Here is a 54876-nt window from a genome sequence, read left to right on the forward strand (position 1 = left end):
GTCGCCGTCAGGACTCGCAGGTGACCTCGTTGGCGTCGATGCGTTCAGCGGAGAGCAGCGGCGACCGCGCGAGCAGGTCCCGGGACCGGTCCGCGCTGCCGGGGATCGCCGTCCGGTCCATGTACGGGGGCGTCTCCGGCGTGTAGTCCCGCTGTTCGGTGCCGGTCCCTGCGGCGAACGCGAAGTCTTCGTCGGCGACCGCCACGTCCCAGCCGATACAGGCCCAGCGCTCGGCCTTGCGTGTGGGGTCGTGACGCGGGAACCGCTTCAGGACGACGGCGCGAAAGCGCGTGCCGTCGGGGCGCTCGTACTCGCCGACGACGCCCGTCTCGGCGCCGAGCATCCGCGCGGCCATTGTCCGCGTCTCCGTGAGCGTCCAGCCGCTGCCCGGTTCGGGCAGTACGTCCTCGGCATCGCGGTCCGGCGTCGACGAGGGAGATGCTGTCGTTCTCGACGCCGTCCCCGGCGTCCGCGACACCCTCGGGGTGTCGGTCGGCGCTGGCGACGGTGCGGCGTCGGCGTCCGGTTCGGGCGAGTCCGGCGTCTCACAGCCCGCGACCGCGAGCGGAACCGCGGCACCGATCGCCCGGAGGACCGAACGGCGTGTCAGCGTCACGGGAAGGACGGGTAGGCCCGCCGGTAAATACTTTCTCGCCGACAGTCGAGGCGGACGCTCGACCGGAAACGAAACCCCTTAGCGCGCGAGTCGACCAGTCGGAGGTATGAGCACCATCCGGGTGGCGTGGGGGTCGGCCACCGGCCCGACCGAGATGTCGTCGTTCGACGCGGCGCTGGCCGAGGCGGGCGTCCACAACTACAACCTCGTAGCGCTCTCTTCCGTGATTCCCGCCGAGGCCGGGCTCGAACGCGTCGGCACCGCGCCCGATCTCGGACCGACGGGCGAGGCACTGTACGCCGTCGTCGGCCGGGAGACGCTTCCCCCGGGCGCCGACGGCGCGGCCTGCGCCGGCCTCGGGTGGGTCCGCAGCGAGTCCGGTCGGGGGCTGTTCTACGAGGCCAGCGGCACCGACCCCGAGGCGGTCGCGGAGGCGGTCGAGGCGGGCCTGCGCCGCGGGATGGAACTGCGCGAGTGGAGCTTCCGCGCCGAGCCCGAGGTGGTCGTCGAGTCGACCCCCGCGGACCCGGCCGAGCACGCGACGGCGGTCGTCGTCGCGGCCTACGGCGATAGCGAGTCCTTACTCGACTGAGGGCGGGCGCGGCGGCGCCGCCGGCCGGTCGTCGCCACGATCGATCGTGTGGATCGGCAAGCTGTACGCCTCTCCCAGGGGTTAAGACCCTGGGCCGCTTACGGCCGCGGAAGAGCCCAATGTACGGAAATTCGCCGCTCGGCGACGACGGGTTGGACCCGGAGACGCTCTCGCCCGACCAGCGCCGCCAGCTGGAGCGGGACCTCTCGCGAGTCGCCCAACAGACGCGGAGACTCCTCCCCGAGGAGTTCGTCGTCGGGTCGGACCTGACGGCCGGGTCGGACGGTCCCGAAGCCACCGTCGCCGTCCGCCCGCCGGTCGGCCCCGTCGTCTCCGCGGGCTACACGCCCGAGGAGGCCGACGCGACCATCACCGAAGACGAACAGACCGACCTCGCGCAGGGACTGGCCGCCAGCGCCGCCCTCCAGGTCAAACAGGCGCTGTCGGGCAGTACGAGCCCGACGGCTCGATAGCCCCCCAGAGACGCCCGCGACAGCTGTCGTCCCCTCAGTTCTCCCCGACGCCGGTCGGCGGATTGTAGAACAGCGCGTAGCCGACCGTCCCGCTGGCCGGGACGCTCCCGACGGCCAGTGCGGTCCCCCACGACCACGACAGCACCGCGCCGACGAGCGCCGCGAGCGCGAGGATCGCCGGGATCAGCGCCAGTATCGCGTCGTGGACCGACACCACACCGCGCGCGTCGCTCGCTGCTGGTCGAAACACGTGTCAACGGTCGTGCGTGATGTAATTAAATGTTATTACTGCATGTGCGGCGAGGGTGGCTGTCCCTGGAACACGGGTGAGCAGATGAGCGGGCGAGCGGCGGTGGGCGTCACTTCCCCCAGAAGGGGTCGCGGTTGCGCCGCTTGTCGAGGTACGCGTTGAGCGTCTCGAGTTCGCTGACGGGGATGTCCTCCGAGAGCTCCTGTTCGAGGATCTTCGCGTGTTTCTCGGGGATCTCCGTCCAGAGCTCGTCGCCCTCCTCGATCTGACGGCCGACCGTGGGGCCGTCGATGGAGACGGCCGCGCGCTCGCCGCGCCCGAGTTCGTCGACGTCCTCGCCCTCGTCCTGGATGGTCTTGAGCAACCCGACGCGCTCGGGTTCGCTCCCCTCGAACAGCGCGACGTTGGAGTTCCGGTGGAGCGTCCCCCCCAGCACCTCGACGCCGACGACGGCGGGGTCGGACTGGCGGAAGGTGTGGTCGTCCAGTATCCGGAAGCGGGCGGGCCGGGTGATGTTGTCGAGCACCTGGTCCTGCTGGGCGCGCTCGCGCTCCTCGACGAACTCCTCGTACTCCTCGACCAGCCGGTAGATCACGTCGTGCTCGAAGATTCGCACGTCCTCCTGTTCGGCCAGGTCGCTGGCGTCGTCGAGGGTGTCGACGCCGAACCCGAGGATCGTCCGGTGTTTCTCCTCGCCCGCGGTCTCGGCGACGCGCACGTCGCGGGGGGCGATGTCGCCCACCTCGGCGCGAACGATCGGGATCTCCTCCGCTTCGAGCGTGGTGGCCAGCGCCTCCAGGCTCCCGAGGGTGTCGGCCTTGACGACGACGCCCTCCTCGACGGTCTGGACGGCGATGTCCGCGAGTTCGGCCCGCACGTCCTCGATCACGTCGTCCACGTCGCGGTCGCCGACGACGCGGATGGGCGCGCCGGCCATCGCGTCGTCGAGATCCGGCGCGGCGATCTTGATGCCGTCGGCGGCCGCCACCGAGTCGACCTGTTCGAACTGGCCCTCGGTGCGGATCTCCTCCAGCGGGCGCGGCCGCAACAGGGCGCGCACCTCGGTGACGATGGGGCCCTCGACGCCGCCGACGACGATCTCGTCGTCCGCCCTGATTGTCCCGTCGTAGATGATCGCGTCGACGGTGGCCCCGAAGCCCTGGGTGTCGGTGACCTCCAGCACCGTGCCGGCGGCGGGTCCGCCCACGTCGACGGCCATCTCTTCTTTCATGTAGCGCTGGGAGAGACCCATCATGACCGTCAGCAGGTCGGGGATGCCCTCGCCGGTCTCGGCCGAGACGGGGACGACGCCGATGTTGTTCTGGAAGTCCTGAACGCGCCAGTACATGTCCGCCGAGAAGTCGTTGTCCGACAGATCGCCGATGAGCTCGTAGAGGTTCTCGTTGAGGTCGCGCTCGACGCGGTCGGTCTGGGCGTCGATGGTCCGCTGGGTGGGCGTGTCGGGGTTGGGGTTCCAGCCGGGGGTGGTATCGATCTTGTTGGCGGCGACGATGAAGGGGGTCTGGGTGCGCGCGAGGATGTCCACGGCCTCGAGCGTCTGGGGCTGGAAGCCGTCGTTGACGTCGACGACGAGGATCGCGATGTCGGCGAGCGCGCCGCCCCGCGAGCGCAGCGTCGAGAAGGAGTGGTGGCCGGGCGTGTCGATGAACAGCAGGCCCGGCAGGTCGAAGTCGGTCGGGTCGACGAGCTCGCCGGCGATCTCGGAGATCACGTCGAGGGGGACGGCGGTCGCGCCGATGTGCTGGGTGATCGCGCCGGACTCGCCCTCGGTGACCGCGGAGCCGCGGATCTCGTCGAGCAGGCTGGTCTTGCCGTGGTCGACGTGGCCGAGTACGGCGACTATCGGTGTCCGAAGCGTCGCTTCGGACTCGTCGTCGGTGTCTGTCGGTTGTGAATCTGCCATCCTATCACCACAGAAGGTTCGGTTGTCTCGGATCAGCCCCGCAGGCCGGATAAGTGATCTCATCTGCGCGTGGGCGGCCCGACGAGCGGGCGATAGCCGACCCGACTGTCGGCCCGGCGGTCGGACGGCGGAGCCGGCCCGGCTACTCGGTGACGGTGAACGAACCGGTCATGCCGACGCCCTGGTGGGGAGCGCAGTAGTACTCGTACTCGCCGGCCGCCTCGAAGGTAACGGAGAGCTCGTGGCCCTCGTCGTAGACGTCCCCGTCGCCACCGGCCGTCCCGGAGAACTCCGACCCGCTCGGCGTCGTCTCGGGGCGCACGTTGTGCCCGTTGCTCTCCCAGACCCAGACGACCGTCTCGCCGGTCGATATCTCGAAGGACTCCGGCGCGAAGGCGAGTTCCTCGTCGGCGACCGCGACGACCTGAGCGGCCTGCCTGGGTGTCGCCGTCGGCGTGGGCGTGGCCGTCGGTGTGGGGCTGGCGGTCGGCGTCGGCGTCGCGGCCGAGTCCGGTGTGGCCGTCGGGGTCGGTCCCTCGGTCGGCGTGGGCGAGGCGGTCGCCGTGTCCGTCGCGGGCTCGTCGGTCGCTGTCGGCGACGGCGAAGGCGTCGCGTCGCCGTCGGTCCGGGGGTCCTCGGCGTCCGTCTCTGCGCCGTCGCCCCCGCAACCGGCGACGGCGGCGGCGAGCGCGGTCCCACTGAGTCGGAGCAAGCGGCGGCGGTGCATGGACCCGCTCGGGACCGTCGGGGAATAAACCCCACGGGGCCCGAACCGATCGGGCCCCGGCGGCTGGGCCGGTCGGTCCGCGGCGGCCGATCACCCCGTCACGGTGAACGAGCCGCGCATCCCGAGGTTCCGATAGGGATAGCAGCGGTACTCGTACTCGCCGGCGACCTCGAACGTGTGTGCGAAGGTGTGGCCCTCGTCGTAGGTGGTCTCGTCACCGCCGGCCGTCCCGGTGAACGTCGATCCGCGGGGTCGGGCGGTCGCCTGGACGTTGTGCCCGCTGCTGTGCCAGACCCAGACGACCGTGTCGCCGGCGGCGACCTCGAACACTTCGGGGTCGAACTCGCCCGACCCGTCACCGACGGCGACGACCTGCGCGGCCTCGTCAAGCGCCGGTGTGGCGGTCGCCGTCGGCGTGGCGGTCGGGGTGGCCGTGGCCGTCGGCGTCGGGTCCGGAGTCGGACTCGCCGTTGGCGTCTGCGTCGCGGTCGCCGTCTCCGCCGGCCGCTCCGCCGACCCCGGATCGTCCGGCGTCGCCGTGGTGTCGTCCGATCCCAGCCCACACCCCGGGACGAGCCCCGCGAGCGCGACCGCGCCCGCCCGCAGCAGACGTCTGCGATCCATGGGGACTTCGTTGGACGAGGACCGGCATAACGCCGGTGGTTCCGGCGACTGCGGGCGTCGACGAGAGACGGCGGCCCGACGGACCGCGACGGCGGGCGTCACGCGGTCGTCAGACGCCCCCGTGGCGTTTATGGGGCCTGAATCGGTAGTCGGGGGCATGGCCGAGATACTCGCCGAGAACCTCTCCGGCAAGGCCGTCACCGGGACGGACGGCGCCGAGATGGGGATGCTGTACAACATCACGATGGACCTGGAGACCGGGCGGCTCCGGAACCTCATCATCGAGCCCAACGAGCACCTCGACAACTCGCAGTTCGAGGTCGACGAACAGGGACACCTCCTCGTGCCCGTCGACCGCGTCCAGGCAGTCAAAGACCAGATGATCGTCCAGCGCTAAATGTACGTCCTCGACGCCTCGGCCTTTATCCACGAGTATCACACGACCGAACAGCAGGCCACGATCCCGCTCGTCCGCGAGGAGCTCGAAGACGAGAGCGCCTACCGCTACGACGCCATGGAGGGGTCGGGCATGCACATCCACATCCCCGAGGACGAAACCGTCGAGCGCATCGAACGCGCCGCCCGCGAGACGGGCGACCTGGAGACCCTCTCGGAGACGGACATCCGCCTGGTCGGCGCCGCGTTCGAACTCGACGGCCGGCTGGTCACCGACGACTACGCCATGCAGAACGTCGCCGAGAAGCTGGAGGTGGCGGTCGAACTCATCGCCCGCGAGGGGATCAGCGAGCAACGGGACTGGCGCTTCCAGTGTTCGGGCTGTGGCCGCGAGTTCGACGAGAACCACGACCGCTGTCCGATCTGCGGGAGCGACCTCTCACGGAAGAACCCGGCCTGAGCGGCCGTCGACGCGCCGGTTTCCGACGGATCTGCCCTTCTGCGAGTCCCGCCGCTGGTCGGCCGACTGCGCCCCCACCCACCCGCTACGGTGCGTGCTCTTCGAGATGGTCGAGCCCGGTGTCGACGAGCTGCCGGAGTACTTCCTCCTCGGTGAGGTCGTACTGCCGGGCGATCGCCTCGATCTCCCGGGCGCGGTCGTCGTCACAGACGACCGTGTAGCGGGTCGGCATACACCCCGTGTTTCCCGCCGGACCGCTTAATAACCCGTCAGACGGCCGTCCGACGGGTTTCCCGACTGGCCGAGCCGGACGGTCGGTTCGGCGCGGGCGAGGGGCGTCCTCACCCGACGACGCCGGTGGCCTGGAAGTACTGCAGGAGGAAGCTCATCGTGTTCCAGCAGCCGTGGACGACGATGGGGACGACGATGTTCTCGGTGAGTTCGTACACCGCGCCGAGGACGACCCCCAGCGCGGCGGCGAGCGCGAGCGACGAGACGATACTGCCGTCCGAGCCCAGCAGGGCGAAGTAGTGCATCGCGCCGAAGACGGCGCTGGCCAGCACGACCGCCGGGACGGCGCCGTAGGCCCGTCGAAAGAGCCCCTGGACGATCCCGCGGAAGAGCAGTTCCTCCGCGGGCGCGACGAACAGGAAGGTCACGGGGATCAGGTAGAGGAAGCGGACGGGGTCCCGCTGGCCCTGGGTGATGACCTGGTTGGTCGCCGTGTCGACGCCGGCGGCCTGGACGACCGCCGACAGCGCCGTCGCGATGGCGAACAGGCCGACGAAGCCGGCGACCGTCCAGCCCAGGTCCCGCAGCGACGGGACGGCGGTCCGGAAGAACTGCTCCTCGGAGCGCCACCCGAGGTAGAGACCGATGACGGCGAAGAAGCCGACGAACTGCGTGGCCGTCAGCGCGGCGTAGGCCAGCGGCGGCAGCGTCGCCGTCGACTCGACGTCGAAGCCGAGCGCGCCCAGGACCGACCCGGCGCCGGCCAGCAGGAAGGTTCCGGCGATAAAGGCCAGGACCACCAGCGCTATCGAGTGAAACAGGCTCTCGACGCGAGTCTCCATGTCGGCGACGCGGTAGTACTCCGAACCCATCTGCGTGGCCGCCGGTAGGTCCCCCACGGGTTTGACTGCACCGGTCCCGTCGGCGCCCGGACGGGGCCGCGAGCGGTCGGTCCCGACGGCGCGACCGAGCCGTCAGTCCACGATCAGTTCCGTCTTCTCGGCCACCGCGTCGGCCTCCTCGAAGTCGCCGCCGCCGAGCAGGCCGCGGGCCGCCTTTTTCCCCCACTCGACCGCGGGCTGGTCGAACGTCTCGACGCCGTACAGCTCGCCCGCCAGCACGCAGGCGGCTTCCATGTCGACGAGCAGGCGACCGACGCTCTCGGCGTCCATCGCGTCGATCTCGATCCGGACGGAGGGGCGCTCGGCGGCGGCGAGGCTCGCCTCGGTCGCCTCGAACTCCGCGTCGAGCAGGGCTCCCAGATCCTGCCCGCCGAGGTATTCGAGGTCGGCCACGTCGGTCTCGGGGATCGGGCAGTCGGGGCGTTCGGCGGGGCGGACGACGGTGACGAGCTTGTCCCTCGGTCCCGCCCGATAGAGCTGGAGCTGGGAGTGCTGGTCGGTCGCGCCGAGCGCGCGGGCGGGGGTCTGGCCACCTCCGTCTTTCCCGAGGCTCTCGGCCCACAGCTGGGCGAACCACTCCGCGAACGACTCCAGCCCCTCGACGTAGGGCATCATCGCGTCGACGCTCGCGCCGCGCTCGTCCAGCGCGTAGGCGACCGCGCCGTAGGCGTAGGCCGGACACTCGAAGAGCGACCCCGCGAGCGCGTCGGCCCCCGCGCGACCGCCCGCGAGCAGCCCCTCCAGGTCCACGCCCATCATCGCCGCGGGGACGAGCCCGACCGTCGACAGGGCGGAAAAGCGGCCGGGGACACCCTTCGGCACGTCGAGGGCGGGCAGGCCCTCGGCCTCCGCGAGGTCGCGCAGCGGGCCGGGCTCTCCCGTGGTGACGACCGTCTGCTCGCTCCAGTCGACCCCCGCGGCGTCCATCGCCTCGCGGACGACGAGGAAGTTCGCCAGCGTCTCGGCGGTCGTGCCCGACCGCGAGACGACGTGGACCACCGTTTCGGCCAGCGGGAGGTCGTCGAGCAGCCGGTTCACGTGGGCGGGGTCGACGTTGTCCAGCGCGTAGTGGTCGACCGGGGAATCGCCGGCCAGCGCCTCGGTGATCGTGACCGCGCCCAGCGCCGACCCGCCGATGCCGACGGTGAGGACGGCCTCGGGGTCGAAGCCGGCGACGGCTTCCTCGATCTCGGCGGCGTCGACGCGCTCGGGGAGGTTGAGCGAGGCGTAACCGAACTCGTCGTCGGCCATGCCGCGGGCGATCCGGTCGTGGGCGTCGGCGACGCGCTCGTCGAGGTCGTCGAGGTCGCTCCGGCTGATCCCGGGGTCGGCCTCGCTGGCCAGCGCGTTCCCGATGTCGACGTTCATGTTCGACCGGTCGCTCGGGTGGGGGATAGTCCTTTTCGACGCGGTCGCGCCGTTCGACCACGGTCGCGAGCCCGCTCCGCGCGGTGCGGTCCGAGCGACGCGAGCCCGGACGGCTCCCGACCGGCGAACGGGTGGTTTATTCCCGACCGAGCCGAACCCCCGGAGGATGAGCGACGCCACGGACGAGGTGAGCGCGGACGGGGAGGTCCCTCCGGCGTCCGGCGACGGTTCCGACGCCGCCGAGACGTACAAGGGCCTCCTGACCGCCTACCCCTACGCGTTCAGGGCGAGCGACTCGATGGCGTTCCGGATCTACGCGGGCGTCAGCGCGCTGTTCGGTATCGGGGTCGTCCTGCTGTTCACGTTCGCGGTCGTGACGCTCCTGGGGAGCACCGCCGACGCGGCCGGCGGGTCGTTCACCTTCTCTCGAGCCTTCTTCCTGTTCCTGATGTTCCTGGTGCTCGCGCCGCTGGTTGCGCCGGTGCTGTTCGTCGCCCGTCGGCACCGACGAGTGGGGTCGGAGACCCGATACGACCGACAGATGGCGGCAACCGGATACGGCTTCCTCCTGGCGATGTACGTCGCCCTGGTGATCACGACGCCGGCCGACCTGCAGGAAGACCCGGGCGGCCTCTTCGGCGCGGTCGCCGAGTTCCTCTACGGACTGCCGAACGGAACGGCGGTCGTCCCACCGGTCGCCGCTGCGCTGCTGATCTACCTCACCCACCGACAGTTGCGGTGAGGGCGACGACTCCGCTGTCCGGTGCGGATCGAGCGGCGTCGACGGGGCGAGTCGCCGTCGAAACGGGGAAAAGCCCCGGCCGACTACGCCCGTCCATGAAGACCGGGACGTTCCTCGTCACCGAGGCCGACGCGGAGTCGGCGGTACTGCGCGACGTGAGCGACGGCCAGATCCACACGCTCGGGTCCAATCCCGACCTGGCGGTCGGCGTCGCGATCGAGGGGACGCTCGCGCCGGAGCCGCCGATGGACGTGGTCTGGACCGTCGAGGAGATCGACCGCCAGTTCACCGTCTCCGTCGAGGAACACGACGAGCCGCCCACCGAGCGAGCCCGCGAGACCGCCGCCGCCCAGCCCGTCGGCGAGGTCACCACCCACGAACGGGCGGGCACCGGCGAGGTCCACGTCCTGACCGTCCCCGAGGAGTCGACCGACAGCGCCGTCGCCGACGTGCGCGACGACGAGGCGACCGTCGAACGCGCCGCCCGCCTCGGCGTCGAACGCGTCGAGATCCGCTCGGAACCCGGCGTCGTCAGCGTGCGCTATCTGCCCTGAGAGTCGGATTTCTCCGGCGAAGGCGACGTTCACGGGTAGTATCCGCCAGCGACAAACAGGCAAACATTCAAACAGCAGTCCGACAAACATCCAGACGTGCCGATCGATATCGAGCGGTTCGAACACGAGCGAGATCTCGGGAGCGAAGAGACGCATGCGACCCGAATTCTGCGGTTTCTCGCATCGAACGACGATAAAGCGTTTCGGAGAGGGGAGATCGCGGCGGAGACCGGTATCGACGCCGACACGGTGAGTTCGGTGCTGAATCGGCTAAAGACGCGAGATCTGGTACGCCACAAGCGACCGTACTGGGCGATCGGCGACCCGAAGCGACTCCGAGAGGCGAGCGCGACGAGCGACTCGCTGGCCGCGCTCAACGACCGACTGGGGACCGAAGACATGGACGAGTGGCGTGAGGCCGCAGACCGAGACGGCGAGAGATGACCCTCGAACGTGGCGACGTAGTTACGGTGAGCGATCCGTTCGACGACAACGAGACCCGCCCGTTCGTGATCGTCAACACCGACGACCACCCGTTTCACGGCGAGCAGTACGTCGCCCTGACGCTCACCACTCGCACCTGGTTCGACGGGACGCTCCCGCTCACGGACGACGATTTCGTCGAAGGCGGGGTTCCCGACGACAGTTTCGTCGTCCCGTGGGGCGTCGCATCTCCAGGCGGAGGCGTCATCGGCGAGCGATTCGGCGAGATCCGGTCATCGACTGTCGACGACGCTGTGGACGCACTGACCACGTACCTCCGCTGACGACTATTCCGTCGGTTCGCCGGCGCTCTGGACGCGCCAGCCGCCCTCGACCCCGCAGGAATCGCGGACCGCGTACTCGATGGCCGTCGACTCAGTGACGCGGGCGCCCCCTTCGACCGATTCGATCCGGAGCGGCACGTCCAGCGTGTCCCCGCAGCACCCGACGCCGGTGAACTGCTCGGTCACCTGTCCCGTCTCGACGCGCCCGAGCGTCTTCCTGAGGTAGGCGCGAAACGGCGAGCCGTCGAGCTTGTCGCGGCCCCACGTGCTCAGGTCCGACGGGTAGGATATCACCACCCGCGTCGCGGTGTCACCGGTCGCCGCGCCGTCGGTCGGTCGCCGGTTCTGTGGACTCATCGATCCGAGTTAGCGCGTGACGCGGAAAGGGATTCCGTCGGACTGCGAGTCAAGCGGAAACTCGTGAGGCGACGATTCGAGTGGAAACGGGGGTGTCCGGTCGCGAACGGTGGCGGCGACGGCGACAGCGGGCCGTCAGATCAGCTCCTCGAACTCGTCGAGGAACTCGTCGTAGGTGTCGATGGCCGACTGGATCGGGTCAGAACTGGTCATGTCGACGCCGGCGCTCTCCAGCAGTTCGAGCGGGTACTCCCGCGAGCCGCTGGCGAGGAACTCCCGGTAACGCTCGGCGGCGGGCTCGCCCTCCTCCAGGATGCCCTGGGCGAGCGCGACGGCGGCCGAAATTCCGGTCGCGTACTGGTAGACGTAGAACGCGCGGTAGAAGTGCGGGATGCGCATCCACTCGCGGGCGATGCGGTCGTCGACCGCCGCGTTGGCGTAGTACTCCTCCTTGAGCCCGCCGTACACGTCGTCGAGTCGGTCGGCAGTCAGGGCCTCGCCCTGCTCCTCCAGGCGGTGGGTCTCGTGTTCGAACTCCGCGAACATCGTCTGGCGGAACAGCGTTGACCTGAATCGTTCGAGGTACTGGTTGAGGACGTGCCGGCGCAGGGTCTCGTCGTCGACCACGTCGAGCAGGTGGTGGGTCAGGAGCGTCTCGTTGACGGTGCTCGCCACCTCGGCGACGAAGATCTCGTAGGAGCTGTAGACGTACGGCTGGTGTTCGCTGGTGTACTCCGAGTGCAGCGAGTGGCCCAGCTCGTGGGCGAGCGTGTACATCGACGCCACGTCGTCCTGGTAGTTCATCAGGATGAACGGCTGGGAGTCGTAGGTCCCGCCGGAGTAGGCGCCCGACTGCTTGTTGTCGGTCTCGTAGACGTCGACCCACCGCGAGTCGAGGCCGTCGGCGAGCCACTCCTGGTACTCCTCACCCAGGGGCTCGACCGCGCCGGTCACCCACTCGCGAGCCTGGTCGTACTCCACGTCGGGGCTCTCCCCGTCGACCATCGGGACGTAGAGGTCCCACATCCGAAGTTCGTCGGCGTCGATCGAGCGGCGCTTCAGGTCGGCGTGCCGTTGGAGCACGTCGAGGTTGTCGTCGACGGTGTCGACGAGCGTGTCGTACACCTCGACGGGGACGTTGGGACCGTCCAGGGCGGCCTCGCGGGCGGTGTCGTAGTTCCGAGCGCGGGCCAGTTTCACGTCGGTCTTGACGCTGTTCTTGTAGGCGGAAGCGATGGAGTTGCGGTAGTCCTCCCACTCGTCGTAGAAGGTCTCGTACACGTGGCGGCGAAAGTCGCGGTCGGGGCTCTCCTGTAGCGTCGTGAAGTTGTTGAGGGTGATCCGCCGGGGCTCGCCGTCGGGGTCTTCGACGCTCGGGAACTCCACGTCGGCGTTGACGAGCATGTTGTACACCTCGCCGGTCGACCCCAGCACCTCGCCCAGGTCGGCCAGCAGGTTCTCGACCTCCGCCGACCGGGTGTGGGGTTTCATCCGCAGCACGTCGTCGAAGTAGTGGCCGTAGACGTCCAGATCGGGGTTGTCGTCGATGTAGGCGTCGACGGTCTCGCGGTCGAGGCGCTGGATCTCCGGTTCGAGGAAACTCGCGGCGCTGGAGGCCTCGGAGGCGAGCGACTGGGCGCGCGAGGACAGCGCCTGATAGTGGCTGTCGGCGGTGTCCTCGTCGCTGCGCATCCGGGCGTAGGCGGAGACGTTCGCCACCTCGCGCATGATCGACTCGTAGGTCTCCAGACAGTCCTGCAGGGTCTCGGGGTCCTCGGTCGCCCGTCCCTCGAACGCCCGGAGGTCGTCGAGTCGCTCTTGCACGGAGTCGAACGCCGCCTCCCACTCGTCGTCGTCGGCGTAGAGCGACTCCAGCTCCCACTTGTACTCCTCGTCGATATCGCCGCGCTCGGGCACGGAACTCATGCAGTTTTGTTCGGACCGTCCCGCCGTAAGCCTTTACCGTTCACCTGGTCCCCATATCGCTCGTTCGTCACGGATCAGTTTCTTGATCAGATCCCAGACCACTCCGGATACGACGACCTTGGAAATCCAGACCACCAGCGCTTCTACCGAAAAGAAAACCACCAGAATAACCAGACTGACCAGGACGACGTCTATCTCCGCGAAGGCGGCTGCGAGACGTCCCGTCGTCGGTCGGTCAATCATCCGCGGGTACCAGTCACTCGGTGGCGGACAGGTGATACAATTCTGATAACGGGGTGAGAACGGACACGAACCTAGGATTCGGGGCGGACGGCAGTGGAGAACGAGGGGAAACTGGGCAGCAACACGGAACTGACGAAGCCGCCTGCGTTCGGTTTCAGAAACCATATACGATCCGGCGGTACTGTCGTTCGGGACTCGCGTCCACGCAGGCACGATACGTGTGCCGTTCCTGCTTGCTTGTGCACGACGACGTTCGGTGCCCCACGATTCAGAGTGAGACAAAGACGGAACACCGCGTCTCTACGCGTGCAGAGACTCGTATCGAACCGTGAACGCGGTCGTGGTGACAACCCGTCCAGGCGGCAAATGGATGTCTAAAACCCCACTCGGCGAGTCAAAGCTGATTCTCGGCGAGTCAAAGCTGGTTCTCGGCGATGGTCCCACAACGGTTTCGGACGGCAAATGCGACGTGCCCTGCCGTTCTTATCGCGTCCCGCAGTTCGTCGCTCGTAACTGTCCTTCCAGCGGTACGTTCCAACAGTTCCCACAGATCGACATCGAAAGTCGCTTGCTCGCGTGGATTCGGAATTGCGACGGAACCGTCTCGGACCTCTTCGAGCGTGTAGTAGTTCACGTACTCGGTCCCCGCATTCGCGTTGAGATCGGGTTTGCTTGACACCCGCACGACCGTCGAAACGACCGTTGAGGCGGTTGGATCGGGAACGCTGGTATCCCGGACCACTAACGGCACGAAATCGATGGGGCTACTTTCCGAATCGGGGTGACAGCGAGGCGGGATCTCGAACGTCTCGTACTGCACCTTGTCCCGCTCGAATGTCCCCGCGATCGCCTCCTCCACGACGCCGTAGTGCGATGTGTTTGCCCGAGAGTTGAAACAGAACTCTTCTTTGTTTTCACAGAGGATCGAAAAGTCCGAGAAAGACCGCTTGTCTCGGACGATCTGTTCCTTCTCGAGCACCTTTCGCCTGATCGACTGCGGGTCGTCCACGACCACGACCTCATCGCCCCACGTACCGTACGGACCCTTCACGACGACACGACGACCGAGTTCCTCGTAGAAGTTCCTGACATCAGAGACCGTCTCGATTCGAGTAAATCGAGGGATTTCGACCCCTTGTCGCTGATGGACGAGTCGCTTTGCTTCCCGTAAGAGTCCGAGTTTGCCGGTCGTTTCAAATTGTGGGTTCCAGACACCTGTGGGAGCATTGGCGCCTTTGCTCATGGCGTTCACGTCGCTGTCGAGTGCGGTCTGAAGGGGACCCCCCCCGTCGGTGAGATTCACGTAGCCGTCAACCTGAACTGGCCCCTGGGGACGATCGTATGTGATAGTCGAGTCACGTTGTGCGATGCCACGGGCGCCTGCAGTGAGAAACACAGTACGAACGGAGTGGAGTTCGGAGATGGTGTCGACGACGGCCTGCTTGTCGCTCACGATCCACCGGTCCTTGTCGACCCACTCGTTGTCGCTCGTGTCGAAAACCGACTCCGGAAGGTTGACCACGACCGATCGTCCCGTCCCCGGGACGTTCGACAGGAAGGCACGGGCAACAAGATCTAAGACGGGTCGGTCTGACTTCTCCTCGTGGATTCGGAGGCCTTCCGGATTCGCGTTGATGTCTCCGAGTAGGTACGGGACGAACGAATCTCTCTCTGTGTTGTATGTGAGCTTCACGTCCGCACTCGTCACCACGTTTGGGAGCGTCCCTCGCCTGCGTTCGGTCGACTCGGCTCCGACGATCTCCGTCGTCGAAGCCGAAAGGTCATCCCAGTTCATCGAACTTCCGCTCACGATCGAGATAGATCGGCTGGGCCTATTACGGTTCGTTCACGCTTTGGGAAATGAACACGGACGGGAAGTCACGTCGCCCCGAATCGAAGCCAACTGGGACTCCCTTCACGACCCCCGGAGATTTACGGTCCGCAAATTCGTGCGTAGCTCTACCGTTTTTTCGCGGTCTGTTCAGAGGTCCGAAGATTCCCGTGGTCAGCGGATGGTACATAATTATATCTTGAACTGTTAAGGGTAAAATAGGACCTGGGGTGACAATCGAAGCAATGCCCAACTATGACCGAAACTCGAGCGATAAGGACACCGAGTTTGAGATGACCCAGTCGAAGGCCAGAAAGGCCAACGAGATCTTCAGCTGGTTCGGTGGGAGCGAACAACGGATTCAGCTGTTCGCAGACCTCTACGGCGGGATTTCACAGAAGGAAATGAAACGGAAGTACAACGATAGCTTCCTGTCTAACCAGCGTGAGAATCTAAACTCGTTTGGATTCTACAGGAAGGACGGTGACACACACCGCCTGACACCGCTCGGAGAGAAGGTGTACGAACCGTTCATCGAACTGTGCAGACAGGCGCAGATCGTCGAGGAACTCCGTCCGATCCTTCACGCCATTCCATCGGACAGCGATAACACCCCACCGATCGAGGACCTCTATCAGGCAGTCAGACGAGGAGAGGTTCGCGTAGTGGCGGAGAACATGGTTAACGAGTTTGCAGTCCTGACTAGCTACCGGGAGGCTGTCGGCGAATCGCAGACGCTGCGGGAAGTCGTAATCGGAATCCTTCGTCCACACGGGTTCCACGACCAAGTGACCGAAGGAGAACTTCAAGCGGAGTACATCTACCCTTCGAAGGTTCTCGAAGAGATCACGAACAACGCCGATCGACTGGAACTCGCGCAGGAACACGCCGAAATGAGCGTAGATCATCACATCATCGACGAGCAGTTCCCGTTCAATTTGAGCATTCTCGATCAGTCTGTCATCATCTGGGCACGGCGACCGACTGAAAACAAATACAGGGTGATGCTCGAGACCGATGCGAGCGAAATCAGGGAGTGGGCGACAGATCTGTTCGAACGGAAGAAAGCAGCTGCTGAGCCGGTCGATTGGTCGCAGTAACGACCCTCGAACAGTCCTATTCGGGGGTGTCCGGAGTCGTGGAAGTCCGAACTCCCAACTGATACTGCGTGCAGTTCAGTCTGTCGCCCGTTACACACGAAGGTAGTTGACACCCGGAGCGTTTCGAACCCCAGTGGGAACCAACGTGTTTCGAACCCCAGTGGGAACCAACGTGTTTCGTCCCCCGTCTGTAGCTCACGCCGCCCGCCCCTCGAATATCAGCGTCGACGGCAGCTTCGCCAGCAACTCGGGCCTGTGCTCGCCCCAGGGCCCCTCCTCGTAGTCGTCGGGGTCCGCAGACCCGGGTTCGAGCATCCGCTCGACCCGAAACCCCGCCCCGACGAGCGCGTTGTGTACGTCGGCGACCGAGTGACGGTAGGTCACCATGTCGACGTCGAGGTCGTCCTGCGGCGTGACCTGCCGACCCGTGTCGAAGTAGCTCTCCTCGATCTCGTGACTCTCGGGGTCGGCCAGGCCGTAGACCGGGTGAGGCATCGAGAAGACGAACCGGCCGCCCGAGCGGAGCACGCGGTGGGCCTCCCGGAAGCAGGCCGCCAGGTCCTCGACCCACTGGAAGACGTAGGCGTTGAACGCCACGTCGAAGCTGTCGTCGTCGAACATCCCCAGGTCCGTCACGTCGCCCTGGCGGAACGCCACGTCGGTGTCGCGCTCGTCGGACAGATCGCGAGCGAAGGCGAGTTGCTCCGTCGAGAGGTCGATACCCGTCACGTTCGCGCCCCGTTCGGCGAGCGCGACCGAGCACTGGCCGCCGCCACAGCCCAGTTCCAGCACGTCCTTGCCGGCCACGTCCAGCAGGAGCCGCAGGTCGTTGTCCGCGCTCATGCCGGTCCAGTTGACCCCCACGTCCAGATCGATGTCGTCCTGGAACCAGCGGGCCGTCAGCTCCCACCACTCCTTCACTTCCTCAGTCATACCCCGTCTGTTTCCCCCTGCTACGAAAGGTCTTGTGTCACCCCGTGATATCGTCTCAAGGAGCTTCGAGCGCACGATTTTGTAAGTGGCGCGCGCTATCGAGCGTGCCTGCCTCTTGGCAGGCCGCTCGAAATAGTCGTGCGAGGGATGAGAAGCGCAGCCTGCGAGCAGCGAGGGACCGGCGGTCCCTCGGGCCATGCGGGCGACCCGAGCGCCGCCCGCAGACATCGCAATCGGCTGGGGAGGGTCGTGGCTGTTTGCGGTGCTGTGCGGGAGCGGTCTGCTGTCCCTGGTGGATTGAAAGGGCGAGGCGCGCTCGCGTTCATGTAGTCGTCTGAGCGGGCCACTATCCGCGCGGGCGGTGCCGAGAGCGCGGATATCCCGCCTCAGCGACCGCGAGCGGGTCGAGGGCTTTCATCGGTTGCTGATTTCCCCAATCTCGACTCCAGCTAGCGAGTGGGTCGAAAGCGTTCATCGATTGCTGTCAAGTACAACCTCACTCACTCCAGCGAATCCCGAATTTCGCCGGCGACGCGTCCCCGGGTCAAAAACTCCGTTGCACGCGCTCCGAACACCTCGCGGGCGCTCTCGGAGGCGTCCTCGTCCACCTCGAATGCAACGCCCGGATACGCCACGTCCCACAACGCCAGCGGGTACGGCGCCGCGGGCGCGACGCCCTCGGGACCCTCGATCTCCTCCGCTGCGAACACCCGGTCGACCTTCCCTAGGTCGGACTCCCCACGACCGACCTCGGCGGCGAGCCCCACCACACGACGGACCAACTGCCGGGCGAACCCGCCCGCCTCCAGCCGGACGACCAGAAAGTCGCCGTCGCGCTCGACGGTCGTCGACAGATCCCGACGTGTCCCCTCGTCGTCGGGCGTGAGGTTGTGAAAGTCGTGCTCGCCGGCGAGCCGGTCGAGCGCGTCGCGAACCCGAACCTCGTCGAGCGGTCTCCCGCCACCGTCACGTGGCGCGTACAGGTGATACCGATACGTCCGCGAGACGGCGTCGTGGGTGGCGTGAAACTCCGTGCCCACGTCGGCACTGGCCCACGCCCGAACGGACGCGGGCAACTCGCTGTTGAACGCCCGGGCCGAGAGCCACGCGGGCGTCTCGAAGGCGACCGTCTGGGCCCGCGCGGACACCCCGGCGTCGGTGCGACCCGCGGCGGCGTACCCGTCGGGTTTGTCCACCCCTTCCGCCAGCACGTCCAGGTCACGGAGCGCGTCGAAGACGGCGTCCTCGACGGTCGATACGTCGGGCTGGCGCTGGAAGCCGCGGAACGGGCGGCCGTCGTAGGCGAGGCGATAAGCGCGCATCGCCGGCGTCTCCGACATCGGTTCGGCTTCGCGAGACCGGGCCTTGTCGGTTTCGGGCCGGTGCGGCCTCAGGCGGACTCCGAGACGCGGTCGGGCACGTCTTCGCCGAGTCCCTCCAGCCGGCGGCGGTACTCCGCGTCGTCGATCTCCCCGCGAGCGTAGCGCTCCCGGAGGATCGCGACCGGGTCGCGGCCTTCGGTGCCCGAGCCCTCGCCGCCGATGGACGGGTCGACCGCCTCGGGACCCTCCGCGACCACGCGCTCGACTCGGCGCTCGAACTCGGCCAGCGAGAGCGCGCCGGCGGCGTAGCGGGCGCGCAGTTCTTCGATCACTACGTCGTCGTCGGTCACCTCGTACTCGTCGAGGCGGTCGGCGACCGCGGCGACCAGTCCGAGCAGGACGACGACGCCGAGGCCGGCGGCCTGCCAGGGCGCCAACCCGACGTTGCCGGGGAAGACGGCGGCGAGAACCGGACCGAGGAGCGTCCAGACGGCGGCGACGAGAACGAGCGGCGCCAGGTCCGTATCTTCACGGGATCCGCGCCCGCGGACGGCGCTCCGGATGCGGCCCCAGTGAGCGGATCCGTCGGGTTCCGTGGCGACACGACCGACGCGCTGCCAGTCGATCCCGTCCTCGTCGTTCCCCATCGGTCGCGGATCGGAACGTCAGACAGGTGATTGTTTCGCCTCGGCGTGCGGGGCGGGCGACGGTCAGGCGAACTCGTCGTAGGTCGGCCGCTCGCTGTCGCCGGGGAACTCCGCGACGGGGACGTTCGTCTGGTCGCCGCTCTCCATGTCCTTGACGGTCACCTCGTCGTTCTCCAGGTCGCGCTCGCCGACGATCACGACCGTCTCGGCGTCGATGGAGTCGGCGTAGTTCATCTGCGCGCCGAAAGAGCGGTCGCTCACGTCGGTCTCGACGACGTGGCCGCGCTCGCGCAGGTCGCGGGCGATGCGGGAGGCCACCGAGCGCACGTCGCCGACCTGCAGGACGTAGTAGTCCGTCGCGATGCCCTCGCCCGGCCAGGCGTCGTGGGTCTGCAACAGGAGCGGGAGCGTCGAGTTCATGACGCCGATGCCGACGCCCACCGCCGGGGTCGACTGCCCGCCGAACTCCTCGATAAGGTGGTCGTAGCGGCCGCCGCCGAAGATCGAGCGCGATACTTCGCCCGAGGCGTCGAAACACTCGAAGACGACGCCGGTGTAGTAGTCCAGCCCGCGTGCGGTCGTCAGGGACACGTCGCAGTACTCCCGGACGCCGAAGTCCTCGGCGGCCGCGAGGACGTTCCGCAGGTTCTCGACTGCCGCCGCGAGGTCGTCGCTGTCTGAAAAGTCCGTCAGCGCCGACAGATCGTCGTCGCCGGCGACGAGCAGGTCGTCGAACTCCCGGGCCTGGTCGTAGGAGAGGCCGGCGTCGGACAGCAGGCCGAGGTACTCCCCCTCGTCGACCTTCGCGCGCTTGTCGACGGCGCGGATGGCCTCGGTGGTGTCCACGTCGGCGTCGAACGACCGCAGGAGTTCCCCCAGGATGTCGCGGTGAGAGACGCGGAACTCGAACTCCGAGCCGTCGAGGCCGAGGTTGGTCAGCGAGTCGGCGGCGAACGCGAGCACCTCGGCGTCGGCTTCCGGTTCCGAGGAGCCGAAGATGTCGGCGTTGGTCTGGTAGAGTTCGCGGAACCGGCCCTGCTGGACCTGCTCGTAGCGCCAGAACGGCCGCGTCGAGACCCACTTGATCGGCTTCGACAGCGCCTGCTGTTTGGCGACGACCATCCGCGCGACCGTCGGCGTGAGCTCCGGAGTGAGCGTGACGTGGCGGCCGCCCTTGTCCTCGAAGTCGTAGAGTTCGTCGACGATGTCCTCGCCGCTCTTGTCGGTCCACATCTCCGCCGGCTCTAAGGCCGGCGTCGACGTCTCCCGGAAGCCGTAGGCCCGGGCGGTGTCCTCGATGGTGTCGATGACCTCCCGGAGCGGGGCCATCTCGTCGGGGTAGAAGTCGGTGAACCCCTTCAGTCCCTCGTACATACCACCCCGTTCGGCCAGGGGTCGCTTGAACCTGTCCGTGTCGTGCGAGCGGTTGTCTGGCCCGCGATCCTACCAGTCGTCCACGTCGTATACTTCCCCGAGGAGTTCGAACTCGTCGATGTCGTACTCGGTATCGCTTTGCTGGTTGATGAGGTACTGGTCGTGGAAGTAGAACCGATAGTGACTGTCACTGTGACTTCGCACTCCGAACCACGCGTCGGTCACTTCGGTCACCACCTGCGGGTTCGTCCGGCCGTTCCACCGGACGAGGCTCCCCTCCTCGACTTTGTTCATCTCTGTCGAGACCGGCGGTCGAGACATCTAGTGTCGAAGTGACGGATCGAGTCTGAGTATTTGGGACCCAGAGTCGATTCGGGTCTGTTCTCACTCGGTCCGCCCCGTCACCCGCGACTGGACGTGCTCGGGGAACACCTCCGAGACGGTCCCCTCGCCGTGCTCGTCGGCCATCAGCGCGCGAAGCTCGGTCTCGTAGTCCCCGGTCGGGAGCTGCTCGCTCGGGCCGGTCTCCACGTCCAACAGCCGGTCGGCTAACTCGTCGATAGCCCCGCGGCCGTAGCCCGCGAGCGGGCGGAGGTAGTCGATCCCGTTCCTGTCCTCCAGGCTCTGGGCGAACGGTCGATCGATCACGGGCGCGCGGTCGTCGCGGCGGGTACCGTCCGCGACCGCCGAAAACGATCCCCCACCGACCGCCGCGCGGGCCGCGACCGTCTCCAGGGCGTGCTCGTGGACCAGTTGAATCCCGTTCCGGGGGTAGCCGTCCGCGACCATCCGGTCGACGGCCTCGCGAGCCACCGACTCGTCCAGTTCGACCCGTTCCACGGCAAGCCCCACTCGTTCGCCGGCCTCGCGAGCGGTGTCGACGACCGCCGGTCCGTTCTCCAGCGCGAACGTGCAGCTACACAGCACCACGTCGTAGAACGGGTCGAGGAGCGTGGCCGCGAGCGCGGAGTCCTTGCCGGCGGAGAACAGCGTGGCGACCGTCGGCATCTACCGGCGCTGGATGTCGAAGCTCTTCTTGTCCGGCTGGAGCTCCTTGAGGAGCTGTTTCATCTTCTCGTCGTCGATCTTGCCCTGGATGCGGCCGCTCTGGGCGAGCGCGAGCACCTGCTGTTCGACCTTGTCGCCGAAGTCGGGTTTGGACATCTGGACGGTGTTGAGCCGCTTGCGTGCCTCGTCGGTGAGGTGCTTGCGCAGCATGGCCTTCTTCTGGGCCTCGCGCTGTTCGCGCTGGGCCTCCATGGCCTCCTCGTCGACGCCCTGGCCCTGGCCCTGACCGCCCTGTTCCTGCATCTGCTCCATCTTCTCCTGACGGAGCTTCTCTAACTCCTCGTCGTTCGGTTCGCCGCTCATGGGGGTCCCTTGTCGAGTCGCGGGGAAAACGATTTCGGAGCTATCGGCGCGACGGCCGGGCCATCTGGGGCGGCGAAATCGGGAGAACGGCCCGCAGAACGTTCAGGCGTAGCGTTCGAGTTCCGGACGGTCCAGGTCCTCGAGGACCTCGCCGGCGACGTCGTCGAGGAGGCTCTGGCCGTCGGGGGTGATGCGGCGGCCCTCGCCCTCGGCGGTCTGGACGTAGCCGGCTTCCTCGAGCTGCTGGAGCGCCGTTCGGACGATCTTGCCGCTGCCGTCGGTGGTCTGGTTCGGACGGACCACGTAGCGGTTGGAACCCTGCTTGGTGCCGCCGTAGGCCGTCCGGAGCGCGCCGACGCCGGTGGGGCCGTCGACGGCGACTTTCCGGAGGAGGCTGGCGGCGCGGATCTGCCAGAAGTCGTCCTGTTCGGGCGGCAGCTCGCGGCCGACGCCGGTCTTCGTGAACTTGAGCCAGTCGGGTTCCTGTACCTCGTCTTCCTCGTCGAGGCGCTCGGCGACCGCCTCGTTGAGGTCTTCCGCGGGCACGTCGTAGAGTGTCGTCATTGCAGATGTCTTCCGGAGCGGCTCATTTAAGGCCATCGTTCGCCGGACGGGTACGGGACGGAGACACAGGGGAAACGAGGCCGACCGAAGGGAGGCCTCGACGGAGCGAGCGAGGAACGTCAGTGACCCGCGAGCAGCGTGGTCCGAACGCGGTGAGGACCACGAAACAGCGAGCGAGGAACGTCAGTGACCCGCGAGCAACGGGAAGGTGGCCGTCGCGAGGGCGCGGCCATGGCGGGAACCGTCGGTCAGTCGCCGACGCCGAGGGCGAACGCGACGCCGCCGCCGACGACGGTCGGGAAGACGTAGGTGGCGCCGCGGTGGACGAGGACGGCCGCGCCGGCGACGCCGCCGGAGATCCCGGTCGTCGAGACGAGCAGGGCGATCAACACGGCGTCGACGCCGCCGAGTCCGCCGGGCAGCGGCGTCATCCCGGCGACCGCCCCCATCGGGACGACGAGCAGGACGGCCGAGAACGGGACCGCGTGACCCAGCGCGTACACCGACAGCCACAGCGACGCGCACATCGCCAGCCAGCCGAGCGCCGAGAAGCCGACGGCCTCCAGCAGCGTCGCGCGGCTCGTGGCGACCCGTTCGATGGCGCCGAAGAAGCCCTCGATGCGGCGCTCGATCGCCTCGGCGGTGGGCGGAGACCTGCGCGGGACGACCCGGCCGAGAAAGCGAACGACGGGCGTGGCCGCGCGGACGACGGTGGCCTCGAGTTCGTAGCGGTACTGCCAGCCGAAGTAGGCGGCCGCGGGGATACCGACCGCGAGGGCGACCAGGGCGGTCGTGGCGAAGACGAGGTTGCGCCCGAACTCCGCGGCGCCGGCGACGACGAACGTGAGCCCCACCATGGCGTAGCCGATGGAGGGGACGAAGTGGAGCGCGTCGACCGACGCGATGGCGGCCAGGCCGGTCTCGTACTCGCTGTCGGTCGCCCGCGAGATGAGGTAGCCGCTGACCGGTTCGCCGCCCGCCTGACCGAAGGGCGTGACGTTGTTCGAGAAGACCGCGCCGGCGAAGACGAACCCGCTCATCCCGACCGAGAGGGGAGCGTCGAGCGCGCCCAGTACCGTCCGCAGCGCCATCCCCCAGAGGAACAGCCACGCGACCGCGACGCCGAGGATCACGAGCAGGAACCGGGGTTCGATCCCGCGAAGCTCCGAGAGGATGTCGCCGATGCCGACGACCCACACGAGCGCCGCGAGGACCAGCGCAGCGCCGACGAAGCCGACGACCGTCGCCCACCTGTCCCCGTTCATGTCGGGGTCGAAGGGCGTCCGCGGCTTGAACCCTCCGGAGTGGCCGCGAACGGCGGACGCGACCGCCGACCCGCGCGGACCCGAGCGCTCCGTCGGCGACGGACCGTCGCCCCGCTCGAACCGCAGGGGGTTTCCCGGGAGCGAGCGAACGCGTCGTATGGACGAACGGACCGCGCTGGGGCTGCTCGGCGACCGTCTGTCGGCGGCGGGCGACGACGCCGCAGTCCTCGACGGCCAGGTCGTCACCACCGACATGCTCCACGACCGGACGGACTTCCCCGACGGGACGACCCGCTACACCGCCGGCTGGCGCGCCGTCGGCGCCTCCCTCTCGGACGTGGCCGCGATGGGCGCCGACGCCACCGCCGCCGTCGCCGTCTACGCCGCCCCCGCCTTCGACGAGGCGGAACTCGCCGACTTCGTCGACGGCGCGAGCGAGGTCTGTGCGGCCGTCGGCGCCGAGTACGTCGGCGGCGACCTCGACCACCACGACGAGTTCACCGTCGCCACCACCGCGCTGGGCGACGCCGACGAGCCCGTCCGACGGTCCGGCGCCGAACCCGGAGACGCGGTCTGCGTCACCGGCACGCTCGGACGGAGCGGGGCCGCCCTCCGACTGTTCGACCGGGGCGGCCCCGGCGACATCGAGCGCGCCAACGACCTGTTCCGGTTCGAACCTCGCGTGGCCGCCGGCCGTGCGTTGGCCGGCCGGGCGACCGCGATGATGGACTCCAGCGACGGGCTGGCCCGTTCACTCCACCAGCTCGCCGAGGCCAGCGGCTGCGGGTTCGCCGTCGAGTCCCCACTCCCGATCGACCCGGTCGTCGACGAGGTGGCCGCCGACGCCGACGACCGGCTGGAGCTGGGCGCGTTCTTCGGCGAGGACTTCGAACTCGTCTGTACGGTCCCCGAGGAGGCGCTGTCGGCTGTCCGCGCGGACGTGTCTGTCGAGTTGACCAGGATCGGCGCGGTCGTCGAGTCGGGCGTCACGATCGACGGCGAGTCGCTCCCGGATCGCGGGTACACTCACTGAACCGCTGTTTTTCGCCGGTCGTCGCGGTGGCACGCGCGAGCGACCGCTCACCCGGCCAGGATCTCGAAGGGCACGGGCGTGAAACAGAGCAGACCGAGCGCGAGCGTCAGGACGCCCAGGGCCCGACGACGGGGACCGATCGGGTCGTCGCGGATCGGCGTGGCGGGGCCGGCGTAGGCCAGCCCGGCGGCGATGACGCCCCAGACGACCCAGAGGACGACCGCGTTGGTCGCCTCCTGTGCGAGATAGAGATAGCCCGCGAGGCCGAAGAGGGCCGCCGGGACCGCGGCGGCGACGGTCTCCTGGCGGGGGCCGAGGATCGCGCGGACGATGTGGCCGCCGTCGAACTGCCCCACCGGGAGGAGGTTCAGGAACGTGACGAACATGCCGACCCAGCCGCCGAAGATGACTGGGTTGGCCGCCAGCCCCGGGTCCGGATAGGAGAGGGGCTGGCCGGTCAGCTCGGCGAGGATAACCAGCAGGAGTGGGTCGTTGAACCGGATCGCGCCGCCGCCGCTGGCGACGCGCTCGGGGACCGTGATCGGGTCCAGGAACAGCCCGATCACGGTCACGACGACCGTCGCGACCAGGCCCGCGAGCGGGCCGGAGACGCCGATGTCGAACAGCGCCTTCCGGTCGGGGATGCGCCCGCGCATGCGGATGACCGCACCCATCGTCCCGATGAGCGAGGGGAACGGGATGAAGTAGGGGAGACTCGCGTCCACGTCGTGGTAGCGGATCATGACGTAGTGGCCGAACTCGTGGACAGCCAGCACGCCGAGGATCGCGGCGGTGAAGGGCCACGCCTCCAGCAGGGCCAGCGGACTGTCGAGCTCGACGTAGTACCAGATCGACCCGACGTACAGCGTCGACAGCACCGTCAGGACGAAGAAGACGAGGTTCGTCCACGGGATCCCGTCGATGTGGGGCGAGCGGGGTTCGGCGACGAGGACGTACTGCGGGCGAGTCGGCCCGAAGCGACCCTCGACGGCCGGCCGCTCGTCGAACGGTCCGGACGACTGAGCGCGGGTCGTCAGCGACACGTCGTAGCCCGCGTCGCGGAACAGGCCCCACAGCTCGCGCTCCAGAACCTCGGCGGACGCCAGCGGCGTGCCCAGGTAGTAGACCGTCTCGTCGTCGACGCGCACGTCGGCGACCTGGAAGACCGACTCGACGTCCTCGACCGGCGGCCCCTCCGCCGGCGTGCGACGCTCGTCCATCGACCGTCGGTTGGATCCTCCCGAGTATAAATCCCGGGACACCGCCGGCGACCGACCGATCCGCCGGAGCCGACGGTCGCGTCACCGAGTCGGCGACGCCGGCCGCGCCGCTGGGCCGGTCGGACGGGAGGAAGCGGGTCGGAACGCCCGCGCTCGGGCGTCCAATCAGGGACGGGGTTGCGGTGAACGGATGGGTGGTGTTCGGTGTTCGGAAGTCGGTGCGTGTGGTGGGGTGCGGACGGGGTCGCCGTCCGGGGATGTGTGGGTGCGTGGGTTCGGGGCGTGGGTGTGCGGTGGAGCCCGGTCGTCGTCAGGCGACTTCGACGCGCCACGTGGTCGCGCTCGTGTAGGACCACTTCTCGACCTCGAGCTCGGTGGCCGAGTCGCGGATCTTCACCATGAGCGCGCCGATCTCTTTGGGCGACAGGCCGACTTCGTCCGCGATGAACTTGCTCTTGAAGTACATCTCGCCGTCCTCGGCCTTCTGGCGCAGATACGCCTTGAGTCGCTGTTCTTTCGACGGCGCGTCGTCGTTGGAGGGCTGGAGTATCGAGCTCATGTTGACACCTCGATTTGCTCTGTGGCCGGTAAGCCCATATAAACGGAGGAAGCTTCGGGTGGCTTCGTGTCGTTTCACGAACTACACGGGAAAATCGGCCGATGTTCGAGTTTTTAGGACGTTTTCCTATCCGCTTAGACGTTTTATAAACTGCGCAGAAACGTCGAGACGTTTTTGCACTTCGACCGCACGGCCGACCGAAAAACCGACGCGAAACGCGGATTCAGCCCGATGTTGCGGAAATGGTTGCCGGTTTCGGGCGGTCGCAGGGGGACGAGCGCGCCGGCGGGCGTCCGGGGTAGTGAGTGGTTGGGAGCGGTATCGCGGGGACGGCGACGACACGCTCGGCCGTCGCGGCTTGACAACCCTTAAGACGGCATCGTGGCTACGCCGTCCCAATGAAAACAGTCGTCTCTATCGGCGGGAGCGTCCTCGTTCCGTCGGTGGGTCCGGAGCGAGTGCGGGCCTACGCGGACGCGGTCGAATCGCTCGACGCCGACGGTCACACTCTCGGGACCGTCGTCGGCGGCGGCCCGACGGCCCGCGAGTACATCGGGGCCGCCCGCGAGCTGGGCGCCAACGAGATCGAGCTGGACCAGCTGGGGATCGAGGTGACTCGACTCAACGGCCGCCTGCTCATCGCCGCGCTCGACGAGCGCGCGGCGCCGACCCCGCCCGAGAGCTACGAGACCGGGCGCGAGGCCATCCGTCGCGGTGACATCCCGGTGATGGGGGGGACCGTCGCCGGCCAGACCACTGACGCCGTCAGCGCCGCCTTCGCCGAGTACGTCAACGCCGACCTGCTGGTCTACGCCACCAGCGTCGACGGCGTCTACGACGCCGACCCGGGTGAGGACCCCGACGCCGCGAAGTTCTCGGAGATCACCGCCGACGAGCTGGTCGGGCTGATCGCCGACCTGGAGATGGACGCCGGCAGCAACGCCCCCGTCGACCTGCTGGCCGCGAAGATCGTCCAGCGGTCGGGCATCCGCACGGTCGTCCTCGACGGGACCGACCCCGCGGCCGTCGAGCGAGCGATCCGAACCGGCGACCACGACGGCACCGACGTGGTCCCCGAGGGCGTCGGGGCGGCGCCCGCCGAGTGGAGCGACCGATGACCGAGCGACGGGCGACCCACCGGGGGCGAACCGCATGAGCGAGACCGGCGACGACGCCGGCACCGACGGGCCGAGCGCCACCTCGACGGCCGACGAGACCGACGCGCCCGGCGCGACCGAGACCGCCGACGACACCCGCCCCGACGAGACCGAGGGCGAGGACCACTACGCCTTCTGGGCCGACGAGGTCGCCGACGCCGTCGAGGCCCGCGACCCAGAGGAGCCGATCGTGATCAAGGGCGGTATCTCCCCCTCGGGGGTCCCGCATCTCGGTAACGTCAACGAGATCATGCGCGGCTACTTCGTCGCGGAGGTGCTGCGCGAACGCGGGTGGGAGGTCCGGCAGGTGTTCACCACCGACGACCGCGACCCGCTGCGCAAACTCCCCCGCAAGCTCGCCGATCTGGACGGCAAGATCGTCGACCTGGGCGACGTGAACGCCGGCGCGCTCGGCAAGAACCTCGGGCACGCGTACACGGAGATACCGGACCCCTTCGGCTGCTGTGACTCCTACGGCGAGCACTTCTCGACGCTGATCGCCGAGTCGGCCGAACTGCTCGACGCCCCCATCGACGTAGTCTCGACGACCGAACTGTACGAGTCCGGCCGCATGGACGACGTGGTCGAGCACGTCCTCGCGAATCAGGACCGGGCGCGCGAGGTGCTCTCGGCGTACCAGGACAAGGTCGACGAGGACTACGTCCCGTTCAACCCCTTCTGTTCGGAGTGCGGGAAGGTGACCGAGACCGTCACTGCGGTCGACGTGGACGCCCGCGAGGTCGACTACCGCTGTACCGACATCGAGGCCGGCAACCGCACCATCGAGGGCTGCGGCCACGAGGGCACCGCTACCTTCCGCGAGGGCAAGCTCCCCTGGCGCTTCGAGTGGCCCGCCCAGTGGCAGGTCCTCGGAGTGGACTTCGAGCCGTTCGGCAAGGACCACGCCGAGGGGTCGTGGCCCTCCGGCGTCGACATCGCCGAGAACGTCCTCGACATCGAGCCGCCCGAACCGATGGTGTACGAGTGGTTCACCCTCGACGGCGACCCGTTCTCCTCTTCGGAAGGCAACATCGTCCTCGTCCACGACGTGCTGGAGACGCTCGAACCGGAGGTGTTGCGCTACTTCTTCGCAAAGGACCCGAACAAGGCCCGGGACTTCAGTATCGAGCGGCTCGACCAGCTCGTCGACGAGTTCGACCGCGTCGAGCGGCTCTACTACGACGAGGAGTCGGGCACCGAGCGGGAGGAACGGCGCGCCGACCGGGTCTATCCGTTCCTGAGTTCGCTGGCCGACGTGCCGCCCGCGGCGCTGGCCGCGAGCGACGCGTTCGACGTGAGCGACGAGAGCGAGGCGGCGACGCTGGCCGCCGACTTCGACCGCAACGACCCCGAGGACCGTCGGCGCCGCCGGGAGTTCGTCGACGGCGAGTTCGCGAATCGGGTGCGCCTCCCCTACACCTTCGCCGCGGTCCTGGGCATGTTCGACGACGAGGACGCCCGCGCGGCGACCGCCCGCAAGGAGGGCCACGTCGCCGACGACGACCCCGAGTGGGCGGTCGACGACGCCTTCGGTCGCGTCGCGCTCGCGAGCGAGTGGGCCGACCGCACCGACAACGAGTACAACTACACCGTCTCGCGGACGGAACTGCCCGAGGTGTCCGTCGACGAGGCGACCGCCGCTGCGCTGGACGACCTGGCCGACTTCGTCGCGGAAGGCCGCGACGGCGAGGCGATCCAGGGCGAGATCTACGAGACGGCAAAGCGCCACGACGTCGAGATCGGCGACTTCTTCGGCGTCGGCTACCGCCTCTTTTTCGACGAGGACGAGGGGCCGCAACTCGGGTACTTCCTCGGCGATCTCGACCGGGAGTTCGTCGTCGAGCGACTGCGACGGGAGCGGTAGACCGGCCGCCAGTTTTCCGAGGTCCGGCGTGTTCAGTAGGCGTGCGAACCCACTTTTTCCAGCGGAGAGTTCCTCGCGGCGCTTCGCGCCGCTGCGGGAATCCTCCGCTGGAAAAACTTGGGGAAAAAGGCTGAATCCTCGCTTCGCTCGGATTCAGTGAATCGCGCTCGCTTCGCTCGGATTCAGTGAATCGCGCTCGCTTCGCTCGCGCGAATGCTACTGATCAGCCTATCACCTGTACTGAGCATCCGCGCCGGATGGAGTGAGGCGCGGTTCACCGAACCGAGCGAAGTCGTTCGAAAGACGGCACAGCCGTCTTTCGTGATGACGAGAGAGCGTCGCTCTCTCGAACCACGAGGTTTGGCCTTTTTCACCCATGTTTTTGCCGGAGGGGTTCCCGCAGGGAGCGCAGCGACCGAGGAAACCCCTCCGGGAAAAAGATGGTAACCAAACCCTCTTGACGGGGAGGCCCCTGCAATCGGGTAATGGTAAGCCCGCTGTACTGGGTGCTCGCCGCGATCGTCGTCTTCACCGCGGGGACGATGGCGCTGCAGGCGAGGGGCAAGCTCCCCGATTCCGTCCGCGTCTCCGGCCCGATCCTGACGCTGCACACGCTCCGGGGCCGGCAGTTCCTCACGTGGCTCGCCACGCCCAAGCGGCTCTGGCGCGCCTGGGGGAACTTCGGCGTCGGGATGGCGCTGGTCACGATGGTCGGCATGTTCGTCGCCGTCTTCAACGCCGGCTGGCAGGCGATGCAACAGCCCGAGGCCCAGCCCGTCCAGAACCCACAGAACGTGCTGGTCATTCCAGGGGTCAACGACTTTCTCCCGCCCGCCGCCGCCCCCGAGATCGTCCTCGGCCTGCTCATCGGCCTCGTGGTCCACGAGGGGGGCCACGGCCTGCTCTGTCGCGTCGAGGACATCGACATCGACTCGATGGGGCTGGCCTTCTTCTCGTTTATCCCGGTCGGCGCGTTCGTCGAACCCGACGAGGAGAGTCGCCTGCGAGCGAACCGGGGCGGCCAGACCCGGATGTTCGCCGCCGGCGTGACCAACAACTTCCTCGTCGCGTTCGTCGGGTTCCTGCTCCTCTTTGGCCCGGTCTCGGGCGCCATCGCGACCGCGGCCGGCGTCCCGGTCGGCAACGCCGCCGCCGGGTCGGCCGCCGACGAAGCCGGTCTGGAGTACGGTGACCTCGTCACCGAAGTCGAGGACGAAGCGATCGCGAACGTCTCCGAGTTCGAGGCCCGGCTCGCCGCGATAGAGGGGCGGTCGGTCGACCTCACGCTGAAGAGCGGCGAGACGACCACGCTCGAACGGAAGCTCGCGCTCGTCCGGTCGGTCCCGTCGGTGACCGACGGCATCGAACCGAACCAGGACAACGCGACGATCGTCGAGGCGGTCAACGGCACGGCCGTCTACACCGAGCGCGGCTTCGCCGAGGCGATGGCCGGCCGCGGGACGGCCACCCTCGAGACCAGCCGCGGGACGACGACGTTCCCCGTCGGCGCCTACGGGCTGGCCGTCGAGAACGGCCCGCTCGCGAACGCCTCGGTCCCGGCCGACGGGACGGACGTGATCGTCCGCTCGGTCGCCGGCGAGCGCACGCCCAACGCCTCCGCGTACGGCGACGCGGTCGGCGGTCTCGAACCGGGAGAGACCGTTGAGGTGCGGGCGTCGGTCGGCGGCGAGTCCGACACCTACGACGTCACGGCGGGCTGGGACGGTCCCGGGGACGCGCTCGGGCTCCGCACCCAGCAGGGCTTCAGCGGCATCGCGGTGACCGACGCCGGCATCGACGTCTACCCCGCGGCGCAGTTCCTCGCCTACCTCGGCGGGTTCAGCGGCGACTGGGGCGGGCTGTTCTCCGGGCAGTTCCTCCAGCAGATGTTCGTCGTGCTCCTGTTGCCGTTCCTGAGCACTCTCGGACTCGGATTCGGCTACAACTTCGCCGGGTTCGTCCCCGACGTGGCGAACTTCTACACGGTGGCCGGCCCGCTCGAACCGCTCGGCGGCGGCGTGTTCATGATCGCGAACATCCTGTTCTGGACGGCCTGGGTGAACCTCAACCTCGGCGTGTTCAACTGCGTGCCTACCTTCCCGCTCGACGGCGGGCACATCCTCCGGGCGTCGGCCGAGTCGCTGGTCGCCCGCCTCCCCGTGGAAGACGGCCGTCGCGCGACCACCGCGGTCACCGCCTCGATCAGCCTGCTGATGATCGCCGGCCTCTTTCTCATGCTGTTCGGGCCGCAACTGCTCAACTGAGCGGGCTCCGGCCGGGACCCTCGCGGACGCCGGCGACCGCCCGCATTCGCGCTCGCCCGGCGCGGCCGGGAACAACAAGTTTCCTAAACTGCGATCGCTAACTCCCGGTATGGTCAGACGCGAGCCGCCGCAGACGGAGGAAGGCTGGTACGCCTTCCACGACCTCAGGACGGTCGACTGGGAGGCCTGGCGGGACGCCCCCGAGCGCGTCCGCGAACGGGCGCTGGACGAGGCCGTCGACTTTCTCGGGTCGGCCGAGGCCGTCGCCGACGCAGAGGAGGGCGACTCGGCACTGTACGCCGTCGTCGGGCACAAGGCCGATCTCATGGTCGTCCACCTCCGGCCGACGCTGGCGGACACCGAACGCCTCGAACGGCGCTTCGAGCGCACCGAGTTCGCGCAGTTCACCGAACAGTCCTCCTCGTACGTCTCCGTGACGGAGGCGTCGGGCTACAGCGAGCGCGCCCGCGAGTACTTCGACGGCGAGGTCGACGACGACTCGGGGCTCGCTCAGTACATTCAGTCACGGCTCCACCCCGAAATCCCCGACAGCGAGCACGTCTCCTTCTACCCGATGTCGAAACGCCGCCAACCGGGACAGAACTGGTACGACCTGCCCTTCGAGGAGCGCGCCGAGCACATGGAGAGCCACGGCGACATCGGCCGCGACTACGCGGGTCGGGTCTCCCAGATGATCACCGGGTCGGTCGGCATGGACGACTGGGAGTGGGGCGTCACCCTGTGGGCCGACGATATGACCGACGTGAAGGAGCTGCTCTACGAGATGCGCTTCGACCCCTCCTCCTCGAAGTTCGCCGACTTTGGCCCCTTCTACGTCGGCCGGAAGTTCCCGCCGGCGGATCTGGACGCCTACCTCGCCGGCGAGTCGGTGCCGACCGCCGACGCGACCGACGAGTCGACCGGCGAACGGGTCGCCCACGCGAGCGCCTCGGGCGCCGGCCACGACGGCAACGCCGGCGGCGGCCACGGCGCCCGGGGCGACGGCGAATCGGTCGACCCGCCGGCCGAGAGTCACGCAGGGGGCGCAAGCGACGGCGAGACGGAGTCGGTCAGCGAGTCGAGCGAGGGCGGAGCCGGGGGTCGGCCCGCGGCGGCCCAGAAGGACGTGGACGCCGCGGAACTCGACGCCGACGAGGCCGCACAGACGCTCGCGAACTTCGGCGTCTACCCCGAGGAGTACGGCGCGGGCGACTACGCGCTGGTCTGTTACGCCGACGCCGACGCCGAGGACCTCGTCGACGAGGTCGACGGTCTCCGGGGCAACTTCGACCACTACGACACCCACGTGCTGACGAGCGTCCGCGCCAACCAGGGACAGACGGCGATCGTCAGCGTCTGGGCCAACGAAGGCGCCGCCGACACCGCCATCGGCTTCCTGACCGACATCGACGCGGTCACGCACAGCGCCCGCGGCCCCCTCGGCGACGCCGGCGAGGCCGGCCGCGAGGGCGAGGCGGGAGCGAGCGGCGCCGAGGGCGGCGACGCCGAGAGCGACACCACCGCTGCGGACATCCGCGCGGAGCTCGCCGACGAGGGCGTCTACGCCGGCCAGCCCCACGGCGAGGACGTGTACGCGCTGGTGCTGTACTCCGAGGCCGACCCGGAGACGCTCGACGCGGAGGTGTCGGACCTGCGCGAGGGCTTCGACCGCTACGACACCCACGTCAAGACCGCCGTCTACGGCGACGTGGCCGAGGACTCGGACACGATCGCCGTCGTCAGCCTCTGGGACACCGAGAGCGCCGCCGACACCGCCGCCGACTTCCTCACCGATCTGCCGGGGATCGTCGGCCGCTCGCAGGACCGGGCGGGCTTCGGCACGATGGGGATGTTCTACACGGTCAAACCCGACTACCGCGAGGAGTTCGTCGACACGTTCGGGACCGTCGGCGGACTGCTCGCGGAGATGGACGGCCACCGCGAGACCGCGCTGCTGGCCAACCGCGAGGACGAGACGGACATGTTCATCGCCAGCCGCTGGGACGCGAAGGAGGACGCGATGGCCTTCTTCCGCTCCGAGGACTTCCGCGAGACCGTCCAGTGGGGTCGCGAGGTGCTGGCCGACCGGCCGCGCCACGTCTTCCTCGCCTGAGCGGCGGGGGCGGTTTTCGAGCGCTCCGAGCGCCGACAGCTACAAGCCCGCGATGGTCGAACGCCGAGCCATGACCGGACCAGGAGCCACGAGCGGACGAGTCGCGGACGGCGTGGCGGTCGTGACCGGCGGCGCGCGCGGTATCGGCGAGGCGACGGCTCGGCGACTGGCCGAGGAGGGCGCGGACGTGGTCGTCGTCGACGTGCTGGGCGAGCGCGCCGAGACCGCCGCCGAGGCGATCGCCGCGGATACCGGCCGGGAGACCCTCGCTGTCGAGTGTGACGTGGGCAAGGAAGCCGCCGTCGAGGCGATGGCCGAACGGGTCGCCGATCGCTTCGGTGGCGTCGATATCCTCGTCAACAACGCGGGGATCCGCGTCGACCCGAACCCGGTCACCGAGGCCGACGAGGACAGCTGGGACCGCATCCTCGCCGTGAATCAGAAGGGCGTCGCCTTCTGTGCGAAACACCTGATCCCGCTGATGACTGGAGGCGGGGGCGACACTGAAGGGGCCGAAGGCAACGGCTCGGTCGTCAACGTCGCGTCGATGGGCGCTGAGGTGGGCCGTCCGGAGTGGGCGCAGTACGACTCGACGAAGGGCGCCGTCGTCGCGATGACGAAGGACATGGCCTGCGACCACGCGCCGGAGGGAGTTCGGGTCAACGCCGTCTCGCCGGGCTACGTCGTCACCGAGTACCACGAGCCCGACGACTCCGAGGTGGCTCGCGAGTACCGCGAGGAACAGACGACGCCCAGCGCCGACGGCCCGGGCATCCTCAAGCGTGCGGCCGACCCGCGGGAGATCGCCGACGCCGTCCTCTTTCTGGCGTCCGACGAAGCGTCGTTCGTCACCGGGACGAACCTGCGGGTCGACGGCGGCGTCTCGGCCGTCGGGACCGGCTTCGATTGGGACCCCGCTCAGGACCGCTGACCGGTCGCCCACAGGGCGAGCGTCAGCGCCGTCGCGGCGACGAGCGCGGCCGCGAGCAGCTGGAACGCGACGGTGAAGCCGGCGGTCTCGGAGAGGAAGCCGACGAGAGCGGGCGAGACGGCGCCGGCGACCATCAGCAGCGTCCTGACGACGCCGAGGCTGCCGCCGGCGACCGATTCGGGGGCGATGTCCATCATGTAGGCGCCGCGGAGGGGTCGAGAGCCGTGGGCGCCCAGTCCGAGGAGGACGACGGCGCCGCCGAGGACGAGGGGACCGCCCGTCCCCGAGAACGCCAGCACCGCGACCATCCCGGCGGTGGCGACCGCGAGCGTCAGCGCGAGGACCGGCTCGACGCCGACGCGGTCGCTGGCCTCGCCGGTGACCAGCTGGACGAGGCTGACCAGAAAGAGCGCGCTGAACAGGAGGTTCGCCGTCGCCGACGACACGGCGGTCTCCTCGGTGAGATACAGCGGGAGGAAGGCCACGGCGCCGTTGTAGGCGAACGCGAAACAGACCGTGACGGCGACGAAGAGGGTGAATCGGGGGTCCCCGAACAGCGAGAGATAGACGCGCAGCGAAGCCGACGCCTCGCCCTCGCCTTCCTCGCCGTTCGGGGTGGACTCGGACGCACGAGCGCCCGTGGCGTCGTTACCGAGCCGTCTGGGGATCACGCGTGCGAACGCGGCGGCGAGGCCGACGCCGACGACGCCGGCCGCGAGGAAGAGCGTCCGCCAGGGGGCGCCGAGGACGCCGGGGGCCGCCGACGCGAGGACGACCGCGGCCGGCGCCGCGGCGCCGCCGAACGTCCCGAACGTGTCGAACACGCCCAGCGCGCGGCCGGTCCCGCGGGGGTACGCTCGCGCGAGCAGGCTGACGCCGACGGTCTTGTACGTGCCGGTGCCGGCGCCGATCAGGGCCATCGCGCCGACGAGGACGGCGAACGGCGCGTCGACGGCGAGCGCGAACGCACCGCCGGCGGTGACGAGTCCCCCCGCGGTGATCACCCGAACGGAACCGATACGGTCGGCGAGCAGCCCCGAGGGGAACTGCATCAGCGCGTAGACGAGCATCAGCGCCGTGAACGCCGAGCCGAGGACCGTCCGCGAGACGCCGTAGGTCCCCCCGATCGTCTCGAACAGCGGCGGGAAGGCGTACCGGAGGAACTTCCCGAGGAACCACACGAGCGCGGTCGCGACGAGCGCGTCGAAGCGCGCGAGTCGGCGCGGGATCACCGGCCCGACCCTCCCGGATCGGGCCGGACCCGCGAGCGCGACCGCGCCGGCGGCGCCGCTGGTCGGGGTCGCGACGCGGGCGCCGCCGGTCGTCGTCGTCGCGGAGTGGGCACTGCGGTTCGACACCGCTGGGATCGCACGATATCGGAGAAGGCGGACTCACGGTGAAATGCGTCCCGGTTCCGGCGAGGCCGACCCCGCCAGAGCCAAGGTACTCGCGGCCGAACTCGCTGTCGTGCCAGACGATAGCAACGAGGGGGACGAACGATCGAACGGCGGCCCGACGCCGACGGAGATGGACGACGCGCCGCGAGTGAGCTGTTCGCGCTGTGGCCGCGAGTGGGACCTGTCCTACGAACTCGACGACCTGGGCGTCGGCAACCAGGCCATCGAGCAGTTCGCGCTCGACCACAAGCGCCACACCGGCCACTTCCCCGACGACGTGACGACGTGGTTCGCCGAATGCCGCCGCTGTCCGGAGGGGTCCGAACACCTCGTGCGCCACGCGGCCGAGCGCTGGGCCAAAATTCACGCCCGCCACACGCGCCACTCGGTGGCCATCGAGCACGGCATCGACGACGAGACGACCGTCGTCGAACCAGCGGACGCGCAGTAGTTCGAACCGCGAACCGAACCGCAGAACGGCGGTCTCGACTCGAAGGCCGACCTCAGTCCTCGTCGTCTTCGGTCGTCGTCTTGTCGACGTCCAGCTCCTCGAAGTAGATCTCCGCGCCGTCCTGGGCGACCTTCTCGGCGAGCACGGCGCACTTGACGCGCATCGGCGAGATGTCGACGCCGAGCATGTCGATCACGTCGTCCCTGTCCATCTCCGCCAGATCCTCGACGGGCATGCCCGCGAGCTGCTCCGAGAGCATCGAGGCGGAGGCCTGGGAGATGGCGCAGCCGTCGCCGCGGAAGGCGACGGCGTTGATGACCTCCTCGTCGTCGTCGAGGACGACGTCCATCTCGATGGTATCGCCGCACATCGGGTTCTCGCCGACGTGGGTGAACGTGGCCTCCTCGAGTTCCCCGTAGTTACGCGGGTTCTTGTAGTGGTCGAGGATCTGCTGTCGGTACATATCCGAGCCGCCGATACCCATTGTCGGCCGTGGGTATGCCCTACCGGCGGAAAAGGATTCCGAGGGAGCGGTTGTCACGCGGCCGACCGATCTCGGAGTATACGTTCTATACCCCCCGATCGGTCGGCGGCTTCGCGGCGTGAATCTACACCGAAGTTTATTACCTACCGTCCCGGAAATACAGCACAACCACAGGGCAATGTTCGACCGAGTAAACGACGCGATATCCGGTGGTGGGTCGGGGGAGGTCGACGCGGAGCACCTCGACGGGTTGCTGCGCGACGGCGAGGAGCTGCAGCACGCGCTCGCCAACGACGGCACGATCGAGCACACGGAGGACGGTCGAACGACGACGATCGAATCGGGGGGCGGCCACGGCGCCTACATGCTCGTGACCGACGAGCGGGTGCTCTGGGTGCTGGGCGACCAGCCCGAGACGGCCGAGATCGCCTTCGAGATGAACCGGCTACAGACCAGCCACGTCCGCAAGGGGCTGATCAACAGCAAGCTGGAGGTCCAGACGTACGACGAGTCGGTCGTCTTCGACCCCGACGAGGGCGACGCCGAGGAGGCCGAGGACTACATCAGTAACGTCGGCTCGTCGTGGGCGGACATGTCGAGCGCGCTCGCGCAGGCCCGCGACGCAATCGCCGCCTACGAGGACGCCTGCGAGCGCGGCGCCGACCCCAACCAGCACGCGCTGGCCGCCCGCTCGCAGTTCTCCCAGGCCCGTCGGTGCGCCACCCGCGAGGACCGAGCGCCCGAGCAGAAGATCCGCGCCGAGATCCAGGAGGTCGTTACGGAACTGGCTCACACGCGCGTCACCTCGTGGCTCGACCGCGCACAGTCCCAGTACGAAGCCGTCGCGGCCGCGCTCGATGAGGACCGCTACGGCGACGCCTGCGAGGCGTACGTCGACGCCGCCGAGGCCGTCGAGGAGGCCCGCGACGTGATCGACGACGTCGACGACGTGCCCGAGGGCGCCGAGAGTCGACTGGACGCCATCGAAGCCGACCTCAGGGAGGCCGGCGAGCGGTTCCTCGACGACGCCGCCGGTCGTTGCGAGACGGCGCTCGACGCCGAGGAGGCGACCGTCGCCGTCGACGCCTGGGAGGAAGCGTTCGACCGCTACCGCGCCGCCGCCGACGCCGGCTGGAACGGCCACGCCCCCGTCTCCGAGGACGCGCTGGAGTACCAGCTCACCTGGGTCACCGCCGGCCTGCTGGAGGCGATGAGCGCCCACGCCGCCGCGCTCGAACGCGAGGGCGACGGGACCGACGACACCGACGAGGCCGGCGACTACTACGAGGACGCCGAGGCGTGGTTCGAGCGCGCCCGCGACCTCGCCGGCGAGCGCCCCCACCACGACGCCGACGACTACGAGGCCGAGCGCGACCGCCTCGAGGAGAAGCGCCTCGAGAGCGCCGGCTGGGAGTTCGGCGGCTAGGTCACCGCGCCACGAGGACCACCCGCATCGACTCGACCGTGAGGTCGCTCCCGTCGAATCCGCCGAGCAGCGCCACGTCGTCGAAGCCGCCGCGTTCACACAGCTCCCGAAGCACCGGCGGGGCGTACAGCCGGTTCTCCCACTCCATGGTGTCGATGTGCTCGTAGCCGTCGCCGACGACATCGAACACGTCCAGCGTCGTCGAGAACCGGCTCGTCTCCACGTCGAACTCCTGGCGGTAGACGGTCAACCGGTCGTCGTCCTCCGTGACCGTGGCCCCGTCGAGGTCGGCGACGAAGGCGTCGCGGTTGGACTGCTCGACCACGAGGGCGCCGTCCTCGGCCAGCAACTCGCGGGCGTCGGCCAGGACCGCCTCGTCGGTCTCGCGGCCGTAGTAGCCCAGCGAGTTCCAGAACACTGTGACCAGGTCGTAGCTCCCCGACAGCTCGTCCAGTTCGCGCATGTCGCGGTGGTGGAACTCCGTCCGGTCGGCCACGCCCCGGTCGCTCGCCCGCTGGCGCGCCCGGTCGAGGAACGGCTCGGAGAAGTCCAGTCCCTCGGCCTCGACCCCGCGGTCGGCCAGCGCGAGGGCGTGGCGGCCGACGCCGCAGGCCACGTCGAGCGACCGATCGGGCTCGCAGTCGAACTCGGCGGCCAGCAGGTCGAGCAGGTCGGCGACCTCCGCGTCGGCCGCCGCGAACATGTCCTCGAAGTGCTCCGCGAACAGGTCCGCCTGGTCGCGAAACAGGCGGTCGGCCCAGTGGCTCATGGCCGGTCGGTCGGCCCCGCCCGGCAAAAGTCCGGGGGCGCGTGGGATCGGGTCGCGCGGTCAGTCGTCGTGGGCCTGCTCGAACGGTCGCGGCGGCAACAGCAGGTCCTCCAGTTCGGGCATCGACTTGACGTTGTAGACGACCTGCAGTTCGTCGGTGACGGGCATCCCGTTGCAGGAGAGCTGGAACCCCTGGTCGAGCATCTCCTGGGGGAGGACGTGGTCGACGCGGGTCCGCACGTCGCCCTCCAGCACGATGATCGCGCAGTTCGCGCAGGCGCCGCCGCGGCAGGCGAAGGGCCACGCGAACCCGTGGCGCTCGGCGGCTTCCAGCAGCGACTCGCGCGGCCGGACCCAGAACTGGCCGTAGTCCTCGCGGTCGAGCCCGCCGTCGGCGGCGGTCTCCATGAGGTCCGGGTCGTCGAGGTCCCACCCGCGGTCGTCGAGCACCTCGTAGTTGAGGTACTCGACCCGACAGCGCTGCTCGCGGCGGGGTTGCTCCCCGTTCTCGGCGGGCGACGCCGCGGCTTCGGCCCGCTCGGCCGGCGATCGGTCTTCGCCCCCGTCCCCGTCCTCGCCGACCGCTTCGCTACCGCCGTCTTTGAGTTCCTCGTAGGCGGCCTTGACGAGCTGGAACTCGCGGGCCGACCCCCCGTGGTCGGGATGGGCGTCCTTGATCCGCTCCCGGTAGGCCTCCTTGATCTCCGCCTCGTCGGCACCCGGCTCGACCGAGAGAACGTCGAACGGCGACTCCACGCGCGCCCCTAGCGGCAAGAGGCGCATAAACCCCTCCATCTTTTTCGCTTGGGGGTATCCTCGCGCCCTTCGGGCGCTGTGGGCACCCCCAAGCGAAAACCATGGGTGAAAAAGGCCGAGCGCTCCCTTCGGTCGCGCTCGGAAGAACCGGCGCCGCCGGCGCCGGACGATGGTGCCGACCGCCACCGCAGAACCGCCACCGCAAACGCGACCGCTACCCTACGCGAACAGCTCTCGCGCCGCGTCCAGCGCCTCGACCAGTTTATCGACTTCTTCCTCGGTGTTGTAGATGTAGAAACTCGCCCGGGTCGAGGAGGGGATGCCGAGCTTGTCGTGCAGCGGCTGGGTGCAGTGGTCGCCGGCCCGCACCGCGACGGCGAAGTCGTTGAGGATCTCCGAAGCGTCGTGGGCGTGGACGTTCCCGAGGTTGAACGACACCAGCGCCGCCCGGTCGTCGCCGGGCGGCCCCAGAATCGTGATGTCGTCGAACTCCGAGAGGCGGTCGTAGGCGTATTCGGCGAGCGCCTCGCCGTGTCGCTGGACGTTCTCCATGCCGATCTCGTCGAGGTAGTCGCAGGCTTCGGCCAGCGCGATACCCTGGGAGATCGGCGGGGTGCCCGCCTCGAACTTCCAGGGGAGTTCGTGCCACGTCGACTCCTCGAAGGTGACCTTCTCGATCATCATCCCGCCGTAGAGGTACGGCTGCATCTCCTCCAGGAGGTGCTCTTTCCCGTAGAGGACGCCGATACCCGTCGGCCCGCACATCTTGTGGCCCGAGAAGGCGAAGAAGTCCGCGTCCATCTCCTTCACGTCGACGGGCATGTGCGGGACGGACTGGGCGCCGTCGATAAAGCAGAGCGCGTCGTGGTCGTGGGCGATATCGGCGATCTCCGAGGCGGGATTGATCGTGCCCAGCGTGTTCGAGACGTGGACGGCGCTGACCATCTCCGTGTCGTCGGTGACGAGCTCGCGCAGATGGTCCATGTCGAGGTAGCCCTCGTCGTCGACGCGGGCGTACTTGACCGTGGCGCCGGTCTTCTTGGCGATCTGCTGCCACGTCACGAGGGCGGCGTGGTGTTCCATCTCGGTCATGACCACCTCGTCGCCCGGTCCCAGCTCCGCGAGGCCCCACGCGTAGGCGACGGTGTTCATCGCCTCGGTCGTGTTCTTCCCGAAGACGACCTCTTCCCGGCCGTCGGCGCCGACGAAGTCGGCGACGCGGTCGTGGGCGTCCTCGTAGGCGATCGAGGCCTCCTGGCTCAGCTGGTGGAGCCCGCGGTGGACGTTGGCGTTGGTCGTCCGGTAGTAGTCGGCGATGGCGTCGACGACCCGGTCGGGCGTCTGGCTGGTCGCCGCGTTATCGAGATACACCAGCTGCTCCCCCGCGAACTCCCGTTCGAGGATCGGAAAGTCCCCGCGGATGCGCTCGACGTCGAGCGACTCCGGTTCTGACACTTCCATCAGTCGAAGGGAGGCGCTCGACGGGCAACATTCCTTCGGTTTCCCGAAAACTCAGTTCGCGCTCGGCGAACACCCGAGCGACCGGTCGTTTCAGATCCACCGACTGACCGGCAGGACGCCCCTGAGCGTCGTCACGAAGATTACGAGACCGGCCGCGAGTACGGCGAGTCCGATACCGAACGACGCGGTCGACGTCGCATCGACGACGGCCGTCACCCCGGAGACGAGGGAGACGAACCCGATCCCGAGCAACAGGAGCGTGCCGACGACGCCGAGGATCGCGTCCTCGACGGCGTCGTGGACGACCTCGTAGAGTTCGTCGTCGTCGAGTCCGGCCGAGACACCGCCGTCGGAAACCGGCCGGTCGGCCCCGTTCGAGGCCCCCGTCGGTTCGTCGCCAGGACTGTCCTCGTCGGTCATATACATGTCGACTCACCACGAGGTCAGAACCGTTCCGGTCGCGTCGGCGGTGTCGGTCGAACCCGATTTACATCCAGAGCAGCTGCGCGTGGCGCGTGCCGTCGAGGTCGAGGACGTTCTCCTCGTCGACGAAGCCGTGTTCGACGGCCAGATCGACGGTCTCCTCGCCGACGAGGTTGGCGGTCGTACAGCGCTTGAGGCTGTCGACCACTTCCTCCTCGCTGGCCTCATCGCCGTCGTAGAAGTCGGGTTCGACGGTCAGCGAGACGGAGCCGTCCTCGTAGGTCTCGCCCAGGTCCTCGGGGTCGCAGACCGAGACGAGCAGCCCCTCGTCGGTGTCCCGTTCGTTGAGCAACATCGCCTACTCCATCATCTCCGCCTCGGCCTCCTGGCGGAGTTCGTCGGCCTCCTCGGCCAGCTCCTCGGCGCGGTCGTCTTCGCCGAGTTCCTCGAGGGCGCGGGCCTTCTCTTCGATGATCTCGGCGTTGCGAAAGCCCAGGCGGATGGCGTTGTCGAAGGCGTTGCGGGCGTCCTCGGCGAGGCCGCGCTCCAGCAGGAAGAAGCCGCGGTTGTACCAGCCCTGGGCGAAGCGGGGGTCGACCTCGACGGCGCGCTCGGCGTGTTCGAGCGCCTGCTCGGTGCGGCCGGACTCCCAGAACGCGAAGGCGAGGTTCGTCTCGGCCGTCGCGGCGTGCTCGGAGTCGTCGTCGATGTTGAGCGCCTCGCGATAGGCGCCGATGGCGGCGTCCCACTCCTCCATCTCGGCGTGGGCGGCGCCCTTGTTCGTCCAGGCCTCCTGCTCTATCTTCTCGTCCTCGGCGAAGCGGGCCGCCCGTTCGAGGGCGTCGGTGGCCTGCTCGTAGCGGTTGATGCCGATGTAGCTCAGCCCCACGTCGAGGAGTTGGTCGGCGTCGACCTCGTCCGAGGCGAGGTTGCGCTCGTCCAGTTCGTCGGTGAGCACGCGCGAGTCGACGGGGTCGACCTTGTTCGTGTCGACCTGCAGCTCGGGCGGATCGATGTCGAACCCCTCGTAGGGGTCGCCGAAGCCCTGCCCGGAGGAGAACTCGTGGTCGTCCCGGTCGTCAGTCATACCCCGGGGTACGCGAGCCGAGCGGTTAAGGGCTACGTCCCGGGCTCGCGACCGGCTCGCGGCTACACCTGTCGGCCGGGACGAACGTCGGTGGCGTTCGCTCGGCTACCAGTGTCCGCCGCCCAACGCCCCGCCCGGTGGGCGGTCCGAGCCGTCGGAGTCGTCGCTCTCGTCGGTATCGTCGATCCCCTCGCTGCCGTCGCCGGACTCGTCGTCGGCTCCGCCGCCACCCGACGGCGGACCGCGAGCCGAATCGGACGCGTCGGCGCCCCGGCGGAAGAAGCCGACGAGCAGACTCAGGGCCAGGTAGCCGACGGCGAGGTAGGCGAGGGGGTAGCCGAAGCTGTTGCTCGGGTCGTACGGGTGCGTGTTCGCGGCGATCAGCCCGAGACCGACGACGACGACCGCGGTGCAGCGGCGGAGGGTCAGACGCAGGGCGGCGGAGTCGTCCATGCGGGACCGTGACGCCGCCTCGGAGGCTAAGTGTGACGGTCGACTCGCGGCGTGGACGCGGTCGTACCGAGCAGTCGGCGGTCGTGTCGGACGGCGCGGTCGGCAGTCGGGTGACCGGAGTCGACCACCGAGCGGCCCGTTCAGTTGCTCGGCGAGGAGTCGGAGGTGCCACCGTCGTCGGCGTCGTCCGCCGGCGGCTGGGGGTCGCGTTCCTCGAAGCGGTTCTCGGCGTACTCGTCGGATGGAACGTCGCCCTCGGACTGCGGGTCGGCGCCGACCGACCCTCCCATCGAGGCGTCGAGGGTGAGCCGCTCGCCGTGGAGCAGTTCCGGGAGGACGATCCGGACGCACTCCAGGATGGCGACGAAGACGATGGGCAGGAGGAAGAAGCCGTACCAGCCGAACAGGACGGGCCCGAGCAGGTAGGCGAACATGAGCATGATCCCGTCGAGGTGCCGACCGGAGATGTACGGCTGGAGGAACGTCTGCGGGAGGAAATCGAGCGCGAGGAAGTAGACGACGGCGGTGGCGCCGACGAACACGAGGGCGGACCCGCTCGACCTGACGGCCTGGACGGCCAGCAGCGCGAGCACCGGCACGTAGACGACCTTCCCGACCACGAGCGGGATCAGGCTCGCCGCGCCCGTCAGGAACGCCAGCACGGCGACCATCGGAATCCCCAGCCCCGCCGGGGCGAGGAGGTTCGTCCCGAGGTAGGCCAGGCCCGCGAGGCCGGACATGACGACGACGAACAGGAGGTTGCCGAAGAAGACCGACTCCAGGTCCGTGTCGACGGCCGTCGCGTACGCGTAGGCCACGGTGTTGGTGCCGCCGAACAGCTGCCGGAGCGCGTCGGCGATGTCGTCGTCGTACTTGAGGAGGAAATACGAGAGGGTGCCCGACAGGGCGAGCAACAGCAACGTGCTCGCGACGGCGGAGACGACGGTCCGCCCGGTCCGAAGCACCGTCAGGACCTTTTGACGGGGATTCGAGACGAACTCCCCGGGGTTCTCGAGCGCGCGCATGAACGACTGGCGCTCGGCGAGCGGGACGTCGCCGAGACCGAAGTACTGGCCCAGAAGCGCGACCGGGTCGACGGTCCCGGTCAGGAACCCCTGGAGCGCGAGGAGGAGCTGGTAGCCCGCGTACAGCGAGAGCGCGATCACCGGTACCAGCACGAGGAGGACGGTGATCCCGGCGGCGAGCCAGTCGCTGTCGACGACCGCGGCGACGCGGTCGTTGATCGGCCGCGTGGCGTAGTAGCCGAACACGCCGAGCACGAGCAGTCCGACGAACTGCCAGGCCAGGTACGCCGCGACGGCCGCGAGCAGCGCGACGAACAGCCACCAGCCGATCCGTGACCGCTCGAGGACCGTCCGGTCGTCGGAGTGTGCCATCGACCTCGTTTGTCGCTCGATACCGAAGGGACTGATGCCGGGAGATGCGTGGCGTGGTCGCTCGCGGTCGGTGCGGTCGCTCACGGGCGACCGCCGACGGCCCCGGCGAGCCGCCGAGTATCATCGGCGGGATCGTCCAACAAGAGTTTTACGCGATGACAGACCAGTCGGTAGTATGCAAGCCGTCGTACTGGCCGCCGGTGAGGGGACGCGGCTGCGTCCGCTGACCGAGGACAAGCCCAAGGGGATGGTCGAGGTCGCGGGCAAGCCGATCCTGACGCACTGTTTCGAGCAGCTGGTCGAACTCGGCGCCGACGAGTTGCTGGTCGTCGTCGGCTACAAGAAACAGGCCATCATCGACCACTACGAGGACGAGTTCGAGGGCGTGCCGATCACCTACGCCCACCAGCGCGAGCAGAAGGGCCTGGCTCACGCCCTGCTCACCGTCGAGGACCATATCGACGACGACTTCATGCTGATGCTGGGCGACAACATCTTCCAGGCCAACCTCGAAGACGTGGTCAATCGCCAGGCCGAGTCCCGCGCCGATGCGGCCTTCCTCGTCGAAGAGGTTCCCTGGGAAGAAGCGAGCCGCTACGGCGTCTGCGACACCAACAAGTACGGCGAGATCACCGACGTGATCGAGAAGCCCGACGACCCGCCCTCCAATCTCGTGATGACCGGCTTCTACACGTTCACCCCCGAGATCCTCCACGCCTGCCACCTCGTCCAGCCCTCCAATCGCGGCGAGTACGAGATCTCCGACGCGATCGATCTCTTGATCCACTCCGGGCGGACCATTGACGCCATCCGCATGGACGGCTGGCGCACCGACGTGGGCTATCCCGAGGACCGCGAGTCCGCCGAACAGCGACTCGAAGAGGCGGGGGCCGTCGAGACGGACGACGACGCCGAGTCGGCCGACGCCACTGCAGAGTGAGGGCGACGTGACCGACAGCGTGCCGATGGGTTTTTCTCCCGTCGAGTGAGCGATACGACAATGCGAGTCCTCGTCACCGGTGGCGCCGGCTTCATCGGCGGCCACCTCGCCGAAGCGTTCGCTCGCGACGGTCACGACGTGGTCGTCCTCGACAACTTCGACCCGTACTACGACACGCGGATCAAGGAACACAACGTCGAGGTCGGCCGCGCGGCGGCCGACGACGGCGACGGCAGCTACGACTTGGTCGAAGGCGACGTGCGCGACGCCGACCTCGTCGCCGACCTCGTCGCCGACGCCGACTACGTCTACCATCAGGCCGCCCAGGCCGGCGTCCGCACGGATTACAGCCCTCGCAAGTACGACGAGGTCAACGTCGACGGCACGCTCAACGTCCTGGACGCCGCCCGCGACCACGACATCGAACGGCTTGTGTTCGCGAGCAGTTCGTCGGTGTACGGCAAGCCCCGTTACCTGCCCTACGACGAGGACCACCTCACGACACCGATCAGCCCCTACGGCGCCTCGAAGCTGGCCGGCGAGCGCTACGCGATGGTGTACGCCGAGCGCTACGGCGTCCCCGCGGTCGCGCTGCGCTACTTCACGGTGTACGGCCCGCGGATGCGGCCGAACATGGCCGTCTCGAACTTCGTCTCGCGCTGTCTCGACGGCGAGCCGCCGGTCGTCTACGGCGACGGCTCCCAGACCCGCGACATGACCTACGTCGCGGACATCTTGAGTGCGAACCGGGCCCTGCTCGACACGGACGCCGCCGACGGCGAAGTGATGAACGTCGGCAGCACGGACAACATCGACATCGAGACGCTCGCGACGGAGATCCGCGACCAGCTGGCGCCCGAACTAGAGATCGAATACGCCGACGCCTACGAGGTCGACGCCGACCACAGCCACGCCGACGTGTCCAAGGCCAGCGAGCTGATCGGCTACGAGCCGACCTACACTATCCGCGAGGGCGTCGAAGCGTTCGTCGAGTGGTACCGCGACAATCGCGGGTGGTACGAACCCCTCGTCCGAAACTCCTGAGCGAACGATATCGGGCAGCCGAACGGCGGCCGCGCGGCCGGGACATGGTCGACCAGGCCGGTGTTCGAACGCCGACACGTAGATTTATGACGGATAGCCGGGTAGCAACGAACGCACCTGCATGTGTTCCGTCACCGAACAGTCGCAGACGTCGATACGACCCGGGGACAACGTGCTCGTCTGCTGCCCGTCGTTCACGGGCGCGGAGCCGCGAGCCTGTCTGGATCTGCTGACGCCCGACGGGTCGACCGACGTACACGCGCTCTCGGTGCTTTTCACCCAGTCTCCCGGGGACCACGTCGACGCCTGGCAGCGGATCGCCGGCGCCTACCCGACCCGGATGCGGATCGTCGCCGTCGACGCCGACGCCCGCTCGGACCGGACGGACGAGACGGCCGGCCCCGACGCCGACCGGTCGGTCGAACGGGTCGGGTCCCCACACAACCTGACGCGCCTCGGGATCCGGGTCGCCGACTGCCTCGACGAGTGGGACGGGTCCGCCGAGACGGTCGTCGTCTGTTTCCAGTCGCTCACGACGCTGTTGCAGTACGTCGACGTCGAGAGCGCGGTCGAGTTTCTCGACGTGGTGACCGAGCGGTGCGCGGCGACCGACGCCGTCGCCCACTACCACCTCGACCCGGAGGCTCACGACGACGAGACCATCGACCGGCTGAGCGAGCTGTTCGAGACGACCCTCCGCTTCGACGACGGCGAGTGGACCGTCCGGGCCGGCGGCGAGGAGTGAACGCGCCTCGGTAGGTCGGTACGGACCGACGGCGGCTACGCGGTCGTCCGACGGGTGAACGGCCGCTTCGGGAGATCTCGAGCGGGTTTCGGTGCCGAACCGAGGACCTTCGGCGCCCGCGACCGCGGTCCCGCGGTGTTCGACAGCAAGATATATTGCCGGAACCGCGGTGGGTCGGACAACGACGGTTCGCTCCCGATGAACTACGCACGGGCGCTCGTCACCCGGTGGTCGGCCCGCGACCAGTTCGCGGTGCTGGTGGTCGCCGTCGCGACGGCGTTCCTCGTCGGGGCGGTGCTCGTGTTGCTCGGCGTCGCCGGGCAGACGACTGCGATCGCGGGCGAACACGGCGCCGAGACGGCGGTCACGCTGACGAACGATCCGGGTGCCGTCACGGGCGAACGAGCGGCCTTCCCGCTGGCGACCGTCACGGTCGACGGTGAACGGCGGACGGTCGTCGGAGTGCCTGCCGGCGGGACCGACGCCGGCTCGACTTCCACCAGCGGGACCGACGCCGGCTCGACCTCCACCGGCGGGACCGCCGACGCTCCTCCCCTCGCCGGCGGGATCGACGGCGTTTCGGCCCCCGACGGCGTCGCCGGCCCGGTGTCGGGCGAGCGGGTCACGCTCGTCGGTGACCGGGCCGCGGTCGACCGGCGGGTCGACCACCGCGCGGGGGCGGACGTGTTCCCCGACTCGTGGCTGGTCACCGACGCGGCGACGGTGAGGGAGGTGGGCGCCGACCGGGCGCTTCGCTCGCGACCGGCGGCGTCGCCGGTTCCCGGCGAGGGGGCGCCGCTGACCGGGGCCCTCGCGTTCTTCCTCGCGGGCACCCGACAGATGCTCGGCGTCCTCGCGGTGGTCTGTCTGAGCGCCGCGGTCCTCGTCGGCGTCGTCGTGTTCAGCGTCACGCGGATGACGGTCCGCGACCGTCGCGAGGCGCTCGTCGTCCTCCGGGCGACCGGCGCCACCCCGCGACGTATCGGGCTCGTCGTCGCCGCCCGGGCGGGACTGCTCACGTCGGCCGGCGTCGCGCTCGGCTACGCGGTCGGCGTCGTCGTCCCGAACGCGGTGACCGCCGGCGCGGTGACGCTGGGGCTCCCCGTGGGCCTCCCGCTCGGGATCACCCGGCGGAGCGCGCCGCTCGTCGCCGGCGTCTGCGCGACGTTCGTCGTCGTCGGCGTCGCCGCCGGCGCGCTCGCCGCGCGGTCGGTCACGCGAGGTGCGCCGCTCGACCCGCCGCCCGGCCCGGCCGAGTGGCTGCCGTCGCTCCCCGGCGGGCCGCTCGCCCCCGACTGGCTCTCGGAGCGACTCGATGCCCTGTCGGAGCGGCTCGACGGCCCGTCGAGGTGGCTCCGCGGCCCGTCGCTGCTGCCGGCCGGGGCGGCCGTGCCGACGACGGCCACCCTCGCCGTGTTCGTCACGTTCGTCCTCGTCGTCGTCGCGCTCGTCGGCGTCGTCGGCGGCGTCGGCGCCACCGGGGACCAGGGAGGTGCGACGATCGTCGCACCGGACGCGCTCCACCCCGTCGACAGCCGCGTCCCGGCCGGCTACGCCGACGTGCTCCGGCGGTCGGGGACGCCCGCCAGCGCCGAGATCCTCCTCTTTCTGGTCCACGACGGCCGACCGTTCCCCGCCCGCGGGGCGTCGTTCGAGGCGTATCGCTCCGTCTCGGACGCTCGCATCGTCTCGGGGCGCCCGCCGAACGGGACCGACGAAGCGGTCGTCGGCGCGGACCTCGCCGGGACGCTCGGCGTCGAACCGGGCGAGACGCTCGCGCTCGGCGGGAGCACGAGACGCGCCGTCGCGACCGTCGAGGTCGTCGGCGCGTTCGAGGCGAGCGGTGCGGCCGACGACCACCTGCTCGTCGCCCCCTCGCTCGCCCGCCACCTGTCGGACGTGTACCCGGGGTACGCGAACCTGATCCGACTCGGCGAGCCCGCCGCGAACGAGTCGAGCGACGGGGTCGTCGTCCTCGGCGCGACGACGCCCGACCGGGTGGCCCGGGGCGAGACGGTCGAGGTCGGGGTCCACCTCCGGAACGTCGGCGCCGAGCGGGCGACGCGGACGGTCCGCGTGCGATTCGGCGACCGGACCCGACGGGTCGAGGCGTCGCTCGACCCGGACGAGCGACGGACGGTCGTCGCCGAGTTCGACGCGACGGGCGAGGGCGTCCGGGCGGTGACCGTCGGGTCGACGACGCGGCGAGTTCGCGTCCTCGCACCGGAGACGCTCGCGCTCCCGCCGCTGCCCGACGAGGCCCCGCCGAACGCCAGCCTGCGCCTCCCGGTCCGGACGCTGGCCGGCGAGGCGGTCGCGAACGCGACCGTGACGGTCGGGGGGCGGACGGCGCGCACCGACGAATCCGGAGCGGTGCGGCTCCGCCTGCCGGCGACGCCCGGGACCTACGCGATACGGGCGAGCGCCGGCGACCGGACCGCGACCGGCCGGATCCGGACGGTGGCCGGCGCGCCCCGCACTCCGGGGGTCCGGTTCGTGGTGCCCGACGAGACCGGTGCGCTGACCGACCCGACGGTCCGACTGCGGCTGACGAACCCCTGGGCGACCGCGCTCGAACGGACCGCGACGATCGCTGGCCCGGGGGTCGAGGTGACCGAATCGGTTCGGATCCCGGCCGGGGGCGAACTGACGCGGACGGCGACGCTCGACCCCAGGCCGCCCGGGACCTACACCGTCCGGGCGACGGCGGGCGAGGCCGTCGTCGAGCGGTCGTATCGAGTGGCCGGCGACGACCGACTGGCCAGCGCGCTCGCGTCCAGCGGGCGCGTCTCGGGCGCGACCGGCACGAGCGGGCTCCTGTCGCGCGTCTTCGGCAACCTCTGGCTGGTGCTGGCGACGCTGGTCGGCCTCGGCGCGGTGATGACGACCGGGAGCACGGTCGCGGCGTTCGCGGACGCCGTCCAGGCCCGACGGAGCGATATCGGCGTCCACCGGGCCGTCGGCGCGAGCCCCCGGCGGGTCGCCCGGCTGGTGCTCGGCGACGCCGTTCGCATCGGCGTGCCGGCCACCCTCGCGAGCGTCGCGCTCGCCGGAGTGGCGCTGTGGGTCCTCGCCCGTGCCGGGGCGTTCACCGTGTTCGGCGTCCGCGTGGCGGCTGCGCTCCCGGTGGCCGTCGTCGGACCGCTCGCGCTGGGGTCGCTGGCGCTCGCGCTCGCCAGCGCGGGCGCCGTCGCCTGGTGGTACAGCTCGGTCGACCCGTCGCGGCTGTTCGGAGGGGGGTCGTGACCGACCGTCGCTTCGACGTCGCGCTCGTCGCGGCCGTCGTCGCGGTCGGGATCGCGACCCGGCTGTCGTCGCTCACCCTCTCGCCGCTGCCGTACAACACGGACGCGTTCGTGTTCGTCAGCTCCGCCGAGCAGGTCCTCGCGGCCGACGGCGTGGCGCTGACCGGCTCGGCCGCCCCGGCGCCCGACGCGTACCTGTTCGTGACGCTGATCGCGGCGACCAGCGCGGTCGTCGGGCTCGAACCGATGGCGGTCGTCCAGCCGCTGGTCGCCTGCCTTGGGGTCGTCCCGTCGCTCGTCGCGATGGCGTACGCCCGGTCGCTCACCGCCGACCTCCCGCGCGCCCACCGGCGAGGGGCCGCGGCGTTCGCCGGCCTCGTCCTCGCGGTGAACGGACCGTACCTGTTCCGGACCATGTCGGTCAACGCCGAGGTGTACGGCCTGGCGCTGCTGGCCTGCTTCGTCCTCGCGCTCCATCGAGCGCTCGCCACCGGTCGGCGTCGCTGGCTCGGCGCGACCGTCGCGCTCGGGTTGCTGTTTCCGTTCGCCCACAACCTCTCGACCGTCGTGGCCGGACTCGTCGCCACGACCCTGGTCGCGCTCGGCGTCGCCCGCCGGTTCACCCTCGGCCGAGCGGTCGGCGGGGTCGTCGGCGTCGCCGGGTTCTGGCTGTTCGCGCTGGGCTACTACGAACTCGTCGACCTGCCGCGGGCGAGCGCCGTCTCTGGCTCGATCGGGCTCTTTCTCGCCTGGGCGATCCTTGCGGTCGCGCTGGCGCGGTGGCTCGACGTCGCTCCCCGGCGCGTCCAGCGGGGGTTCCCGCTGGCCGTCTGCGTCGCCGGTATCGCCGTCCTCGCGGTCAACGCGGCCGTCTCGATATTCCCCGGAGAGGCGACTACTCCGCCGCTGCTGGTCGCGCTCACGCTGCCGCTGTTGCTGGTGGTCGTCGTCGCCGCCGGCGGGTTCCCGCGGCTGGCGAGCGAGCGCGGACTGGGGATGTTCGCGGCGCTGGTCGGTCCGCTCGCCGCGATGGGCTTCGCGCTCACCGGCGGGCGGACGCCGGCGTACCTCGATCTGTTCGTCCGGTCGACGACGTTCCTCCACCTCGCGCTCGCCGTCGCGACGGCGGTGGCCCTGGCGTACTACGGCGCCCGCCGGCCGGCCCGCGGGCGGGTCGCGGCGGTCGCCGTCGTGGCGGCCGTGCTCGTCTCCGCGCCGTACCCCTTCGCCGGGCTAGCGGCGTTCCCGTTCGAACCCGTGACCCAACCCGACGAGTTCGACGCCGCGACGTTCGCGACGGAGCGCGTCGACGGCGGGTGGGCGACCGACGACCACCTCGCGTACGTCGCGTACAACTACCGCGGCGCCGCGGTCACCGACGCTCCGACCGCCGCGTGGCTCCGCGGCGCGGCGCCGCCTCCCGACTGCCCGACGCTCGCCCGAGGCTCGTGGACGACCGTCGGCGCGCCGACCGGCACCGGACCGGTACCCGTATCAGCGGGCGGGTACGACGAGTGGCTCGTGACGGGAGATGTCGTCTACGCCGGCGGCGCAGACTCGCCGATCGTCGTCCGGTGGGGCCCCGACGAGTGTCGGCCGATCGGCTCGGGGGTGGCGCCGTGAGCGACGACCCCGTCCTCGCGGCCCGCGACGTGTCGGTCGTCCGCGGCGACAGGCGGGTGCTCGACGGGCTCTCGGTCGAGATCCCCGACGACGCCCGGGTGCTCGTCCGCGGCGAGAGCGGCGCCGGGAAGTCGACGCTGTTCGAGGTGCTCGGCCTGCTGACGACGCCCGACTCCGGGGCGGTGGAGGTCCGGGGCACCGACGCCGCGGCCGTCTCCGAGCGCGAGCGGGCGGCGCTGCGCCGGGACCACCTCGGGTTCGTGTTCCAGTCGTTCCGGCTCGTCGACGACCTCACGGCCTACGAGAACGCGCGGGCGCCCCAGGAACACGCCGGCGACGTCGACGAGGCGTGGCTCGACACGCTGTTCGACCGCCTCGACATCGCCGACCTGGCCGACCGGACGCCGCCGACGCTGTCGGGCGGCGAGCGCCAGCGGGTCGCCATCGCCCGCGCGCTGGCCAACCGGCCGAGCGTCGTCCTCGCCGACGAGCCCACGGGCCAGCTCGACCCCGAGACGACCGACGCCGTGCTGGAGACGCTGTTCTCGGTCCACGAGACGTTCGACACCGCGCTCGTCGTCGTGAGCCACGACCCCCGGCTCGGCGAGCGGTTCCCCGACCGCTACGCGCTCGGAGACGGCGGGCTCCGGGCGGAGTGACTGCGCCGTCGGGCGAGCGCATCAGGCCCCTCGCCGCGAGGGGTCGGGCCGCTCCGCAGAACCGAAGCGGAACCGGTTACGGTGGCGCGCTGTCGTCTCGGACTCGCTCGCGGTTCCGACGGGCCCTCAGAGCTTGCAGTCTCCCGCGGTCGAGACGACCGCTAGCGAGCGAGTCGATGACAGCCGCCATCTGCCGCGGGGTGCCGGGTCCCCGACGGCTCCGAAAGCCACGCAAAACGCTCTCACCGACGACCGCCGTCGCTCACACGAAGGCGTTCTGGTGGGGCGAGTAGCGGACGAACGCCGCCACCGCGACCAGCACGACGCAGCCGGCGTACAGGCCGTATGGGACCCCACCGAGCGACGTTCTCGACCGGAGCAGGTCCTCCGCGAACTCCGTCGACCGGGCGACGGCGTAGCCCGCCAGAACGGCCGCCGGGACGACGCTCCCCTGCACGTAGTGGATCCACGTCGACGAGGTCGCGACCGTGAACAGGGCGATCGGGGCGGCCAGCCACCAGCAGAGGACGAGTCCGGGGCGGCGATCGGCCGCGTCCACACTCGACGCGGGATCGGCGTCCGCGTCCGCGCGGTCGGCCCGGACCGCGAGGGCGGCGCCGACCGCCGTCAGCGGGAGGAGCGGGCCGAGATACGACGGGAACTGCAGGGCGTAGAAGGGGTTGAACGGACCGACCATCGTGCCCAGCTCCCCGTGGAGCGGCGCGTGGTCGGTCCCGAGGCGGCCGACCGCCTGTTCGGCGACCATCTGGCGGAGGTACGTCTCCGGCCGGGACAGGTAGGCGAACAGGTTCCAGGGGAGGACGACCGCCAGGCCGGCCGCGGCGCCCTTTGCGAGGTCGACGACGCGGTCGCGGGAGACGAGGCCGACCAGCAGGGGGAGCGCGACGACGAGGAACACGCCGGCCGCGGCCTGTTTCGACAGGGCGGCGAGGCCGCCCGCGACGCCGGCGTAGACGAGGTATCGGGAGTCGGTGCGGGCGCGCCAGAGCCACCAGACGAACAGCGTGCCGAACAGCGTGAGGAAGATGTCGGTCGTCGCCGTCCGACCGCCGTTGCCGTACCAGTAGATCGCCGGCGTCGCCAGGAAGGCCAGCGCCGCCGCGAAGCCGGCCCGCCGCCCGTACCAACGGGACCCGATCCGGTGGACGACCACCGCGCAGGCCAGCGACACGACGACCGAGGGGAGCCGGACCGCGAACGGAGTCGCGCCCAGGACCTCGACGCTGAGAGCCTGCAGCCAGAAGACCAGCGGCGGCTTCTCCAGGAAGACCGCCCCCGCGATGATGTCGGCCTCCCCCGTGTATCGCGGGACGAGCCAGTGGCCGCCGACCGCCATCTGCCGGGCGACGTCGAAGTAGATTCGCTCGTCGAGCGTCGTCGCGAACGACCCCAGCCCGGGGAGATAGCCGACGGCGCCGACCACGAGGATCGCGAGCACCTCCCAGCACTCGTGGACCACCTCGGGCCGGCGGAGGGACTTCATACGGAAGCGCCGGCACGGCCCGTAGTAAAGCGTGCGGATCCGCACCGTTTCCGTCGCATCGTCGCCGCGCGGTCACCGGGTCACCGACGGATCGCCGGGCGCTGTCCCGGACGTTCGGGCGTCCCACCTCGGCGACCGGACCGATCTCGAACGAGACCGTCCGACCGTCCCGCGGAACGCAACCCATTTGCCCCCGCGCCGACAGCCGGACACCTGATGACCCGGCGCTCGGCGCTCCCGGCGGTCCGGCGGTCGCCCGCGGATCTGGTGGCCGTCGCCGCGCTGACGCTGGCGACGGCCCTCGTCGCGCTG

58 protein-coding genes (1 of these 58 only partly in view) are annotated in these 54876 nt (G+C 69.4%); 24 read left to right on the forward strand and 34 right to left on the reverse strand.

Annotation, left to right across the window (positions count from 1 at the left end; all coding sequences use genetic code 11):
* Window positions 1-7: 7 nt before the first annotated feature.
* The gene (locus tag HZS55_RS05045) at window positions 8-616 is read right to left on the reverse strand and encodes a hypothetical protein (protein ID WP_179910644.1); all 609 of its coding nucleotides are present in this window, start codon (window positions 614-616) and stop codon (window positions 8-10) included.
* Window positions 617-722: 106 nt separating this feature from the next.
* On the opposite strand from HZS55_RS05045, the gene HZS55_RS05050 reads away from it, so the two are divergent.
* Window positions 723-1208 (forward strand): pyruvoyl-dependent arginine decarboxylase, encoded by a 486-nt coding sequence (locus HZS55_RS05050; RefSeq protein ID WP_179910645.1) that lies wholly within the window; start codon window positions 723-725, stop codon window positions 1206-1208.
* A gap of 119 nt (window positions 1209-1327) precedes the next feature.
* Window positions 1328-1681, forward strand: coding sequence for a DUF5811 family protein (locus HZS55_RS05055; RefSeq protein ID WP_179910646.1), 354 nt, complete (start codon window positions 1328-1330; stop codon window positions 1679-1681).
* A gap of 34 nt (window positions 1682-1715) precedes the next feature.
* Here the strand turns inward: HZS55_RS05055 and HZS55_RS05060 are convergent, their stop codons facing one another.
* The 4 genes from HZS55_RS05060 to HZS55_RS05075 all read right to left on the reverse strand — a co-directional run bounded on the left by HZS55_RS05060 (window position 1716) and on the right by HZS55_RS05075 (window position 5206).
* Window positions 1716-1931: a hypothetical protein gene (locus HZS55_RS05060; protein ID WP_179910647.1), complete on the reverse strand. Its 216-nt coding sequence runs from the start codon at window positions 1929-1931 to the stop codon at window positions 1716-1718.
* 109 nt (window positions 1932-2040) lie between these two features.
* Complete coding sequence (gene infB, locus HZS55_RS05065) at window positions 2041-3855, reverse strand: translation initiation factor IF-2 (RefSeq protein WP_179910648.1); 1815 nt, start codon at window positions 3853-3855, stop codon at window positions 2041-2043.
* Between the two features lie 142 nt (window positions 3856-3997).
* Entirely contained in the window at window positions 3998-4582 is a 585-nt protein-coding gene (locus HZS55_RS05070; RefSeq protein ID WP_179910649.1) for a cupredoxin domain-containing protein, read from the reverse strand.
* A gap of 90 nt (window positions 4583-4672) precedes the next feature.
* Window positions 4673-5206, reverse strand: a complete 534-nt coding sequence (locus HZS55_RS05075) for a plastocyanin/azurin family copper-binding protein (RefSeq protein WP_179910650.1) — start codon at window positions 5204-5206, stop codon at window positions 4673-4675.
* A gap of 157 nt (window positions 5207-5363) precedes the next feature.
* Between HZS55_RS05075 and HZS55_RS05080 the strand changes: the two genes are divergently transcribed.
* Window positions 5364-5603, forward strand: coding sequence for a PRC-barrel domain-containing protein (locus HZS55_RS05080; protein WP_179910651.1), 240 nt, complete (start codon window positions 5364-5366; stop codon window positions 5601-5603).
* Window positions 5604-6062: an NOB1 family endonuclease gene (locus tag HZS55_RS05085; protein ID WP_179910652.1), complete on the forward strand. Its 459-nt coding sequence runs from the start codon at window positions 5604-5606 to the stop codon at window positions 6060-6062. It abuts the gene before it with no gap.
* 85 nt (window positions 6063-6147) lie between these two features.
* Here HZS55_RS05085 and HZS55_RS05090 read toward each other — a convergent pair whose 3' ends face one another.
* From HZS55_RS05090 to HZS55_RS05100, 3 genes are all read right to left on the reverse strand, one after another.
* Complete coding sequence (locus HZS55_RS05090) at window positions 6148-6294, reverse strand: CopG family transcriptional regulator (RefSeq protein ID WP_179910653.1); 147 nt, start codon at window positions 6292-6294, stop codon at window positions 6148-6150.
* 109 nt (window positions 6295-6403) lie between these two features.
* Complete coding sequence (locus HZS55_RS05095; protein WP_179910654.1) at window positions 6404-7192, reverse strand: CPBP family intramembrane glutamic endopeptidase; 789 nt, start codon at window positions 7190-7192, stop codon at window positions 6404-6406.
* A gap of 75 nt (window positions 7193-7267) precedes the next feature.
* Entirely contained in the window at window positions 7268-8563 is a 1296-nt protein-coding gene (locus HZS55_RS05100; RefSeq protein WP_179910655.1) for a glucose-6-phosphate isomerase, read from the reverse strand.
* Window positions 8564-8729: 166 nt separating this feature from the next.
* Here HZS55_RS05100 and HZS55_RS05105 point away from each other — a divergent pair, with 166 nt between their 5' ends.
* From HZS55_RS05105 to HZS55_RS05120, 4 genes are all read left to right on the forward strand, one after another.
* Window positions 8730-9305, forward strand: a complete 576-nt coding sequence (locus HZS55_RS05105) for a hypothetical protein (protein ID WP_246308359.1) — start codon at window positions 8730-8732, stop codon at window positions 9303-9305.
* Between the two features lie 95 nt (window positions 9306-9400).
* On the forward strand, window positions 9401-9859 hold the full coding sequence (locus HZS55_RS05110) for a DUF5812 family protein (RefSeq protein WP_179910656.1): 459 nt from the start codon (window positions 9401-9403) through the stop codon (window positions 9857-9859).
* A gap of 96 nt (window positions 9860-9955) precedes the next feature.
* Window positions 9956-10303 (forward strand): MarR family transcriptional regulator, encoded by a 348-nt coding sequence (locus HZS55_RS05115; RefSeq protein ID WP_179910657.1) that lies wholly within the window; start codon window positions 9956-9958, stop codon window positions 10301-10303.
* Window positions 10300-10626, forward strand: coding sequence for a type II toxin-antitoxin system PemK/MazF family toxin (locus tag HZS55_RS05120; RefSeq protein WP_179910658.1), 327 nt, complete (start codon window positions 10300-10302; stop codon window positions 10624-10626). Before HZS55_RS05115 ends, HZS55_RS05120 begins: the two co-directional genes overlap by 4 nt.
* Before the next feature lie 3 nt (window positions 10627-10629).
* Here the strand turns inward: HZS55_RS05120 and HZS55_RS05125 are convergent, their stop codons facing one another.
* The 4 genes from HZS55_RS05125 to HZS55_RS05140 all read right to left on the reverse strand — a co-directional run bounded on the left by HZS55_RS05125 (window position 10630) and on the right by HZS55_RS05140 (window position 14947).
* The gene (locus tag HZS55_RS05125; RefSeq protein ID WP_179910659.1) at window positions 10630-10983 is read right to left on the reverse strand and encodes a hypothetical protein; all 354 of its coding nucleotides are present in this window, start codon (window positions 10981-10983) and stop codon (window positions 10630-10632) included.
* Window positions 10984-11118: 135 nt separating this feature from the next.
* Window positions 11119-12909 (reverse strand): oligoendopeptidase F, encoded by a 1791-nt coding sequence (gene pepF / locus HZS55_RS05130; RefSeq protein WP_179910660.1) that lies wholly within the window; start codon window positions 12907-12909, stop codon window positions 11119-11121.
* A 33-nt stretch (window positions 12910-12942) separates the two neighbouring features.
* On the reverse strand, window positions 12943-13152 hold the full coding sequence (locus tag HZS55_RS05135; RefSeq protein WP_179910661.1) for a hypothetical protein: 210 nt from the start codon (window positions 13150-13152) through the stop codon (window positions 12943-12945).
* A gap of 415 nt (window positions 13153-13567) precedes the next feature.
* Complete coding sequence (locus tag HZS55_RS05140) at window positions 13568-14947, reverse strand: hypothetical protein (protein ID WP_179910662.1); 1380 nt, start codon at window positions 14945-14947, stop codon at window positions 13568-13570.
* Window positions 14948-15228: 281 nt separating this feature from the next.
* Between HZS55_RS05140 and HZS55_RS05145 the strand changes: the two genes are divergently transcribed.
* Window positions 15229-16083, forward strand: coding sequence for a transcriptional regulator FilR1 domain-containing protein (locus HZS55_RS05145; RefSeq protein ID WP_179910663.1), 855 nt, complete (start codon window positions 15229-15231; stop codon window positions 16081-16083).
* A gap of 195 nt (window positions 16084-16278) precedes the next feature.
* Here the strand turns inward: HZS55_RS05145 and HZS55_RS05150 are convergent, their stop codons facing one another.
* From HZS55_RS05150 to HZS55_RS05195, 9 genes are all read right to left on the reverse strand, one after another.
* Window positions 16279-17016, reverse strand: coding sequence for a class I SAM-dependent methyltransferase (locus HZS55_RS05150; protein WP_179910664.1), 738 nt, complete (start codon window positions 17014-17016; stop codon window positions 16279-16281).
* Window positions 17017-17516: 500 nt separating this feature from the next.
* Window positions 17517-18338, reverse strand: coding sequence for a tRNA pseudouridine(38-40) synthase TruA (truA, locus tag HZS55_RS05155; protein ID WP_179911793.1), 822 nt, complete (start codon window positions 18336-18338; stop codon window positions 17517-17519).
* A gap of 68 nt (window positions 18339-18406) precedes the next feature.
* Complete coding sequence (locus tag HZS55_RS22555; protein WP_246308360.1) at window positions 18407-18985, reverse strand: SHOCT domain-containing protein; 579 nt, start codon at window positions 18983-18985, stop codon at window positions 18407-18409.
* Window positions 18986-19048: 63 nt separating this feature from the next.
* On the reverse strand, window positions 19049-20359 hold the full coding sequence (gene hisS, locus HZS55_RS05170) for a histidine--tRNA ligase (protein ID WP_179910665.1): 1311 nt from the start codon (window positions 20357-20359) through the stop codon (window positions 19049-19051).
* Window positions 20360-20428: 69 nt separating this feature from the next.
* Window positions 20429-20653, reverse strand: a complete 225-nt coding sequence (locus HZS55_RS05175; RefSeq protein WP_179910666.1) for a hypothetical protein — start codon at window positions 20651-20653, stop codon at window positions 20429-20431.
* A 90-nt stretch (window positions 20654-20743) separates the two neighbouring features.
* Window positions 20744-21367 carry a DUF7411 family protein gene (locus tag HZS55_RS05180; protein ID WP_179910667.1) on the reverse strand — a complete coding sequence of 208 codons (624 nt, stop codon included), beginning with the start codon at window positions 21365-21367 and terminating at the stop codon, window positions 20744-20746.
* Window positions 21368-21730: a DNA-binding protein gene (locus HZS55_RS05185; RefSeq protein ID WP_179910668.1), complete on the reverse strand. Its 363-nt coding sequence runs from the start codon at window positions 21728-21730 to the stop codon at window positions 21368-21370.
* A gap of 102 nt (window positions 21731-21832) precedes the next feature.
* Window positions 21833-22294 (reverse strand): 30S ribosomal protein S19e, encoded by a 462-nt coding sequence (locus tag HZS55_RS05190; protein ID WP_179910669.1) that lies wholly within the window; start codon window positions 22292-22294, stop codon window positions 21833-21835.
* Window positions 22295-22542: 248 nt separating this feature from the next.
* The gene (locus HZS55_RS05195) at window positions 22543-23559 is read right to left on the reverse strand and encodes a lysylphosphatidylglycerol synthase transmembrane domain-containing protein (protein ID WP_179910670.1); all 1017 of its coding nucleotides are present in this window, start codon (window positions 23557-23559) and stop codon (window positions 22543-22545) included.
* Window positions 23560-23716: 157 nt separating this feature from the next.
* On the opposite strand from HZS55_RS05195, the gene thiL reads away from it, so the two are divergent.
* The gene (gene thiL / locus HZS55_RS05200) at window positions 23717-24592 is read left to right on the forward strand and encodes a thiamine-phosphate kinase (RefSeq protein ID WP_179910671.1); all 876 of its coding nucleotides are present in this window, start codon (window positions 23717-23719) and stop codon (window positions 24590-24592) included.
* Between the two features lie 47 nt (window positions 24593-24639).
* Here the strand turns inward: thiL and HZS55_RS05205 are convergent, their stop codons facing one another.
* Together HZS55_RS05205 and HZS55_RS05210 are read right to left on the reverse strand one after the other, a co-directional pair.
* Entirely contained in the window at window positions 24640-25812 is a 1173-nt protein-coding gene (locus tag HZS55_RS05205) for a site-2 protease family protein (protein WP_179910672.1), read from the reverse strand.
* Window positions 25813-26122: 310 nt separating this feature from the next.
* Window positions 26123-26371, reverse strand: a complete 249-nt coding sequence (locus tag HZS55_RS05210; RefSeq protein WP_179910673.1) for a DUF7123 family protein — start codon at window positions 26369-26371, stop codon at window positions 26123-26125.
* Between the two features lie 398 nt (window positions 26372-26769).
* On the opposite strand from HZS55_RS05210, the gene pyrH reads away from it, so the two are divergent.
* From pyrH to HZS55_RS05235, 5 genes are all read left to right on the forward strand, one after another.
* Entirely contained in the window at window positions 26770-27489 is a 720-nt protein-coding gene (pyrH, locus tag HZS55_RS05215; protein ID WP_179910674.1) for a UMP kinase, read from the forward strand.
* A gap of 34 nt (window positions 27490-27523) precedes the next feature.
* Window positions 27524-29392, forward strand: coding sequence for a lysine--tRNA ligase (gene lysS / locus HZS55_RS05220; protein ID WP_179910675.1), 1869 nt, complete (start codon window positions 27524-27526; stop codon window positions 29390-29392).
* A 485-nt stretch (window positions 29393-29877) separates the two neighbouring features.
* A complete protein-coding gene (locus HZS55_RS05225) occupies window positions 29878-31656 on the forward strand; it encodes a site-2 protease family protein (protein WP_179910676.1) in 1779 nt (592 codons plus the stop codon).
* 109 nt (window positions 31657-31765) lie between these two features.
* The gene (locus HZS55_RS05230) at window positions 31766-33769 is read left to right on the forward strand and encodes a heme-binding protein (protein WP_179910677.1); all 2004 of its coding nucleotides are present in this window, start codon (window positions 31766-31768) and stop codon (window positions 33767-33769) included.
* A 70-nt stretch (window positions 33770-33839) separates the two neighbouring features.
* Window positions 33840-34700 carry an SDR family NAD(P)-dependent oxidoreductase gene (locus HZS55_RS05235; protein WP_179910678.1) on the forward strand — a complete coding sequence of 287 codons (861 nt, stop codon included), beginning with the start codon at window positions 33840-33842 and terminating at the stop codon, window positions 34698-34700.
* Here the strand turns inward: HZS55_RS05235 and HZS55_RS05240 are convergent.
* The gene (locus tag HZS55_RS05240) at window positions 34688-35932 is read right to left on the reverse strand and encodes an MFS transporter (protein ID WP_179911795.1); all 1245 of its coding nucleotides are present in this window, start codon (window positions 35930-35932) and stop codon (window positions 34688-34690) included. The genes HZS55_RS05235 and HZS55_RS05240 overlap by 13 nt on opposite strands.
* A gap of 295 nt (window positions 35933-36227) precedes the next feature.
* Here HZS55_RS05240 and HZS55_RS05245 point away from each other — a divergent pair, with 295 nt between their 5' ends.
* Complete coding sequence (locus HZS55_RS05245; protein WP_179911796.1) at window positions 36228-36548, forward strand: hypothetical protein; 321 nt, start codon at window positions 36228-36230, stop codon at window positions 36546-36548.
* A gap of 52 nt (window positions 36549-36600) precedes the next feature.
* On the opposite strand, the gene sufU is transcribed toward HZS55_RS05245, so the two are convergent.
* Entirely contained in the window at window positions 36601-37032 is a 432-nt protein-coding gene (gene sufU, locus HZS55_RS05250) for a Fe-S cluster assembly sulfur transfer protein SufU (protein WP_179910679.1), read from the reverse strand.
* A gap of 178 nt (window positions 37033-37210) precedes the next feature.
* Here sufU and HZS55_RS05255 point away from each other — a divergent pair, with 178 nt between their 5' ends.
* Complete coding sequence (locus HZS55_RS05255) at window positions 37211-38458, forward strand: hypothetical protein (protein ID WP_179910680.1); 1248 nt, start codon at window positions 37211-37213, stop codon at window positions 38456-38458.
* 1 nt (window position 38459) lies between these two features.
* On the opposite strand, the gene HZS55_RS05260 is transcribed toward HZS55_RS05255, so the two are convergent.
* The 8 genes from HZS55_RS05260 to HZS55_RS05295 all read right to left on the reverse strand — a co-directional run bounded on the left by HZS55_RS05260 (window position 38460) and on the right by HZS55_RS05295 (window position 44804).
* Entirely contained in the window at window positions 38460-39227 is a 768-nt protein-coding gene (locus HZS55_RS05260; RefSeq protein ID WP_179910681.1) for an SAM-dependent methyltransferase, read from the reverse strand.
* 60 nt (window positions 39228-39287) lie between these two features.
* Window positions 39288-39983 carry a ferredoxin Fer gene (gene fer, locus HZS55_RS05265; protein ID WP_179910682.1) on the reverse strand — a complete coding sequence of 232 codons (696 nt, stop codon included), beginning with the start codon at window positions 39981-39983 and terminating at the stop codon, window positions 39288-39290.
* A gap of 219 nt (window positions 39984-40202) precedes the next feature.
* Window positions 40203-41444 carry an aminotransferase class V-fold PLP-dependent enzyme gene (locus tag HZS55_RS05270; RefSeq protein WP_179910683.1) on the reverse strand — a complete coding sequence of 414 codons (1242 nt, stop codon included), beginning with the start codon at window positions 41442-41444 and terminating at the stop codon, window positions 40203-40205.
* 90 nt (window positions 41445-41534) lie between these two features.
* Entirely contained in the window at window positions 41535-41864 is a 330-nt protein-coding gene (locus tag HZS55_RS05275; protein WP_179910684.1) for a hypothetical protein, read from the reverse strand.
* Between the two features lie 67 nt (window positions 41865-41931).
* Entirely contained in the window at window positions 41932-42222 is a 291-nt protein-coding gene (locus HZS55_RS05280; RefSeq protein ID WP_179910685.1) for a DUF424 domain-containing protein, read from the reverse strand.
* 3 nt (window positions 42223-42225) lie between these two features.
* Complete coding sequence (locus tag HZS55_RS05285) at window positions 42226-42954, reverse strand: tetratricopeptide repeat protein (RefSeq protein WP_179910686.1); 729 nt, start codon at window positions 42952-42954, stop codon at window positions 42226-42228.
* Window positions 42955-43059: 105 nt separating this feature from the next.
* Window positions 43060-43407, reverse strand: coding sequence for a hypothetical protein (locus HZS55_RS05290; protein ID WP_179910687.1), 348 nt, complete (start codon window positions 43405-43407; stop codon window positions 43060-43062).
* 140 nt (window positions 43408-43547) lie between these two features.
* A complete protein-coding gene (locus tag HZS55_RS05295; protein WP_179910688.1) occupies window positions 43548-44804 on the reverse strand; it encodes an AI-2E family transporter in 1257 nt (418 codons plus the stop codon).
* A gap of 175 nt (window positions 44805-44979) precedes the next feature.
* Here HZS55_RS05295 and aglF point away from each other — a divergent pair, with 175 nt between their 5' ends.
* The 6 genes from aglF (at window position 44980) to HZS55_RS05325 (ending at window position 53060) form a co-directional block, all read left to right on the forward strand.
* Window positions 44980-45744, forward strand: a complete 765-nt coding sequence (gene aglF, locus HZS55_RS05300; protein ID WP_179910689.1) for a UTP--glucose-1-phosphate uridylyltransferase AglF — start codon at window positions 44980-44982, stop codon at window positions 45742-45744.
* Window positions 45745-45804: 60 nt separating this feature from the next.
* Window positions 45805-46788 (forward strand): NAD-dependent epimerase/dehydratase family protein, encoded by a 984-nt coding sequence (locus tag HZS55_RS05305; protein WP_179910690.1) that lies wholly within the window; start codon window positions 45805-45807, stop codon window positions 46786-46788.
* 121 nt (window positions 46789-46909) lie between these two features.
* Window positions 46910-47533: a DUF7504 family protein gene (locus HZS55_RS05310; protein WP_179910691.1), complete on the forward strand. Its 624-nt coding sequence runs from the start codon at window positions 46910-46912 to the stop codon at window positions 47531-47533.
* 198 nt (window positions 47534-47731) lie between these two features.
* On the forward strand, window positions 47732-50779 hold the full coding sequence (locus HZS55_RS05315; protein WP_179910692.1) for an ABC transporter permease: 3048 nt from the start codon (window positions 47732-47734) through the stop codon (window positions 50777-50779).
* Window positions 50776-52401 carry a hypothetical protein gene (locus HZS55_RS05320; RefSeq protein WP_179910693.1) on the forward strand — a complete coding sequence of 542 codons (1626 nt, stop codon included), beginning with the start codon at window positions 50776-50778 and terminating at the stop codon, window positions 52399-52401. The genes HZS55_RS05315 and HZS55_RS05320 overlap by 4 nt, the downstream gene beginning before the upstream one ends.
* Window positions 52398-53060: an ABC transporter ATP-binding protein gene (locus HZS55_RS05325; RefSeq protein WP_179910694.1), complete on the forward strand. Its 663-nt coding sequence runs from the start codon at window positions 52398-52400 to the stop codon at window positions 53058-53060. Before HZS55_RS05320 ends, HZS55_RS05325 begins: the two co-directional genes overlap by 4 nt.
* 262 nt (window positions 53061-53322) lie before the next feature.
* Here HZS55_RS05325 and HZS55_RS05330 read toward each other — a convergent pair whose 3' ends face one another.
* Window positions 53323-54564 carry an ArnT family glycosyltransferase gene (locus HZS55_RS05330; RefSeq protein ID WP_179910695.1) on the reverse strand — a complete coding sequence of 414 codons (1242 nt, stop codon included), beginning with the start codon at window positions 54562-54564 and terminating at the stop codon, window positions 53323-53325.
* Between the two features lie 216 nt (window positions 54565-54780).
* On the opposite strand from HZS55_RS05330, the gene HZS55_RS05335 reads away from it, so the two are divergent.
* Window positions 54781-54876 carry the 5' end (the start) of a DUF1616 domain-containing protein gene (locus tag HZS55_RS05335; protein WP_179910696.1) on the forward strand. It continues 1002 nt past the right edge of the window, so the window shows 96 of its 1098 coding nt (coding positions 1-96); its start codon is at window positions 54781-54783; the stop codon falls past the right edge of the window.

Origin of the sequence: Halosimplex rubrum (genome assembly GCF_013415885.1) — an archaeon.
Taxonomy (GTDB): domain Archaea; phylum Halobacteriota; class Halobacteria; order Halobacteriales; family Haloarculaceae; genus Halosimplex; species Halosimplex rubrum.

What these genes read in the sequence shown, in the direction of transcription:
- thiL (WP_179910671.1), top strand. Translation starts at nt 23,717, where the DNA reads ATGGACGAACGGACCGCGCTGGGGCTGCTCGGCGACCGTCTGTCGGCG.
- HZS55_RS05105 (WP_246308359.1), top strand. Translation starts at nt 8,730, where the DNA reads ATGAGCGACGCCACGGACGAGGTGAGCGCGGACGGGGAGGTCCCTCCG.
- HZS55_RS05210 (WP_179910673.1), bottom strand. Translation starts at nt 26,371, where the DNA reads ATGAGCTCGATACTCCAGCCCTCCAACGACGACGCGCCGTCGAAAGAA.
- HZS55_RS05285 (WP_179910686.1), bottom strand. Translation starts at nt 42,954, where the DNA reads ATGACTGACGACCGGGACGACCACGAGTTCTCCTCCGGGCAGGGCTTC.
- lysS (WP_179910675.1), top strand. Translation starts at nt 27,524, where the DNA reads ATGAGCGAGACCGGCGACGACGCCGGCACCGACGGGCCGAGCGCCACC.
- HZS55_RS05270 (WP_179910683.1), bottom strand. Translation starts at nt 41,444, where the DNA reads ATGGAAGTGTCAGAACCGGAGTCGCTCGACGTCGAGCGCATCCGCGGG.
- HZS55_RS05180 (WP_179910667.1), bottom strand. Translation starts at nt 21,367, where the DNA reads ATGCCGACGGTCGCCACGCTGTTCTCCGCCGGCAAGGACTCCGCGCTC.
- HZS55_RS05145 (WP_179910663.1), top strand. Translation starts at nt 15,229, where the DNA reads ATGCCCAACTATGACCGAAACTCGAGCGATAAGGACACCGAGTTTGAG.
- HZS55_RS05190 (WP_179910669.1), bottom strand. Translation starts at nt 22,294, where the DNA reads ATGACGACACTCTACGACGTGCCCGCGGAAGACCTCAACGAGGCGGTC.
- HZS55_RS05275 (WP_179910684.1), bottom strand. Translation starts at nt 41,864, where the DNA reads ATGACCGACGAGGACAGTCCTGGCGACGAACCGACGGGGGCCTCGAAC.
- HZS55_RS05315 (WP_179910692.1), top strand. Translation starts at nt 47,732, where the DNA reads ATGAACTACGCACGGGCGCTCGTCACCCGGTGGTCGGCCCGCGACCAG.
- HZS55_RS05110 (WP_179910656.1), top strand. Translation starts at nt 9,401, where the DNA reads ATGAAGACCGGGACGTTCCTCGTCACCGAGGCCGACGCGGAGTCGGCG.
- HZS55_RS05330 (WP_179910695.1), bottom strand. Translation starts at nt 54,564, where the DNA reads ATGAAGTCCCTCCGCCGGCCCGAGGTGGTCCACGAGTGCTGGGAGGTG.
- HZS55_RS05090 (WP_179910653.1), bottom strand. Translation starts at nt 6,294, where the DNA reads ATGCCGACCCGCTACACGGTCGTCTGTGACGACGACCGCGCCCGGGAG.
- HZS55_RS05125 (WP_179910659.1), bottom strand. Translation starts at nt 10,983, where the DNA reads ATGAGTCCACAGAACCGGCGACCGACCGACGGCGCGGCGACCGGTGAC.
- HZS55_RS05055 (WP_179910646.1), top strand. Translation starts at nt 1,328, where the DNA reads ATGTACGGAAATTCGCCGCTCGGCGACGACGGGTTGGACCCGGAGACG.
- HZS55_RS05100 (WP_179910655.1), bottom strand. Translation starts at nt 8,563, where the DNA reads ATGAACGTCGACATCGGGAACGCGCTGGCCAGCGAGGCCGACCCCGGG.
- HZS55_RS05230 (WP_179910677.1), top strand. Translation starts at nt 31,766, where the DNA reads ATGGTCAGACGCGAGCCGCCGCAGACGGAGGAAGGCTGGTACGCCTTC.
- HZS55_RS05280 (WP_179910685.1), bottom strand. Translation starts at nt 42,222, where the DNA reads ATGTTGCTCAACGAACGGGACACCGACGAGGGGCTGCTCGTCTCGGTC.
- HZS55_RS05075 (WP_179910650.1), bottom strand. Translation starts at nt 5,206, where the DNA reads ATGGATCGCAGACGTCTGCTGCGGGCGGGCGCGGTCGCGCTCGCGGGG.
- HZS55_RS05290 (WP_179910687.1), bottom strand. Translation starts at nt 43,407, where the DNA reads ATGGACGACTCCGCCGCCCTGCGTCTGACCCTCCGCCGCTGCACCGCG.
- HZS55_RS05080 (WP_179910651.1), top strand. Translation starts at nt 5,364, where the DNA reads ATGGCCGAGATACTCGCCGAGAACCTCTCCGGCAAGGCCGTCACCGGG.
- HZS55_RS05120 (WP_179910658.1), top strand. Translation starts at nt 10,300, where the DNA reads ATGACCCTCGAACGTGGCGACGTAGTTACGGTGAGCGATCCGTTCGAC.
- HZS55_RS05195 (WP_179910670.1), bottom strand. Translation starts at nt 23,559, where the DNA reads ATGAACGGGGACAGGTGGGCGACGGTCGTCGGCTTCGTCGGCGCTGCG.
- HZS55_RS05050 (WP_179910645.1), top strand. Translation starts at nt 723, where the DNA reads ATGAGCACCATCCGGGTGGCGTGGGGGTCGGCCACCGGCCCGACCGAG.
- HZS55_RS05175 (WP_179910666.1), bottom strand. Translation starts at nt 20,653, where the DNA reads ATGAACAAAGTCGAGGAGGGGAGCCTCGTCCGGTGGAACGGCCGGACG.
- HZS55_RS05235 (WP_179910678.1), top strand. Translation starts at nt 33,840, where the DNA reads ATGACCGGACCAGGAGCCACGAGCGGACGAGTCGCGGACGGCGTGGCG.
- sufU (WP_179910679.1), bottom strand. Translation starts at nt 37,032, where the DNA reads ATGGGTATCGGCGGCTCGGATATGTACCGACAGCAGATCCTCGACCAC.
- HZS55_RS05310 (WP_179910691.1), top strand. Translation starts at nt 46,910, where the DNA reads ATGTGTTCCGTCACCGAACAGTCGCAGACGTCGATACGACCCGGGGAC.
- HZS55_RS05185 (WP_179910668.1), bottom strand. Translation starts at nt 21,730, where the DNA reads ATGAGCGGCGAACCGAACGACGAGGAGTTAGAGAAGCTCCGTCAGGAG.
- infB (WP_179910648.1), bottom strand. Translation starts at nt 3,855, where the DNA reads ATGGCAGATTCACAACCGACAGACACCGACGACGAGTCCGAAGCGACG.
- HZS55_RS05205 (WP_179910672.1), bottom strand. Translation starts at nt 25,812, where the DNA reads ATGGACGAGCGTCGCACGCCGGCGGAGGGGCCGCCGGTCGAGGACGTC.
- pepF (WP_179910660.1), bottom strand. Translation starts at nt 12,909, where the DNA reads ATGAGTTCCGTGCCCGAGCGCGGCGATATCGACGAGGAGTACAAGTGG.
- HZS55_RS05295 (WP_179910688.1), bottom strand. Translation starts at nt 44,804, where the DNA reads ATGGCACACTCCGACGACCGGACGGTCCTCGAGCGGTCACGGATCGGC.
- HZS55_RS05070 (WP_179910649.1), bottom strand. Translation starts at nt 4,582, where the DNA reads ATGCACCGCCGCCGCTTGCTCCGACTCAGTGGGACCGCGCTCGCCGCC.
- HZS55_RS05305 (WP_179910690.1), top strand. Translation starts at nt 45,805, where the DNA reads ATGCGAGTCCTCGTCACCGGTGGCGCCGGCTTCATCGGCGGCCACCTC.
- HZS55_RS05255 (WP_179910680.1), top strand. Translation starts at nt 37,211, where the DNA reads ATGTTCGACCGAGTAAACGACGCGATATCCGGTGGTGGGTCGGGGGAG.
- HZS55_RS22555 (WP_246308360.1), bottom strand. Translation starts at nt 18,985, where the DNA reads ATGGGGAACGACGAGGACGGGATCGACTGGCAGCGCGTCGGTCGTGTC.
- HZS55_RS05150 (WP_179910664.1), bottom strand. Translation starts at nt 17,016, where the DNA reads ATGACTGAGGAAGTGAAGGAGTGGTGGGAGCTGACGGCCCGCTGGTTC.
- HZS55_RS05260 (WP_179910681.1), bottom strand. Translation starts at nt 39,227, where the DNA reads ATGAGCCACTGGGCCGACCGCCTGTTTCGCGACCAGGCGGACCTGTTC.
- truA (WP_179911793.1), bottom strand. Translation starts at nt 18,338, where the DNA reads ATGCGCGCTTATCGCCTCGCCTACGACGGCCGCCCGTTCCGCGGCTTC.
- HZS55_RS05135 (WP_179910661.1), bottom strand. Translation starts at nt 13,152, where the DNA reads ATGATTGACCGACCGACGACGGGACGTCTCGCAGCCGCCTTCGCGGAG.
- hisS (WP_179910665.1), bottom strand. Translation starts at nt 20,359, where the DNA reads ATGTACGAGGGACTGAAGGGGTTCACCGACTTCTACCCCGACGAGATG.
- HZS55_RS05140 (WP_179910662.1), bottom strand. Translation starts at nt 14,947, where the DNA reads ATGAACTGGGATGACCTTTCGGCTTCGACGACGGAGATCGTCGGAGCC.
- HZS55_RS05085 (WP_179910652.1), top strand. Translation starts at nt 5,604, where the DNA reads ATGTACGTCCTCGACGCCTCGGCCTTTATCCACGAGTATCACACGACC.
- pyrH (WP_179910674.1), top strand. Translation starts at nt 26,770, where the DNA reads ATGAAAACAGTCGTCTCTATCGGCGGGAGCGTCCTCGTTCCGTCGGTG.
- HZS55_RS05245 (WP_179911796.1), top strand. Translation starts at nt 36,228, where the DNA reads ATGGACGACGCGCCGCGAGTGAGCTGTTCGCGCTGTGGCCGCGAGTGG.
- HZS55_RS05225 (WP_179910676.1), top strand. Translation starts at nt 29,878, where the DNA reads ATGGTAAGCCCGCTGTACTGGGTGCTCGCCGCGATCGTCGTCTTCACC.
- aglF (WP_179910689.1), top strand. Translation starts at nt 44,980, where the DNA reads ATGCAAGCCGTCGTACTGGCCGCCGGTGAGGGGACGCGGCTGCGTCCG.